Annotated in this window: 38 protein-coding genes; 20 read left to right on the top strand and 18 right to left on the bottom strand. The window is 53.0% G+C overall.

Annotated elements, in window-relative coordinates; translation table 11 throughout:
- Both JTI85_RS21280 and JTI85_RS05850 read left to right on the top strand, forming a co-directional pair.
- Positions 1-477, top strand: a 477-nt coding sequence (locus JTI85_RS21280) for an MBL fold metallo-hydrolase (RefSeq protein WP_370629252.1), incomplete at its 5' end; no start/stop codon positions are given.
- Positions 478-495: 18 nt separating this feature from the next.
- Complete coding sequence (locus JTI85_RS05850) at positions 496-1,446, top strand: GlxA family transcriptional regulator (RefSeq protein ID WP_048212498.1); 951 nt, start codon at positions 496-498, stop codon at positions 1,444-1,446.
- Here the strand turns inward: JTI85_RS05850 and JTI85_RS05845 are convergent.
- On the bottom strand, positions 1,443-2,051 hold the full coding sequence (locus tag JTI85_RS05845; RefSeq protein WP_219352252.1) for a class I SAM-dependent methyltransferase: 609 nt from the start codon (positions 2,049-2,051) through the stop codon (positions 1,443-1,445). The genes JTI85_RS05850 and JTI85_RS05845 overlap by 4 nt on opposite strands.
- 154 nt (positions 2,052-2,205) lie before the next feature.
- On the opposite strand from JTI85_RS05845, the gene JTI85_RS05840 reads away from it, so the two are divergent.
- Together JTI85_RS05840 and JTI85_RS05835 are read left to right on the top strand one after the other, a co-directional pair.
- Positions 2,206-3,300: a LacI family DNA-binding transcriptional regulator gene (locus tag JTI85_RS05840; protein ID WP_199982319.1), complete on the top strand. Its 1,095-nt coding sequence runs from the start codon at positions 2,206-2,208 to the stop codon at positions 3,298-3,300.
- A gap of 106 nt (positions 3,301-3,406) precedes the next feature.
- Positions 3,407-6,484: a beta-galactosidase gene (locus JTI85_RS05835; RefSeq protein WP_219352251.1), complete on the top strand. Its 3,078-nt coding sequence runs from the start codon at positions 3,407-3,409 to the stop codon at positions 6,482-6,484.
- 100 nt (positions 6,485-6,584) lie between these two features.
- Here JTI85_RS05835 and prpE read toward each other — a convergent pair whose 3' ends face one another.
- The 4 genes from prpE to prpB form a co-directional block, all read right to left on the bottom strand.
- Positions 6,585-8,471 carry a propionate--CoA ligase gene (prpE, locus tag JTI85_RS05830; protein ID WP_137345439.1) on the bottom strand — a complete coding sequence of 629 codons (1,887 nt, stop codon included), beginning with the start codon at positions 8,469-8,471 and terminating at the stop codon, positions 6,585-6,587.
- A gap of 40 nt (positions 8,472-8,511) precedes the next feature.
- On the bottom strand, positions 8,512-9,963 hold the full coding sequence (locus JTI85_RS05825) for a bifunctional 2-methylcitrate dehydratase/aconitate hydratase (RefSeq protein ID WP_115600888.1): 1,452 nt from the start codon (positions 9,961-9,963) through the stop codon (positions 8,512-8,514).
- 40 nt (positions 9,964-10,003) lie between these two features.
- A complete protein-coding gene (gene prpC, locus JTI85_RS05820; protein ID WP_016149667.1) occupies positions 10,004-11,173 on the bottom strand; it encodes a 2-methylcitrate synthase in 1,170 nt (389 codons plus the stop codon).
- Positions 11,174-11,253: 80 nt separating this feature from the next.
- Positions 11,254-12,135, bottom strand: coding sequence for a methylisocitrate lyase (prpB, locus tag JTI85_RS05815; protein WP_219352249.1), 882 nt, complete (start codon positions 12,133-12,135; stop codon positions 11,254-11,256).
- Between the two features lie 252 nt (positions 12,136-12,387).
- Between prpB and prpR the strand changes: the two genes are divergently transcribed.
- On the top strand, positions 12,388-13,983 hold the full coding sequence (gene prpR / locus JTI85_RS05810; protein ID WP_219352248.1) for a propionate catabolism operon regulatory protein PrpR: 1,596 nt from the start codon (positions 12,388-12,390) through the stop codon (positions 13,981-13,983).
- Positions 13,984-14,031: 48 nt separating this feature from the next.
- On the opposite strand, the gene yahO is transcribed toward prpR, so the two are convergent.
- Positions 14,032-14,307, bottom strand: a complete 276-nt coding sequence (gene yahO / locus JTI85_RS05805) for a DUF1471 family periplasmic protein YahO (RefSeq protein ID WP_003021310.1) — start codon at positions 14,305-14,307, stop codon at positions 14,032-14,034.
- A gap of 273 nt (positions 14,308-14,580) precedes the next feature.
- On the opposite strand from yahO, the gene JTI85_RS05800 reads away from it, so the two are divergent.
- From JTI85_RS05800 to JTI85_RS05790, 3 genes are all read left to right on the top strand, one after another.
- Complete coding sequence (locus tag JTI85_RS05800) at positions 14,581-15,213, top strand: LysE family transporter (RefSeq protein WP_048212506.1); 633 nt, start codon at positions 14,581-14,583, stop codon at positions 15,211-15,213.
- An 88-nt stretch (positions 15,214-15,301) separates the two neighbouring features.
- Complete coding sequence (locus JTI85_RS05795; protein ID WP_199962621.1) at positions 15,302-16,690, top strand: diguanylate cyclase; 1,389 nt, start codon at positions 15,302-15,304, stop codon at positions 16,688-16,690.
- A gap of 219 nt (positions 16,691-16,909) precedes the next feature.
- The gene (locus JTI85_RS05790) at positions 16,910-18,016 is read left to right on the top strand and encodes a 4Fe-4S binding protein (RefSeq protein WP_061067373.1); all 1,107 of its coding nucleotides are present in this window, start codon (positions 16,910-16,912) and stop codon (positions 18,014-18,016) included.
- A gap of 73 nt (positions 18,017-18,089) precedes the next feature.
- On the opposite strand, the gene JTI85_RS05785 is transcribed toward JTI85_RS05790, so the two are convergent.
- From JTI85_RS05785 to JTI85_RS05765, 5 genes are read right to left on the bottom strand one after another with little or no spacing between them, the layout of a single operon-like run.
- Positions 18,090-18,983 (bottom strand): MurR/RpiR family transcriptional regulator, encoded by an 894-nt coding sequence (locus tag JTI85_RS05785; protein ID WP_005127925.1) that lies wholly within the window; start codon positions 18,981-18,983, stop codon positions 18,090-18,092.
- Between the two features lie 2 nt (positions 18,984-18,985).
- Positions 18,986-19,933, bottom strand: coding sequence for an ABC transporter substrate-binding protein (locus JTI85_RS05780; RefSeq protein ID WP_086523596.1), 948 nt, complete (start codon positions 19,931-19,933; stop codon positions 18,986-18,988).
- 15 nt (positions 19,934-19,948) lie between these two features.
- Positions 19,949-21,001 carry an iron ABC transporter permease gene (locus JTI85_RS05775; RefSeq protein WP_101742728.1) on the bottom strand — a complete coding sequence of 351 codons (1,053 nt, stop codon included), beginning with the start codon at positions 20,999-21,001 and terminating at the stop codon, positions 19,949-19,951.
- Positions 20,998-22,011, bottom strand: a complete 1,014-nt coding sequence (locus tag JTI85_RS05770; RefSeq protein WP_219352247.1) for an iron ABC transporter permease — start codon at positions 22,009-22,011, stop codon at positions 20,998-21,000. The genes JTI85_RS05775 and JTI85_RS05770 overlap by 4 nt, the downstream gene beginning before the upstream one ends.
- Complete coding sequence (locus JTI85_RS05765; protein ID WP_115643819.1) at positions 22,008-22,835, bottom strand: ABC transporter ATP-binding protein; 828 nt, start codon at positions 22,833-22,835, stop codon at positions 22,008-22,010. Before JTI85_RS05765 ends, JTI85_RS05770 begins: the two co-directional genes overlap by 4 nt.
- A 446-nt stretch (positions 22,836-23,281) precedes the next feature.
- Here JTI85_RS05765 and JTI85_RS05760 point away from each other — a divergent pair, with 446 nt between their 5' ends.
- Together JTI85_RS05760 and JTI85_RS05755 are read left to right on the top strand one after the other, a co-directional pair.
- Complete coding sequence (locus tag JTI85_RS05760; protein ID WP_115643820.1) at positions 23,282-25,444, top strand: TonB-dependent siderophore receptor; 2,163 nt, start codon at positions 23,282-23,284, stop codon at positions 25,442-25,444.
- A 181-nt stretch (positions 25,445-25,625) separates the two neighbouring features.
- Positions 25,626-26,135, top strand: a complete 510-nt coding sequence (locus JTI85_RS05755) for a hypothetical protein (protein WP_048212514.1) — start codon at positions 25,626-25,628, stop codon at positions 26,133-26,135.
- A gap of 99 nt (positions 26,136-26,234) precedes the next feature.
- On the opposite strand, the gene foxA is transcribed toward JTI85_RS05755, so the two are convergent.
- From foxA to JTI85_RS05740, 3 genes are all read right to left on the bottom strand, one after another.
- Positions 26,235-28,343, bottom strand: coding sequence for a ferrioxamine B receptor FoxA (gene foxA / locus JTI85_RS05750; RefSeq protein WP_121584253.1), 2,109 nt, complete (start codon positions 28,341-28,343; stop codon positions 26,235-26,237).
- 121 nt (positions 28,344-28,464) lie between these two features.
- A complete protein-coding gene (locus JTI85_RS05745) occupies positions 28,465-29,448 on the bottom strand; it encodes an AraC family transcriptional regulator (RefSeq protein WP_219352246.1) in 984 nt (327 codons plus the stop codon).
- 115 nt (positions 29,449-29,563) lie between these two features.
- Positions 29,564-30,469 (bottom strand): LysR substrate-binding domain-containing protein, encoded by a 906-nt coding sequence (locus tag JTI85_RS05740; RefSeq protein WP_219352569.1) that lies wholly within the window; start codon positions 30,467-30,469, stop codon positions 29,564-29,566.
- A 109-nt stretch (positions 30,470-30,578) separates the two neighbouring features.
- Here JTI85_RS05740 and JTI85_RS05735 point away from each other — a divergent pair, with 109 nt between their 5' ends.
- On the top strand, positions 30,579-31,196 hold the full coding sequence (locus JTI85_RS05735; protein ID WP_101742733.1) for a LysE family translocator: 618 nt from the start codon (positions 30,579-30,581) through the stop codon (positions 31,194-31,196).
- 405 nt (positions 31,197-31,601) lie between these two features.
- Here the strand turns inward: JTI85_RS05735 and JTI85_RS05730 are convergent, their stop codons facing one another.
- From JTI85_RS05730 to pepT, 3 genes are all read right to left on the bottom strand, one after another.
- Positions 31,602-32,231, bottom strand: coding sequence for a DUF2913 family protein (locus tag JTI85_RS05730; protein ID WP_101742734.1), 630 nt, complete (start codon positions 32,229-32,231; stop codon positions 31,602-31,604).
- A 306-nt stretch (positions 32,232-32,537) separates the two neighbouring features.
- Positions 32,538-33,899 carry a C4-dicarboxylate transporter DcuC gene (gene dcuC, locus JTI85_RS05725; RefSeq protein ID WP_061067362.1) on the bottom strand — a complete coding sequence of 454 codons (1,362 nt, stop codon included), beginning with the start codon at positions 33,897-33,899 and terminating at the stop codon, positions 32,538-32,540.
- Positions 33,896-35,152, bottom strand: a complete 1,257-nt coding sequence (pepT, locus tag JTI85_RS05720) for a peptidase T (protein WP_115643823.1) — start codon at positions 35,150-35,152, stop codon at positions 33,896-33,898. Before pepT ends, dcuC begins: the two co-directional genes overlap by 4 nt.
- A gap of 1,314 nt (positions 35,153-36,466) precedes the next feature.
- On the opposite strand from pepT, the gene JTI85_RS05715 reads away from it, so the two are divergent.
- Both JTI85_RS05715 and JTI85_RS05710 read left to right on the top strand, forming a co-directional pair.
- The gene (locus tag JTI85_RS05715) at positions 36,467-36,724 is read left to right on the top strand and encodes a YjhX family toxin (RefSeq protein WP_048212521.1); all 258 of its coding nucleotides are present in this window, start codon (positions 36,467-36,469) and stop codon (positions 36,722-36,724) included.
- A gap of 10 nt (positions 36,725-36,734) precedes the next feature.
- Positions 36,735-37,481, top strand: coding sequence for a cyclopropane-fatty-acyl-phospholipid synthase family protein (locus JTI85_RS05710; RefSeq protein WP_061067359.1), 747 nt, complete (start codon positions 36,735-36,737; stop codon positions 37,479-37,481).
- A 56-nt stretch (positions 37,482-37,537) separates the two neighbouring features.
- On the opposite strand, the gene JTI85_RS05705 is transcribed toward JTI85_RS05710, so the two are convergent.
- On the bottom strand, positions 37,538-38,107 hold the full coding sequence (locus JTI85_RS05705; RefSeq protein WP_048212523.1) for a DJ-1/PfpI family protein: 570 nt from the start codon (positions 38,105-38,107) through the stop codon (positions 37,538-37,540).
- A 397-nt stretch (positions 38,108-38,504) separates the two neighbouring features.
- Between JTI85_RS05705 and JTI85_RS05700 the strand changes: the two genes are divergently transcribed.
- The 7 genes from JTI85_RS05700 (at position 38,505) to JTI85_RS05670 (ending at position 47,101) form a co-directional block, all read left to right on the top strand.
- Positions 38,505-39,617 carry an agmatine/peptidylarginine deiminase gene (locus JTI85_RS05700; protein ID WP_219352244.1) on the top strand — a complete coding sequence of 371 codons (1,113 nt, stop codon included), beginning with the start codon at positions 38,505-38,507 and terminating at the stop codon, positions 39,615-39,617.
- Between the two features lie 146 nt (positions 39,618-39,763).
- The gene (locus JTI85_RS05695; protein ID WP_370528846.1) at positions 39,764-40,294 is read left to right on the top strand and encodes a tetratricopeptide repeat protein; all 531 of its coding nucleotides are present in this window, start codon (positions 39,764-39,766) and stop codon (positions 40,292-40,294) included.
- A gap of 208 nt (positions 40,295-40,502) precedes the next feature.
- Complete coding sequence (locus JTI85_RS05690) at positions 40,503-42,155, top strand: sensor histidine kinase (protein WP_219352568.1); 1,653 nt, start codon at positions 40,503-40,505, stop codon at positions 42,153-42,155.
- On the top strand, positions 42,148-42,843 hold the full coding sequence (locus JTI85_RS05685) for a response regulator (RefSeq protein ID WP_115600901.1): 696 nt from the start codon (positions 42,148-42,150) through the stop codon (positions 42,841-42,843). The genes JTI85_RS05690 and JTI85_RS05685 overlap by 8 nt, the downstream gene beginning before the upstream one ends.
- Positions 42,844-43,103: 260 nt before the next feature.
- A complete protein-coding gene (locus tag JTI85_RS05680) occupies positions 43,104-44,192 on the top strand; it encodes an ABC transporter substrate-binding protein (RefSeq protein WP_061067354.1) in 1,089 nt (362 codons plus the stop codon).
- A 76-nt stretch (positions 44,193-44,268) separates the two neighbouring features.
- Positions 44,269-46,038 carry an iron ABC transporter permease gene (locus JTI85_RS05675; protein ID WP_219352243.1) on the top strand — a complete coding sequence of 590 codons (1,770 nt, stop codon included), beginning with the start codon at positions 44,269-44,271 and terminating at the stop codon, positions 46,036-46,038.
- Complete coding sequence (locus JTI85_RS05670; protein ID WP_101742737.1) at positions 46,031-47,101, top strand: ABC transporter ATP-binding protein; 1,071 nt, start codon at positions 46,031-46,033, stop codon at positions 47,099-47,101. The genes JTI85_RS05675 and JTI85_RS05670 overlap by 8 nt, the downstream gene beginning before the upstream one ends.
- Positions 47,102-47,273: the final 172 nt, after the last annotated feature.

Genomic DNA, 47,273 nt, shown 5'->3' with positions numbered 1-47,273 from the left:
CAGGGTTTCACGCAACTGACCGTCCTGACGCACAACACCGTGCTGGGCGACATCACTCTGCGTAAAACCGGTGGCCAGCACGGCTCAGATCGCGCCTATGCCATTCCACAAATGGCAGAACGCCTGGGTGATGCCTGTGGCGTTATCTTTATGCATCCGGCGGAAAAAACGCTGTATCTGGTCGGGGACACCCTCTGGCGCGACGAGGTAGAAGCCAACATGCATACCTTCCAGCCAGGCGTGGTGGTTCTGAATGCGGGTTTTGCCCACGTCATCGGTTTTGGCCCAATTATCATGGGTGCGGAAGATGTGCTGAAAACCCACTTCACCTTACCCGAAGCACACATTGTGGCGACCCATATGGAGGCGATTAACCATTGTCTGTTGACCCGCGCGGCCCTGAAAGAGTACGCCCGCGACAACCAGATTGCGCAATATGTCAACGTGCCGGAAGATGGTGAAACCCTGGCATTTTAATCTCTACAAAGGAATCGTATGCAGCCGCTTAACGTCGCCATTGTTGCCGTGGAAGATTTCAGCCCATTTCACTTCTCGGTGCCGTGTATCATTTTCAGTGACAAAATGGCGGTGAAAAAGCGCTTTGAGGTACAGATGTGCGGCGAAAAACCGGGCATCATCTCCTCGCAGGATGGTTTCTCCATTACCGCAACCCACGGCTATGAAGCGGTGGAGGCTGCCGACATCGTGGTGATCCCCTGGTGGGGCACCACCGCGCATCGTCCACCACAAAGCCTGCTTGGTGCGCTCAACCGCGCGCGACAAAACGGCGCGCAGATTGTCGGGCTGTGTCTGGGCGCGTTTGTCCTCGGCTATGCGGGGTTACTGGACGGTAAACGAGCGGCTACGCACTGGGAGTTCGAGCAGGATTTTCAGGCGCGCTTCCCGGCGGCCCAGTTGGATATCAACGCACTGTACGTGGATGACGACGGTATTATTACCTCAGCAGGTACCGCCGCCGCGCTGGATTGCTGTTTGTACGTAATTCGCCAGCGTTTTGGCAGCACGGTGGCGAATCAGATTGCCCGACGGATGATTGTGCCACCGCATCGTGAGGGCGGTCAGGCGCAGTTTATCGAACAACCGGTAGCGAAAAATACCCAGGATCAGCGCATTAACGCCCTGCTCGACTATTTGCGCCAGCATCTCCACGAACCGCATAATCTCGACGAGCTGGCACAGCGGGTGATGATGAGTCGTCGCACTCTAACCCGTCATTTTATGAAGGCCACCGGGTCAAGCGTGGCTGAATGGCTGATTACCGAGCGCCTACACCGCAGCCAGATCCTGCTGGAGTCCAGTCAGTTACCCGTTGAACGCATCGCCGAACAGGTAGGTTTTCTCTCCCCCGTCACCTGGCGGCAGCATTTTAAATCCCGCTTCGGCGTCAGCCCGGCTGAATGGCGTAAAACCTTTCGCGGCGATTAACCTCTTTTTTGCGCCAGCCAGATGGTGTGCCCGGTACAGTGCGGATCTTCCATCACCCTCTCAATCACCGTAAAACCGTGCATCGACAGCAATGCGTGATACTCATCAGGCGCGAGGCTGGCGTGAAACAGCGGCTCACCCTCAAATTCCCCCATCGCAATGCCGTTGTCCGTACCGCTGGTAAACATCAGCGCACTGCCGGGATGACTGAGCCGGTCAAAAATGGGGAACATCTTTTGCTGGTCCAACTGGGTTAAATGGAAAAAGCTGTCCCAGGCGATCAGACCGTCGAATGTCTCGTTAAGCGCCAGCTCACGCATATCCTGCTCCAGCCAGCGCTGTGCGGGAAAAGAGTGCCGCGCCCGCGCCAGCATTTCCGGGGAACCATCAACCCCCGTCAACTGAAAACCTTGCTGGATAAAATAACCCGCAATCGGCTGACCGTTTCCGCAGCCAATATCCACAATATAGCCCTGCCCGCCCATCACGTTGATGAACTTATCCAGCCAGTTTTTTTCAAACAGCGCGCGCGAACGCTGGCGGGCAAAAGCCTCAGCATGGCGTCGGTAGATGGACAGAATATTATTTGCCGCAGAGTCGCTCACGATGTCCTCACTTTTTAATCTGATAAGTTTAACGACGATAAATCCTCCCGCACACGATCCGCAACCCTGGAATGCGCCTCGCAGAACCTATGCGTAAATCCCCCAAAATCGTCCCGCTGTGGCATCATAGCGCGCAGATAACATCATGACAGGGGTGATAAACGTGAAACCGGTAACGCTATACGATGTCGCAGACCATGCAGGCGTCTCTTACCAGACCGTCTCGCGCGTTGTGAATCAGGCCAGCCACGTTTCCGCAAAAACCCGACAGAAAGTTGAGGCCGCGATGGCGGAACTCAATTACATCCCCAACCGCGTCGCACAGCAACTGGCAGGCAAACAGACGCCGCTGATTGGCGTCGTGACGGCGAACCTTGCCCTGCATGCCCCCTCACAAATCGTTGCCGCCATAAAATCCCGCGCCGACCAGTCCGGCGCCAGCGTGGTGATCGCCATGGTCGAGCGCAGCGGCGTTGAGGCGTGTAAAACCGCGGTCCACAACCTGCTTTCTCAGCGCGTAACCGGGCTTATCATCAACTATCCGCTGGATGAAGAAGACTCCATTGCCATGGCCGCCGCCTGCGGTACAGTGCCGGTACTGTTTCTCGATGTCTCTGACCAGACGCCGATTAACAGCGTGATTTTCTCCCATGATGACGGTGCGCGACTCGGCGTTGAACATCTTGTACAGCATGGTCATCAGCGAATCGCCCTGCTGAGCGGGCCGCACACTTCAGTTTCGGCAAGGCTTCGCCGTGCGGGCTGGCATAAATATCTGGCGCACTACCAACTACGTCCCATTGTAGAACGTGAAGGTGACTGGAGCGCCATGTCCGGCTTTCATCAAACCATGCACATGCTTAACGACGGTATCATTCCAACCGCTATGCTGGTCGCTAACGATCAAATGGCGCTGGGCGCAATGCGGGCAATCAGCGAGTCTGGGCTGCGAGTTGCAGCGGACATCTCCGTGATCGGCTACGACGACACCGAAGACAGCGCCTGCTACATCCCGCCGCTGACCACCATCAGGCAGGATTTCCCCACTCTCGGACAGACCAGCGTTGACAGGCTGTTGCAGCTTACGCAGGGTATGTCCGCCCCCGGCAATCTGCTGCTGCCGGTCACGCTGGTCGAACGGAAAACCGTACTGCCGCCTGACGCACAAACCGCCACGCCTCAGGTGCTGGCGGAGTCGTTGATGCAACTGGCGCGTCAGGTCTCTCTGCTACCATCCGGCGAGCGCTAATTACTGTGAGTCAGTTCACCCATTAAACCCGCCCGGCTTTACAGCGTCTCACCGCAGGCCTTATGTTTATTAAATTGTGAGCGAATAACAAACATGAGATACCGCTATGACTCTGAGCTCGGACTCACTCGCCGCCGTACTGGCGCGCCGTGACTGGGAAAACCCCGGCGTCACACAGATAAACCGTCTGGAGGCACATCCGCCGTTTTGTAGCTGGCGCTGCGTGGATGATGCCCGTAACCACCGGCCTTCATCCCAACGAATTTCGTTAAACGGCGAGTGGCAGTTCGCCTGGTTTGCCACACCAGAGGCAGTGCCAGAAAGTTGGCTTGAGCATGATTTACCGCAGGCCGTTGCCCTCTGCGTGCCGTCTAACTGGCAGATGAGCGGTTATGATGCGCCAATCTACTCCAATATCACCTATCCATTCCCGGTCAATCCGCCTTCTGTTCCGACGCAGAACCCTACCGGATGTTACTCGCTCACATTTAGTGTTGAAGATGCATGGTTAGATGAGGGTCAGACGCGGATTATTTTTGACGGCGTGAACTCCGCGTTTCATCTGTGGTGCAACGGTCGTTGGGTCGGCTACGGTCAGGATAGCCGCCTGCCGTCTGAATTTGATCTTCGCGATTATCTGCTGCGCGGCGCAAACCGCCTGGCCGTCATGGTGCTGCGCTGGAGCGATGGCAGCTATCTGGAAGATCAGGATATGTGGCGCATGAGCGGCATCTTTCGCGATGTTTCTTTACTGCATAAACCCACAACACAGATCCGTGACCTACGCATCAACACGCGCTTTAATGATGATTTCAGCCGCGCGGTGCTGGAAGCGGAAGTCCGGATAGCAGGCGACGAGCGTGAAGATGTACGTGTGACCCTGCAATTGTGGAACGGCGAAACGTTGGTTGGCGAGCTCACCTCACCGCCCGGCAGCGAGATTGTTGATGAACGCGGCGCTTATCACGACCGTACTACGCTGCGCCTCAACGTTGAACACCCGGCGTTGTGGAGTGCCGAAACGCCTAATCTGTACCGCGCCGTTGTGCAGCTACATACCGCTGACGGTACGCTGATTGAAGCCGAGGCCTGTGACGTCGGCTTTCGTCAGGTTTGCATTGAAAACGGACTGCTGTTACTCAATGGTAAGCCGCTGTTGATTCGCGGTACCAACCGTCATGAGCACCATCCGGTCAACGGTCAGGTGATGGACGAGGCAACGATGGTGCAGGATATTCTGCTGATGAAGCAGAACAACTTTAACGCCGTGCGTTGTTCGCATTACCCAAATCACCCGCTATGGTACACCCTGTGCGACCGCTACGGCCTGTATGTGGTGGATGAGGCCAATATCGAAACCCACGGTATGGTGCCCATGAATCGCCTGAGCGATGACCCAACATGGCTTCCCGCCATGAGCCAGCGCGTCACGCGCATGGTACAGCGTGACCGCAATCACCCAAGTATCATCATCTGGTCGTTGGGCAATGAATCTGGTCACGGCGCGAACCACGACGCGCTGTATCGTTGGCTGAAATCGGAAGATCCCTCTCGCCCGGTGCAGTACGAAGGTGGCGGCGCGGATACCGTAGCCACCGATATTATTTGCCCGATGTACGCCCGCGTCGATCAGGATCAGCCCTTCCCCGCCGTACCCAAATGGTCGATTAAAAAGTGGCTGTCGATGCCCGGCGAGCAGCGCCCGTTGATCCTCTGCGAATATGCTCACGCGATGGGTAACAGCCTCGGCGGCTATGCCAAATATTGGCAGGCATTCCGCCAGTATCCGCGTCTGCAGGGCGGATTTGTCTGGGACTGGGTGGATCAGTCGCTGACCAAATATGATGAGAACGGCAAAGCATGGTCAGCCTATGGTGGCGATTTTGGCGACACGCCTAACGATCGCCAGTTTTGCATGAACGGGCTGGTGTTCGCCGATCGCACCCCACACCCGGCGTTATATGAGGCCAAACATGAACAGCAGTTTTTCCAGTTCACGTTACTGCCGGGCGCTGAACGCCAGATTGAAGTGACCAGTGAATATCTGTTCCGCCGCAGCGATAACGAAGTTCTGCACTGGTCTATTGCCCAGGACGGCAACCCGCTGGCCGCCGGAGAGGTCGTTCTGGATATCGCCCCACAAGGCCGCCAGGTGATTACCCTGCCAGATGTCCCGATGCCGGAAACCGCAGGTCAGCTGTGGCTGACGGTGCGCGTCGAACAACCTCAGGCAACCGCGTGGTCAGACGCCGGGCACATCAGCGCCTGGCAGCAATGGAAGCTGGAAGATAAACTCAGTCTGGCGCTTAAACCTCGCGCCAGCACAGCGCCACAGCTGACGATCTGCGATGACACGTTTACGGTAATCGTCAGTGATAAACGCTGGGAATTCTGCCGCCGTACAGGCTTACTGACGCAATACTGGCTGGTCGAAAAAGCACAGCTGTTAGCACCGTTAATCGATCAGTTTACCCGTGCGCCGCTGGATAACGACATCGGCATCAGCGAAGTAACGCGCATCGATCCTAATGCCTGGGTCGAACGCTGGAAGGCTGCGGGCCATTACCATGCTGAGCCATGGCTATTGCAATGCGAGGCCGAAGCGCTGTCGAACAGCATCCTTATCACCACCGCGCATGCCTGGCAGTATCGGGGCGAAACGCTGTTCATCAGCCGAAAAAGCTACCGTATTGACGGCAAGGGTGAAATGCAGATAGCGGTGGATGTCGACATCGCCAGCGGTACGCCGCATCCGGCCCGCATCGGCCTGAGCTGCCAGCTGGCGCAGGTGGCTGAACGGGTAAACTGGTTAGGCCTTGGGCCGCATGAGAACTACCCGGACAGGCTGAACGCCGCTTGTTTCGACCGTTGGGATTTATCGCTCGATGAAATGTACACCCCGTATGTTTTCCCAAGTGAAAATGGCCTGCGCTGCGGGACACGCGAATTACGCTACGGGGATCATCTGTGGCGTGGTGACTTCCAGTTCAACATCAGCCGTTACAGCCAGAAGCAACTGATGGCAACCAGCCATCGCCATCTGCTGCAGCCTGAAGCCGGAACATGGCTCAACATTGACGGTTTCCATATGGGCGTCGGCGGGGATGATTCGTGGAGCCCTTCAGTGTCACCAGAATTTCAGTTGAGTGCAGGGCGTTATCATTATCAGCTGAGCTGGCGCTAATCACGTTGCTTTTGCCGGATGGCGCCGCTTCGCGGCTTATCTGGCCTACGGTGCGCGGTTTCGTAGGCCGGATAAGGCGAAGCCGCCCCCCGGCAACGCCCTACTCCTCGATCGCCTGGCGGATTTGCTGTAACGATGTTGGATCGTCAATGGTGGTCAGATCGCCAGGATCGCGGCCTTCGCAGATCGCCTGGATCGTCCGTCTGAGCATTTTACCGGAACGTGTTTTCGGCAACTGCGACACGAACCAGACATGTGCCGGACGGCCAAAGTTGCCAATCTGGCTGTCCACCAGCGCCATAATCGCCTTTTCTTCCGAATGGGCGATGTCGCGGTCTTCCAGACTGTCGCTCTGCTTTGGAATGACAAACGCGACGGCCACCTGCCCTTTCAGCGCATCCTTCACGCCGACCACCGCCACTTCCGCAACGTTCGGATAGCTGGAAATACTCTCCTCGATCTCTCGCGTACCGAGTCGGTGTCCGGCGACGTTGATCACGTCATCCGTACGCCCCAGGATGAAGTAATAGCCATCGGCGTCGCGAATGCCCCAGTCAAAGGTGGCGTACACCTGGCGGGAGAACAGCGACCAGTAGGTATTCACAAAGCGTTCGTCATCGCCCCAGATGGTCTGAATACAGCCCGGCGGCAGCGGCCCTTCAATCACCAGCATGCCCTTCTCGTTTGCCGCACAAGGTTCACCGGTCACCTCATTGAGCAGTTGTACGTTGTAGCCGTACATCGGCACGCCGGGACTGCCCAGACGCGACGGCCTGTCGTCCAGCCCGCGGGCAATTGCCATAATCGGCCAGCCGGATTCGGTCTGCCAGTAGTTATCGATAACCGGGACGCCCAGCGTTTGGGTTACCCAACTGGCGGTTGGTTCGTCCAGCGGTTCCCCCGCCAGATACAGCACCTCCAGCGAGGAGAGATCGTGATTACGGATTTGCGCGGTCGGGAATTTCTTCAGCACACGGATAGCTGTCGGGGCCGAGAACATCCGGCTGACCTGATACTTCTCAACAATTTTCCACCACACGCCACAGTCCGGATACGTTGGCAGACCTTCGTAAACCACCGTCGCCATCCCCGCCAGCAGCGGGGCATACACGATATACGAATGCCCAACTACCCAACCGATATCCGACGCGCAGAAGAACACGCCGCCCGCTTTACCGCCGAAAATGGTGTCCATCGAGGTCGCCAGCGCGACCGCATAGCCGCCAACGTCGCGCTGGACGCCTTTCGGTTTCCCGGTTGTCCCGGAGGTGTAGAGAATGCAGGACGTTTCGTTTGATTCCAGCCAGACAACTGGCACCCGCGCGCCGAGATGCTGTTGGCGCAGCGCGGCAAAGTCGAGGTCACGTCCCTCGACCCGCGCCATTTTCGCCAGACCGCGATCCACCAGCACCACATGACGCGGTCGGTGCTGCGCCTGGTCGATCGCATCATCGAGCAGCTTTTTATACGGCAGGATCTTGCCCCCGCGCGCCCCGGCATCCGCCGAAACGATAACCACCGGTCGGGCGTCGTCGATACGCGCCGCCACGCTGTGCGAGGCGAAACCACCGAACACCACCGAATGAATTGCTCCAATGCGTGCGCAGGCCAGTAGCGTAATGTGCGCCTCGGCGATCATCGGCATATACACCAGCACCCGATCGCCACGCTGTACGCCCAGCGACAATAGCATCGCCGCCACGACGTTCACTTCGTCATACAGCTGACGAAAGGTAAACGTGCGTTCTTCTTCGGTTTCGGATGACACAGCAATCAGCGCCAGCGCGTCAGGCTGTTTCTCCAGCCAGCGGTCGATGGCGTTATGGCACAGATTGGTCGTGCCGCCGCAAAACCAGCGGGCAAACGGCGGGTTGCTGTGGTCCAGGACCTGCGTATACGGCTGCTGCCAGTCAATACGCTGGGCCTGCTCGGCCCAGAACGACTCCGGTTGCGTTATAGAACATTGATAAAACTCGCTATAAGACATAATGCTCTCCTGTTGAACTTACGCCTTGCTGCACGCTGGTTTAAATAATGAAGAGATCCATATACTCATTGACCGGCATCTGCTCCAGGCGAGTTCTGTCCAGGGAGACATCCAGGATGCGCTGCTGCTGGCGGGTCGGGAACTGACGCGCCAGGTTGATTTTGAACTTCTCGACCAGCTTCGGCATGCCGTCAGTACGACGACGCGCGTGGCCGATTGGGTATTCCACTACCACTTCTTCAAAGCGTGAGCCGTCGGTGAATTCCAGAGTGATGGCGTTGGCGATGGCGCGTTTTTCAGGGTCGTGGTAATCGGCGGTAAAGGCCGGATCTTCGAAGCAGTTGATCTTCTCGCGCAGGGCATCGATGCGCTTGTCCTGCGCCACGCCGTCTTCGTAATCTGCCGCCGTTAAGCGCCCGAACAGCAGCGGAATGGCCACCATATACTGGATACAGTGATCCCTGTCCGCCGGGTTATTCAGCGGGCCTTTTTTATCGATGATGCGGATACAGGCTTCGTGCGTGCGAATGGTGACTTTTTCGATATCGGCAGCGGTCTTACCTGCGGCCTGTAACTGCTCGTACAACGTCATTGCTGCTTCTACCGCGGTCTGCGAGTGGAACTCGGCCGGGAAGGAGATTTTAAACAGCACGTTTTCCATCACGTATGAGCCGTACGGGCGCTGGAAGCGGAACGATTCGCCTTTGAAAGAGACGTCATAGAAGCCCCAGGTTTTCGCCGTCAGCGCAGACGGATACCCCATCTCACCGGTTTTCGCCATCAATGCCAGGCGTACCGCGCGCGAGGTCGCATCGCCTGCGGCCCAGGATTTACGCGTGCCGGTATTCGGCGCATGGCGATAAGTACGCAGCGACTGGCCGTCGACCCACGCCAGCGACACGGCGTTGAGAATTTCATCCCGGTTCAGGCCAAGCATCTCAGCGACCACCGCCGTGGAGGCCACTTTTACCAGCAGGACGTGATCGAGACCAACACGGTTAAAGGAGTTTTCCAGCGCGATACAGCCCTGAATCTCATGAGCTTTAATCATACCGGTCAGCACTTTTTTCATGGTCAACGGTGCTTTTCCCGCCGCTACCGCATTGCGTGACAGCCAGTCAGCCGTGGCCAGAATACCGCCGAGGTTATCAGAAGGATGACCCCACTCAGCGGCAAGCCAGGTATCGTTGAAGTCCAGCCAGCGGATCATCGCACCGATGTTAAACGCCGCCTGCACCGGGTCGAGCTGGAACTGGGTGCCAGGTACGCGCACGCCGTTCGGTACCACTGTACCTGGGACGACCGGCCCCAGCAGTTTTTTACAGGCCGGATATTCCAGCGCTTCCAGGCCGCAGCCTAAGGTATCAAGCAGGCAATAATGCGCGGTGTCATACGCCACCTTCGAGGTGACCTCGTAGTTCATGACGTAATCAACGATATCAACGATTTCACGGTCAAATTCCGGGCGGACGTTCGAAATATGTGCGGACATAGGGTACATTTCCTGTTTTTTATCTTTAGAGGTTTTTGAATTAGCAACGTTTTTCAATCGGGACAAATTCGCGATCTTCCGGGCCGGTGTAATTGGCGGAAGGACGGATAATTTTATTGTCCTGGCGCTGTTCGATGATGTGCGCCGCCCAGCCAGTGACGCGGGCGATGACAAACAGCGGGGTGAACATTTCGGTGGGGACGCCCATCATGTTGTAGGAGACCGCCGAGAACCAGTCGAGGTTGGGGAACATCTTTTTCGTTTCCCACATTACGTCTTCCAGACGGTCGGCAATGTTGTACATTTTCAGCGAACCGCCTTCCTGAGAAAGCTGTTTCGCCACGCGCTTGATCACCTGATGGCGCGGGTCGGCGATGGTGTAAACCGGATGACCAAAACCAATCACCACTTCTTTGTTTTCCACGCGTTTACGGATATCCGCTTCAGCTTCGTCCGGCGTTTCGTAGCGCTGTTGGATCTCCAGCGACACTTCATTCGCCCCGCCGTGTTTCGGTCCACGCAGTGCGCCAATCGCGCCGATAATCGCGGAATACATATCGGAGCCGGTCCCGGCAATCACGCGGCCGGTAAAGGTGGAGGCGTTAAATTCGTGCTCGGCGTACAGCACCAGCGAAATATGCATCGCTTTTTCCCAGCTTCGCGACGGCTTTTCACCATGCAGCAAATGCAGGAAGTGACCGCCAATAGAATCATCGTCGGTCTCCGGCTGAATACGCTCGCCGTTATGGCTGTAGTGATACCAGTACAGGAGGATAGAACTGAGCGATGCCAGCAACTTGTCGGCAATATCGCGCGCGCCGGAGACGGTATGTCCTTCTTTTTCCGGCAGCGTACAACCCAGCGCGGAGACGCCGGTGCGCATCACGTCCATCGGATGCGAGGCGGCGGGCAGCGCTTCCAGCACGGTACGCACGTTAGCGGGCAGTCCGCGCAGCGCTTTGAGTTTGCTTTTATAGGCGGTGAGTTCATCGCGAGTGGGTAATTTCCCGTGGATCAGCAGATGCGCGACTTCTTCAAATTCGCACTGCTGCGCCAGGTCGAGAATATCGTAGCCACGATAGTGCAGGTCGTTACCGCTTTTGCCTACGGTACACAGCGCGGTATTTCCGGCGGCAACGCCTGACAGCGCAACCGATTTTTTAGGTTTAATGACATGGGTACTATTTTGCAGGATCGTTGTGTCGCTCATGTTGTCCTCGTCATTTTTATAATATGTAGGGTACAAATTTATTGCCGGATGGCGGCTGTGCCTTATCCGGCCTACGACGGTTACTTTTTGCTATACAGCGCGTCGAGTTTCTCTTCGAACTGGTAATAATTGATGCTTTCGTACAGCTCGTTACGCGTCTGCATAATGTCGATCACGCTCTTTTGCGTTCCTTCCTGACGCAGCACGTTGTAAACCTTTTCCGCAGCACGGTTCATAGCGCGGAAAGCCGACAGCGGATACAGCGCCATCGCGACGTTTGCGCTGCGCAGTTCATCGGTGGTGAACAGCGGCGTAGCGCCAAATTCGGTAATGTTGGCAAGGATCGGCACCTGCACCGCGTCGGCAAACTGGCGGTACATCGCAAGCTCGGTGATGGCTTCCGGAAACAGCGTGTCCGCGCCCGCTTCGACGTACGCCTGGGCACGATCGATGGCTGCCTCTAACCCTTCCACCGCCAGCGCATCGGTCCGCGCCATGATGACAAAGTTGGGATCGGTACGTGCATCCACCGCGGCGCGGATCCTGTCGACCATCTCTTCTTTAGAGACGATCGCTTTGTTCGGGCGATGGCCGCAGCGCTTAGCGCCGATCTGATCTTCAATATGCAGCGCTGCAGCACCCGCTTTGGAAATCGACTTCACGGTACGCGCCACGTTGAAGGCTGACGATCCAAACCCGATATCCGCATCCACCAGCAAGGGCAGCGGGCAAACATCCGTAATGCGACGAATATCAGTCAGCACATCATCAAGGGTTGAAATACCAAGATCCGGCAGCCCCAGTGACCCCGCAGCGACGCCGCCGCCGGAGAGATAAATCGCCTGATACCCGGCACGTTGGGCCAGCAGAGCGTGATTGGCGTTGATGGTGCCCACGATTTGTAATGGATTTTCTTTGCTGAGCGCGGCGCGAAACGCCAGCCCTGGGGAGTGTAGAGACATATCCCGTCCTCTTGTTATCAACTTGTTAGCATTCGTTGATTTACTTAAAGCAAGGGGTATGCCAAAGACCTTAATTTTTAATTAATTTATACATCCCCCTTAAAAAACAATATGTTAACATAAATTACTGTATCTTTGATGCACAAAAGCGTGTCAGCTATCGTTTCATGAAACGTTCCTTCACGTTTCATTGCAACATTTATGAAACACAACTAAACCCTAATACTCAGTTCCTTACTTTTTGGGTTGGTTATGGCTGATACGCATCTTCCACCGCGGGTGAACGACGACAAACCGGTTATCTGGACGGTTTCGGTCACGCGTCTGTTCGAACTGTTTCGCGACATCAGCCTGGAGTTCGACCACCTGGCGACCATCACCCCCATTCAGCTTGGTTTCGAAAAAGCGGTCGCGTATATCCGCAAGAAGCTGGCCACCGAGCGTTGTGATGCCATAATTGCGGCTGGCTCCAACGGGGCGTATCTGAAAAGCCGTTTATCGATCCCGGTGATCCTGATTAAACCCAGCGGATTTGACGTGCTACAGGCATTGGCGAAAGCGGGAAAACTCACATCATCGATTGGCGTCATTACCTATCAGGAAACCATTCCTGCGCTTCTCGCCTTTCAAAAGACCTTCAATTTGCAGCTTGAACAGCGCAGCTATATCACTGAAGAAGATGCTCGTGGGCAAATCAACGAACTGAAGGCCAGCGGTACACAAGCGGTAGTCGGCGCGGGGCTGATTACCGATCTGGCAGAAGAAGCAGGTATGACCGGCATCTTTATCTATTCAGCGGCTACCGTGCGCCAGGCCTTTGTCGATGCGCTGGATATGACGCGCCTGACGCTACGGCGAAACGGTCAATACGCTTCTGGCGATACGATGCGCACCCGCTACGCGCTCGGTGATATGCGCGGTCACTCTGCGCAGATGGAACAGGTACGGCACACCATAATGCTCTACGCCCGTTCTCGCGCACCGGTGTTGATTCAGGGCGAAACGGGCACGGGTAAAGAGCTGGCGGCGCAGGCCATTCATCGTGAATATTTCACCCGTCAGGAGAATCGACGCGGTAAACCCTCACCACCGTTTGTCGCCGTCAACTGCGGGGCAATCACCGAATCCTTACTGGAAGCGGAGTTGTTCGGCTATGAAGATGGCGCTTTTACCGGCTCACGGCGGGGCGGACGCGCGGGTCTGTTTGAAATCGCCCACGGCGGAACACTGTTTCTTGATGAGATAGGCGAAATGCCGCTGCCGTTACAAACCCGACTGCTACGCGTGCTGGAGGAAAAAGAGGTTACCCGGGTCGGTGGGCACCAGCCGATTCCGGTCGATGTGCGGGTGATTAGCGCCACCCACTGCAATCTGGAGCAGGAGATGAAACAAGGCGAGTTTCGTACCGATTTGTTTTATCGCCTGAGCATTCTGCGCCTCAAGCTGCCGCCGCTACGCGAGCGGTTGCCCGATATCCTGCCGCTGGCGGAAGGCTTTTTAAAACAGTCACTGGCGGAATTAGATGTACCGTTTTCTGAGCCTGTGCGCAAAGGACTAGGGCTCAGCCAACATATGCTGCTGAATTACGGCTGGCCGGGGAATATTCGTGAGCTGCGCAATATGATGGAGCGTCTGGCATTATTTTTAAGCGTCGAGCCACAACCAGAACTTAACGTCCATTTCTTGCAGCAATTATTGCCAGAACTGGCGATTGTCGCCGAAATACCCCAGATATCATCATCACTGACGCCACAGCAGGTGCTGGCACAATTCAATGGTGATAAAACAGCGGCAGCACGATATCTCGGTATCAGCCGAACCACGTTTTGGCGCAGGTTAAAAGAATAACCCGCCAGTACAGAGGCTGGCGGGTATTTTATCTTTCAATGCAGCGTATTATTTTTTCTTGTAGATATTGGCTGTGCCATGGATTTTATTATCCGTTTGACCGGAAGTTAATACCACAACATCGGCGCCTTTCTCTTCGGCTTTCTTCAGCAGCTCTTCTTTAGCATCTGCGACAGAAACTTCATTACTCGTTGAGATATCACCGATTTTTGTGTACTGCGACTCAACCTTTTCAAACTCAAGTTTTGTCATAAATTCCGCAGCATATGCGTTGGTCACGACAAAAGCTAATGCACCAATAAGTACTTTAATTCCAGTTTTCATAGACCAGCTCCAGGTTTTGTTATGACGCCATCATCGATCCCTGAACATGAGATAACGCGATTCAAGGATGATTAATAACTAGTCCAGCCTGGATAAAAAATCCACACTCAGCAGAAATATATAGAAATTTTGCGGCACAGAAAAAACCAGCCATCGCGTATCCGCATTTCAACCGGTTCAAAGTTTCAATAGCCAGTGTGAGTTAATCCTCAGAACAGCCAGCTCGTTGAAATTATAGTGTTAACTTTATGAATATTTGAGGAATGGTTGTCTATGGAACCGCTACACGCCGTCGTACTCACCGTCAGCCTGTTTGTTTTAACCTTTTTCAACCCCGGGGCGAACCTGTTTGTGGTGGTGCAAACCAGCCTGGCATCAGGACGGCGCGCGGGGGTGATGACCGGTCTGGGCGTGGCCCTGGGCGACGCGTTTTACTCCGGCCTTGGCCTGTTTGGTATGGCAACGCTTATTACCCAGTGTGAAGAGATATTTTCGTTGATTAAGATTGTTGGCGGAACCTATCTGCTGTGGTTTGCCTGGAACAGCATTCGCCATCAGGCGACACCGCAAATGCCCACGTTACAGCAGCCGATATCCGCCCCTTGGTACGTATTCTTTCGTCGCGGGCTGTTAACGGATTTATCGAATCCGCAAACCGTACTGTTTTTTATTAGTATTTTCTCGGTCACCTTAAGCGCAGAAACCCCGACCTGGGCCAGGCTGATGGCATGGGCAGGCATTGTGCTTTCTTCTGTTATCTGGCGTATTTTTCTCAGCCAGGCGTTTTCTCTTCCTGCAGTACGCCGTGCATATGGTCGCATTCAGCGCGTTGCCAGCCGGGTAATTGGCGCCATTATCGGCGTCTTCGCCTTAAGGCTGATTTATGAAGGTATTCGCCATCGTTAATGCGTAAAGAGAGTTTCACTTGACCATCGTGACGTAATTGTCCGTAATACCGCCTGAATTTTTCAATCACATTTTGAGTGGCTGTGAGATGGAACAGGTTGATCCCGTAAACGACACATTACTCCTTACAGAATGGCGGGCGCTAATACGCCAGACATCCCCTGACGTTCATACGATCCTCACAGGGTTAAGCGACGATGAGATCCGCCATTTAGTGACCGTTTTTTATGACTACATGCTCTCTCATGCGGAGAGCGCGTTGTTTCTGAATACGGAGCAGGTCAGTACGCGACTGAGCGGCAGTATGTTTGACTGGTTGCGCAGCGTGCTCGGCAGCGCATATGAAGACCTCCCGCTCTTGCTGGCAAAACAGCGTGAAATTGGTGTGGTACACGCCCGTATCGGCCTGCCTATCGATCTGGTTAACCGCGGTGCACGTAAGCTAAAAGAAGAGCTGTATCAGTTGCTGAAAAGTAAGGCCGACTACTCTGTCAGCCTGTTGAGCGATGCTATCTGTTTCAGCAGTCTGGCGATGGACACCGCGCTGGAGGCCATGACCGTTTCCTACTCTCCAAGCTATCAAAACTCGCTGCACACGCAGGAGCAGTATCGGCTGCAGACCATTTACGACGACGTCAACGTCGAGCGCGAACGGCAAATCCGTTCGTTTACCGATTGGGAAAATCAGTTTATCTACAACATTGCGACCGGCTTACCGTCCGGTGATCTGGTGTTCCTGGCGGACTCAGATTTTGGTATGTGGTTCTCCCATAAAGGAAAACACATTCTTGGCAGCGGTAATCTGCTGGCAGAAATGGAATCCGTGATCGCTGAAATCGATAACCGTCTGGCACAGGCACTCTCGAATCAGCAACAACCTGGCGAAACCGAGCGGATGAGCTTATTGCAGGATATCCGACAGCTCTCGGCCAAAATCCATTTTCTCCTCGCCTCAATGTTTGAAGCGCTGGTCAAACAGGAAAATGGCAAAGACTCGCTGACCCAGCTGCTTAATCGCCGCTTTATTCCGACGATTATGCGCCGTGAAATCTCGCTGGCGTTACATTCACGAAGACCCTTTACCCTGGCAATGCTGGACATTGATTATTTTAAGCAGATCAACGACAGCTACGGACATAACACTGGCGATATGACGCTGAAAAACGTCGCGGCCGTTATTTATGAGCACATCCGCAGTAGCGATTACGTATTCCGTTATGGTGGTGAAGAGTTTATGATCCTGCTCGTCGAATCAGACGAATCGCAGGCCTCGATTATTCTGGAAACACTGCGCAAGAAAATTGCCGAGCTGCGTATCGCCGCTTCCATGACTGAATCCTTCTCTATTACCGTCAGTATCGGCGTTGCCGAATATGACTATCACCCCGACTACAAACAACTGGTTGATAAAGCCGATCGCGCGCTCTATCTGGCGAAAAGCCATGGCCGTAACCGCGTAGAAACGTACCGGGAATGACTGTCGTCCCCCACAGATAAATAAATACCCCGTTCAGGGTATTTATCTGACCTGTGATAAATATCGTGCTGTTATTTTTATACATGCCCATTAGCGTGATAAAAATGGCAGCCGATTAATAAGATGCAAATCAAATACACCATATCTTTATAGCGGTAGCATATCCCGGTGATGAGTCTTCCTGAATGCAGGGGGAAATATGAGGGATAATAAAAGATCATGAACGGGAAGAAGAAAACGCGCTGGCAGCGCCGCCCTGGTACCGTCGGAGGAAAACTGCCGTGGAATGACTGGCGCAATGCCAGTAGCTGGAGAAAAGCCACCCAGTTTCTCCTGTTGGCTATCAATATCTATATTGGCGTGACGTTCTGGTATTGGGTTCGCTATTTCGAAACAGCCGGTGCCAGCGTTTATATATCAAGACCCGGCGGTATTGAGGGATGGCTACCGATCGCGGGCTTGATGAATATCCGCTACACACTGGAAACCGGCTTTCTTCCCCCTATTCACGCCGCTTCCATGCTGCTGCTTGTTGCCTTTATCCTGATGAGTCTGCTGTTAAAAAAAGCGTTCTGCTCGTGGTTGTGCCCGGTGGGTACGCTGTCTGAGCTGATAGGGAATCTGGGCAAAAAAATAACGGGTCGCAACTTCACCCTGCCGCGCTGGCTGGACCTCCCTTTGCTGAGCCTGAAATATCTGCTGCTGAGTTTCTTTCTGTATATCGCCCTGTCGATGCCAGCACAGGGGATTCAGTATTTTCTGATGTCAGCCTACGGCATGATTATCGACGTTAAGATGCTCGATTTCTTTCGTAATATCGGCTCGACGACGCTCATCGTAGTGGCGGTTATCAGCATCATGAGCCTGTTTATTCGCAATGCGTGGTGCCGTTATCTGTGCCCTTATGGCGCACTGCTTGGCCTGTTCTCTTTGCTGTCGCCGTTTAAGATCCGCCGTAATGCCGACAGTTGCATCGATTGCGGCAAATGCACAAAGAACTGCCCGTCGAATATTCCGGTCGATCGCTTAATTCAGGTACGCACCGTTGAGTGCACAGGATGTATGACCTGTGTGGAATCCTGTCCGGTAGCCTCGACGCTGACTATGTCACTGAAGACACCGCCTGGCGCACAATCAGGGCATAGCGCAGCGCCGACACCATGGTGGCGACAAGGTAGGTTATCAGGGTGGACAATGACGCTACTGCTGCTCGGTATTCTGTTTGCCGCCGTAGGTTATGCGGTGTACGCCAACGTCTGGCAGACGCCGGTGCCGGATCATATGTATTTCCAGTTGATCCCGAAGGCCAGAATGATCGGCCATTAATGGTTTGATCTGTCTGCCTTTATGCCGGGTGGCGACGTCCCACTACCCGGCCTACACATCGGGTATAACCGGTTTATTTCTTCGCCCCGGATTTACCAATGCCCCGATACAGTTCGTTAATCCGTTTCACGGACTTAATTGAACGTTGCGGCGCAGTCGAAGCAACGGACAGGACGATCATTTCCAGACACACCAGCACCGTACCGTGAAGCGGCATTTTCCCATTCTCGCCGCCGCGTGGCACGTTAATCACCACATCCGCTTCTTTACTAAAACGGGAATCCAGCGCGTTCGTCAGTAAAATAACCGGGACACCCAACCGCCTGGCCTCGCGAATGGTCGTCAGCCCTTCCCGATGCGGTGATTTCTGCGCCATCATGATCAGCACATCTCCCCGCTGCAATGCGATCAGTTGCTCTGCGAGGTTAATCCCGGTGCGATTAAATGCTACCGCAGGCAGGCCAATACGGCTGAGCAGACGAGCGGTATAATCCGCCAATACGCCGGATGCGCCAATACCAAAAATCCCCACCTGACGGGCTTCTACCAATAACGCCACCGCCTGGGCAATCGCATAGCGGTTTTGCGGTGTAGAAAGAGCTTCACAGGTACGCTGATGCCCCTGCAGGACGAAATCAATGCTTGAGTTAACATCGCAAGAGAGCGTATTCACCGTGGTGGTCATCTTCTCTTCTGAGGTCACGCCAGGGCCAAACCAGTGTTCAATGGTCTGCTTTAAATCGCGCAACCCGGCAAACCCCAGCGCCTGAATTGCCCTGACCACCGTCGCGTCAGAGGTTTGCGTGGCGGCAGCGATTTCTATCGCTGTAAACTCCAGCACCACTTCGCGGTTTTCGTTGATATAACGCGCCACGGCCTGCATACGTGGCGAGAGTAAATGCGCCCGGGCGCGAAAACGATCACCATAGACATCAATACGGTTTTTGGCTTTTTTCGCCGTCAGCATGGTTATTTAGCCTCCGGTAGCCATCGTCCGGCGATATGCGTTTGCACCTGCGCCACCATCAGACTGAGCGAGGCATAGGAATTGGATATCGCCTCTTCACGGGAGAGTAAAACGTAATGTCCGCGCTGGCAGGCGGTCAGGAACTCACACCAGCCAGGCATCACCGCATCCATCGCCGCGATTTCATCCTGCGGTTTACCGCCGGTATCGCCACGCCAGGTCGCGAAGACAAAATCGGCATCCAGTTCAGGCAGACGTTCCGCACTGACATCAATGCGCCCACCCGGCGGAATACTGTCGATAAGCTTCGGGAAAGTGAAACCAGCATCGCGTAAAACTCGCCCCAGGGAATGATAGGTGTGCAACGCATTGATTTTGCCCTGATTGGCCTGTATTACCGCCACAGAGATGTGCTGCGTATCGACCGTCCGCTTGAGCTGGGCTATTTCTTCACGGTAGCGCCGTTCCAGCAATGCCAGTCGGTTCTGCGTACCGGTAAGCTGCGCCAGCTTGCGGTAGATTTCCGGCGCACCGCCATCAAGATGATCGATGCTGACCGTCGGCGCTATTTTTTCCAGTTGCTCAATCGGCGTGTTACGGCTGGGTTCGGTGATAATTAAATCCGGTTTTGCCGCCACAATGGCTTCAATATCAATGTCTGCCGTACCGATATACGTCATGTTCGAATTATCAAAATCCACGCCGGTCAGCAGCACGCCGGAGCGTAAAAAATGGCTGCCATCCGGGCGCGTTCGGCCATGACTGGCTACCGGAGGCACGCCCAGTTCGATCAGCGGAATAGTGATGTCGAGATCGTGCAATGACACAATACGCTGCGGATGCAGCGGCACGTTCACCACTCGCCCGAGATCGTCAGTAAATGACTGAACAGGCACCGCCGCCTGGACGGTGCAGCCGACCAGCAGCAGCAATGAAAAGATTAAACGCATATACCCTCTTAACAATTACAAACGATCCCGGCGACGCCAGAGCAACAGCAAAAAGAACGGTCCACCGACCAGAGCAATGACGATCCCGGCGGGGATTTGCAGTGGTGCAAACGCCAGACGACCCACGGTATCGGTGACCAGCACCAGCAACGCACCGATCAACGCACTTCCCCACAGCAGCGCTGTTTGTCCGCCACGCAGCCAGAATCGTGCCATGTGTGGCGCCATTAACCCGACAAAACCGAGGCTGCCCACGCAGGCAACACTGGCGGCGGTGAGTACAACCGGCGCGAGAAAACGCAACAACGCCAGTCGGGGTAAACGTACACCCAGCCCCGTTGCCGTCGCATTGCCAAGTAGCGCCACATCTGAAGCTCTCGCCGTGGCAAATAAGATGATGGCCGCAGGCAACGTCCAGGCCAGTGCCACCAGCAGTAGCGGCCAGGTGGCGGCATGAAGGCTGCCCGCCAGCCAGACCAGTGCAGTCTGAACGTCACGGACATCCGCGGTGGTCATAAATACGCCCATTCCCGCGGCAAAGAACCACGACACGCCAATGCCTATCAACACGAAGCGAGGCCGGGAGAAATCACGGGCCAGCAGCATCACCAGTGCCGCGACCAGTGCGCCACCGGCCATTCCCGCCAGGGGCCGCCAGACCAGACTTGCGGACGGGAAAAATAGCACCAGGGCCAGCACCACCACGCAACTCCCTTCTTTGACACCGATAAGCCCGGGATCGGCCAACCCGTTGCGGGTGATAGATTGCATCGCCGCCCCAGCCAATCCGAGCATCGCCCCGCACAGAAGCGCCATCAGCAGTCGCGGCAGTCGTACATCCCAAACGACATACTGTTGCTGAGCCGTCAACGCCTGAGGGTCAAACACCGCCCGTCCGATAGCGGAAGCCGGAACCGGGAGCGAACCCTGCATCACGCCGAACAGCAGTAATGCGATTGCCAGCACCGTCAGGCTGAGGCTGTACAGCACGGTTTTGGGACGAATGACACGAGAAAATCCCCCCACCCGCCATGCACGAAGCCCTGCACGCTGCAGCATATCGTTCATTTCAAAAACCTCGACGCAATGAAAATAAACGCCGGTGCGCCCACCAGGGCGGTCATGATCCCTGTAGCCAGCTCCTGCGGAGCCAGCACCGTGCGGGCGGCAATATCCGCCAGCAGCAGCAGCGCCGCGCCCAGCAATGCCGACGTCGGTAGCATCTGACGAATATCTTTTGTTACCAGACGGCGGGTAACGTTAGGCACTAACAGGCCGATAAATCCCAGCGGCCCCACGACAGAAACTGCCGCACCGCACAACAGCGCAATGGCGATCATCGCCAGCAAGCGTATGCGCAAAATGTTCACCCCTAACCCACAGGCCATACGGTCGCCGAGAGCCAGAATATTCAGGCCCGGCGCGATAGCGATCGCCAGCACCATACCGGCAAGCGACGGGGGAACGGCACTTTTGACACTTTCCCAACGCAGACCCGCGAGATCACCCACCAGCCAGGTGCGCATTGCCAACAGGGTTTGTTCATCCAGAATCAGGATGGCCGCAGTAAGCGATGACACCATGGCCGACAGCGCCACGCCGCACAGCGTGACCTTCAGCGGCGTTAAGCCACCGCGCCCGGCAGATGCAAGCGCCATCACCAACGAAAAGAGTGCCGCAGCACCGCCTGCCGCCAGCAATGGCTGGCTTACCCCCGTCACGCCAAGCGCGGTGCACAACACAACGACAAACGCCGCACCGGCATTCAGCCCCAGAATATGCGGTTCTCCCAGCGGATTACGAATCAACGCCTGCAGCAGAACCCCCGCAACACCTAACGCCGCGCCGACCAGCATCGCCGCCGTCATGCGCAGCAGACGTAAGGAGACAATAATCCGGTGGTCGAAATTTTTCGCGTCAAAGTGGAACAGCGCCTGCACGACGGTCTGCGGGCTGATAGTGCGTGCGCCCACACCCAGATGCACCACTGCCAGAACACACAACAGCAGCGTTAACACGGGGAACGCCAGCATAATCTGGCCACGGCGACGAGCCAGTGTGCTTGCCATGACCGTCATTGCTCTTGCCCGCCCGGCGCGCGGAACGGCATAAAGAACGGTTTTCCGGTGAGAGGATTCACCGACATCTGCACGTCGACGTCAAACACGTGCTTAATCAACTCGGGCGTGCAGTTTTCGCCATCATGCACGACGCCCTGCAACGTCCCCTGTTTGAGGAACACCAGCATGTCCCCGTAATTCACGGCAAAATTCAGGTCATGCAGGACCACGACCACTGTACGGCCATGATGGCGAGTCAGTGAATGCAACAGTTCAAGGATCTCCACCTGATAGCGCAGATCGAGAAACGTAGTCGGCTCATCCAACAAGATGACCGGCGTTTGCTGTGCCAGCGCCATCGCAATCCAGCAGCGCTGACGTTGCCCACCGGAAAGGCTCTCCACCGGCAAATGCGCAAAATCAGCAGTTCCGGTTAACCGGAGCGCCTGCTCCACGGCGCGTTCGTCATCGTCCGTCCATTGCGAAAGCATGTTCTGCCAGGGAAAACGCCCACGCGATACCAGTTCGAAAACGGTAAGTCCTTCTGGCACCAATGGGGATTGCGGCAGGATGCCGAGCTGGCGTGAAACCGCTTTGGTGGGCTGTTGATGAATGGCTTTGCCATCCAGCAATACGCTGCCGCCGTGCGGTTTCAACATCCGAGCCATGGTGCTTAACAACGTTGATTTACCCGAGCCGTTCGCCCCCACCAGCACCGTCATTTTGCCTTGCGGAATAGTGAGACAGATATCGTGGACAATGGTGTTATGGCGATAACCCGCAGAAAGCTGTTGTAGTTCAATGCCCGTTCTGTGGGCGGTATTTTCCACATGCTGTGGCATGTTCACTCCTGCGCCGCCGCATGGCAAAGCCTGCATGCGTAATTCTCTAAATAAAAATAAAACTCATTCTCTTTGTGATCTTGCTGGCTTGCGCTGTAGTAGTCAAGCAATTACACCCTGTAGTTACATCACCTGTTGCCAACAACCAAAGCACAAATAAAAAATGCCGAAAAATCAATAAAAACCATTCTTTTTCAATGTATTGTAAATTAAATACCCTTAAAAAAACGACGGTTAAGTTGTGTCGAATCGCCTGTAGTTTCTTTTTCATTTTTACGTTTACTACTACAAACGCCCATGATTGAATGATTCTCAATTACACATCTGATGCCAGTAACGCCGGCTTACAGATGGATAAATGCAGGGCTGGCAAGCCGGGCAATGAATTGAATCAACCTGTTTCCCTGCCCATTTTTGGCAGGGTCTTTTGCGGAATAAATAAAATAATGGCTGAGTTAACGACTTACTTTTCGGGGATGAAAGGGCGGGCATTGTGCTCTGCTCTCTTTCTGGGCATAACAACAACACCTACGGTATTTGCAGCGGAGAAAGAGACGACTCCGCCTAAAGGGGAAGATACCATCACCGTTCGGGCAGATGCGTCGTCTGCCGATCAGGCCGTAACATCGGGTTATCAACCGCTGAGCTCGTCCACCGCGACGCTGACATCCATGCCATTGTTGGATATCCCACAAGTGGTGAACACTGTCAGCGATAAAGTTCTGGAAGATCAGCATGTCACGACGCTGGACGAAGCGCTGTATAACGTCAGTAACGTTGTGCAAACCAACACATTAGGTGGCACACAGGATGCGTTTGTCCGCCGTGGCTTCGGCGCAAACCGTGACGGCTCGGTGATGACCAACGGTCTGAAAACCGTGTTGCCGCGCAGCTTTAACGCCGCAACCTCACGCGTGGAAGTGCTGAAAGGCCCGGCCTCAACCCTGTACGGGATTCTCGATCCCGGCGGCCTGATTAATGTCGTCACCAAACGTCCGGAAACGCAGTTTGGCGGGTCGATTTCAGCAACCTCCAGCAGTTTTGGCGGCGGTACGGGGCAGTTTGACGTGACAGGGCCGATTGAAGGTACGCCGTTGGCGTATCGTCTGATTGGCGAGTACCAACACGAGGACTACTGGCGCAACTTTGGCACCAATCAGAGCAGCTTTATCTCCCCTTCTCTGACCTGGTTTGGCGACAACGCCACCGTCAGCGTGCTCTATTCACACCGCGACTACAAAGCGCCATTCGATCGCGGCACCATTTTCGATCTCAACACCAAACACGCGGTGAATGTGGATCGCAAAACCCGCTTTGATGAGCCGTTTAATATCACCGACGGCAAATCGGATCTGGCACAGTTGAATGCCGAATACCGCTTCAACAGCGAATGGACAGCGAAATTCGACTACAGCTTTAGCCAGGATAAATACAGCGATAATCAGGCTCGCGTAATGGCGTATGATTCTGCAACCGGAAATCTGACCCGCCGTGTCGATGCCACTCAAGGCTCCACCCAGCGCATGCACGCCACACGTGCCGATTTACAGGGCAACGTCGATATCGCTGGCTTTTATAACGAGATCCTCACCGGTGTCTCTTATGAGAACTACGATCTGCTACGCACCGACATGATCCGCTGCAAGAACGTAAAAGGGTTCAATATTTATAATCCTGTCTACGGTACGTTGGATAAATGTACTAACGTTTCTGCCGCTGATAGCGATCAGACTATTCAACAAGAGAGCTATTCTGCGTATGTGCAGGACGCGCTGTACCTGACCGATAAATGGATCGCCGTCGCCGGGATGCGTTATCAGTACTACACCGAATACGCTGGCAAAGGGCGTCCGTTCAACGTCAACACCGACAGTACCGACCAACAGTGGGTGCCCAAATTCGGTATGGTTTACAAACTGACGCCGTCGGTATCGCTGTTCGGTAACGTGTCGCGATCCTTCATGCCGCAATATTCTATCGCCAGTTATATTGGCGAACTGCCACCTGAAACCTCAACGGCTTATGAAGTGGGGGCAAAATTCGATATCTTTGACGGTATCACCGCCAATATTGCCCTGTTTGATATTGATAAACGCAATGTGCTGTACAACGAAATGATCAATGGCGAAACCGTGGCGAAAACGGCGGGTCGCGTGCGTTCACAAGGCGTGGAAGTGGATGTCGCCGGTTCGTTGACCACCAACACCAATATTATCGCCAGCTACGGTTATACCGCCGCGAAAGTGACGGAAGATCCTGATTACAAAGGTAAGCCGCTGCCTAATGTACCGAAGCATACCGGCTCATTATTCCTCACCTACGATATTCAGAATGCTTTTATGGGCAATACCCTGACGATTGGCGGTGGGGGTCATGGGGTGAGTCGCCGTTCCGCAACCAATGGTGCAGACTATTATCTGCCAGGCTATTTTGTCGCCGATGCCTTTGCCGCTTATAAGATGAAGCTGCAATATCCGGTCACATTGCAGCTCAATGTGAAAAACCTGTTTGATAAGACCTATTACACCTCATCCATTGCTACCAATAATCTGGGTAATCAGATCGGCGACCCACGAGAAGTGCAGTTCACGGTGAAAATGGAATTCTGATCCTCTTCATCCATTAACCCTGCCAATTCTGGCAGGGTTTCCCGCTTATTCCGCCATTTTAAGATAATTGCACTTGTGCTGTCGTCGCCCCGTTTATACAACCCTAAAGATCACCTGTAATTTGATGACTTTTATTTTGTTATGGGCGACTGGGGACCACAATAATGAATGGGATAACATCATGACTAAAACAAAACTGACGCTGCTATTACCTTTATTTTTAGCTGGCTGTTCAATGAGTGACGGAGAATTAAGAAATGCTTATGCTCAGCATTATCAGCAACCCGCCGCCTATGTCGATATCTATAAGCAGAAAATAGCCGGGATGGATATTAATGCACTGGCACAATATGCCGCCGCAGAAGATAAGAAAAAAATGCGTGGTCAGCCAAGACTGAAGATCGACGAATTCATTACCATTGAGAACGTGCAGGCGAAAGGGAATCGGGTGGTCTACGATTATACGCTGTCCGAGAGCTGGCTGGCGCTGTCCGCAGATAAACAGCGCGAGAAGCAGAGCAATATGAATAAAGATTTGATCTACCGAACCTGTTCGCTGGAAACGGTACGTCTGGCGCAGGCAAAAGGGCTGGAAGAAGAACATAACTATTACCGCCAGTATCCTGACAAGTTAGCCTTCACCCTGAGAACCAGCGCACAGATTTGTATGCAGAACGGTTTTACCAAATAGCCGCAATCCACTATGCCTGATGCGCTGCGCTTATCAGGCCTACAATTTGCACGCTGCCGTATGCCGGATAAGGCGCCAGCGCCGCATCCGGCTTAAGCATCAGAACTTCCACGAAACGCTGCCAACAATGCTGCGCTCGGCACCGAAATAACAGTATGAGAGCGAATTACAGGCTGCAACGTAACGCTTGTCGGTCAGATTGTTGACGTTCAACTGCGTGCTCAAACCTTTAATACCAATATTCGTTAAGTCGTAGCCAATCGCCAGATCCACCAGCGTATACGATGGCAGGGTGTGAGTATTCTGGCGATCGCTGGTAATACCGTTGACGTAACGCACGCCTGAGCCCAACGTTAGCCCCGCCAGTGGGCCATTTTTCACATCGTAGCTTAACCAGGTGCTGGCCTGATTGCGCGGCGCATAAACGGCACGCTTGCCCTGCTCTTCCGGGCTGCTTTTCTTATAGCGAATGTCGGTATAGGTATACGCCGCCTGCAAACGGAAACTGTCCGTCAGTTGGCTAATAGCTTCCAGCTCTACCCCTTCAGATTCAATTTCGCCAATCGAACGGTACGGATCGGTCGGCTCTTCTTTGGTGGCAATATTGGTCTGATTAATGCGGAACACCGACGCGCTAAACTGGCTATTCAACCCTTCCGGTTCATATTTCAGCCCGGCTTCCCACTGCTTGCCTTTCATCGGTTCCAACAGGTTACCGTTCTCATCAGCAAAACTGGTTGGCGTAAAGGCGGTGGAATAGCTGATGTACGGCGCAACGCCGTTATCGAACAAATAAAGCAGAGCAGCGCGACTGCTGAAGTTATTTTTGTCCAGATCGCTGCGAGTGCCGTTTTGCTTATCAATATTAGATATGCTCACCTGATCGTAGCGGCCACCGAGCGTTATACGGAAGCGATCCCATGACATCTGATCCTGCAAATAGTAGCCCGTCTGGCGCAACTTGTGTTTCTCGCGCGCATACATATTGATGTAATCCGGCTTCGCGCCGTACACCGGGTTAAAGGCGTCAATCGGCGGGAACGCCCCGTAGTAGCCGGTGGTATTGTTGCTGCGATCCTGATAATCGATGCCCACCAGCAGACGGTGGTTAACCTGCCAGGTATCAAAGCTACCATCCAGTTGATTATCCAGCGTTATCGCCGACATGTTTTCGTCTGAGCCGGAGTAACCGCGATTAAGCTCGGTTTCATTCAACCAGCCTGCCGCATACACCTGGTTCAGCTCAACGTCGGTATGCAAATAGCGTAACTTTTGCCGCACCGACCAGCCGTTATCAAACAGGTGCTCAATGTTGTAGCCCACCATGTTTTCACGACGATCGTATTTATCGTAATCATCCTCGCCTTCGTAAAAGGTGTTGGAGATCTTTTGCCCGTAATGGGGAACCACAGTGCCGTCATACGGCAGACCGGAGTGGCTACCGCCTTCAGGATCACGGTGCAGATAGGCCATCAGGTCAAGACGCGTTTGATCGGTGATGCGCCAGGTGAGGCTCGGCATCAGCGCGTAACGTTCTTCCTTCAAGGGACCAAACTGCGAGTCCGCATAACGCGTCATTCCACTCAGTCGTGCGGCGACGCGATCGTTATCATCCAGCGCCCCGGTGACGTCAAACGCCGCGCCGCGCTGATTATTGTTGCCAGCAAACAGCTTCACTTCTCCGCCCGCATCAAACGACGGTTTACGCGATGTCAGCGCCACGATCCCGCCCGGAGAGGAACGGCCGTACAGCACGGAAGCCGGGCCGCGCACCACTTCAATATTGTCGAGAAACCACGGATCGACCACCAGCGAACTGTGCGAGTTAGTGTCGCCCATCATTTTCAGGCCGTCGAGATAGACGTTGTCCAGACTACCATCGGAGAAACCGCGCAGCACAATGTAGTCAAAGCGGTTGGAGGCACCAATCTGATTGCTGTACACCCCAGGTGTGTAGCTAACAGCCTGCCGCACGCTGGTTGCGCCCTGCTCTTCAAACTGTTCACGGGTAACGATCGATACCGACTGCGGTGTTTCGATATCCGGTGTGGCAAGCTTGGTCGCCCCACTCTGCATTTGCGAAGTGACAACCACCGTATCATTTTTTGTTGTTTCCTGCGCCAGCAGAGGAAAAGCCACACTGCCGGTCACCCATCCTATCAGCAGCGCCAACCGAGTCTTCGCGAACATGAACATCTCCCAAGGCATACCTATCTGTAAATGAGAATTATTGCCATTTTTGTATCAGGAGTCGCTATGCCGAATGCCAGGTTGCATATGCGCAGCGCCAAATTATGAATCAGCTTCGCGCATAAAACGGGAAAATGGATTAGCAAAGTTTGAGAACATCACCGGGCGGGAAGCCATAGCGACGACGAAAAGCGGTAGAGAAGTTAGTTGCGTGCTGATAACCCGACATCCAGGCCGCCTGCTGTACGCTGTATCCTTCCAGTAAATAGCCGCGCGCACGTTCCAGACGGCAGTCGCGCAGGTAGTCAAAAACGGAGCAGCCATATGCCGCACGGAACTTGCTGCGCAAACTGCTGGGGCTCATCGCTGCGCGCTGCGCCAGCTCGTTAAGCGTGTAGTCATTTTCAGGGGATTGCTCCAACAGACGGCGCACCCTTTCCAGCCGCTGCTGTTCGCCACTGGCGGCGAGGCATTTTCCGCTTTCCACCTGACAAACGCTGAGACCGTGACCAAATAATTGTAAAATCAGTCCTTCCAGCATCAACTGGCGGGAAACATGGCTAAGTGAGCCCTGCTGCGCATACTGTAATCCGCTGAGTAAAAACCCCGGCACCTGCCAAATAAGCGTTGGCGTCTGACAGTTTTCCCACTCACGCATGAGGGATTCAAGTAATCCTTTGCGCCATGCTCCGTCAGGATACAACCCGAGTGATAGCGTCCGTAGCTTGCAGTCGGCAGGGTGACGGGCGCTCATTGCCTGGCGTTCACTCAGACGCGAACTAAACGCCATGCCGGAACGTACCACATGTTCCTGCCCGTTGAGCGTCAGTATCACGCAACCTTCCAACACCACCAGCATATACAAGGGGCTACTGTGCCGGGAGGTAGTTTCATACGGTTGCAGCACCTGTACATCAGAGTGTGTGACGCACATCCCGCAAGGGAGCATCATCTCCTCTACTTCCCCTTGCAATACAACACTGGAACACGGAAGACCCGTTTTTTGCGCCAGCAACGGAAAACGGTAATCGATCCCGTAACGCTCACCAAAGTCCCTAAACTCACTGACGGAGAAGGTGCGGGTAAAACGTCCGGATGTATTCTGGATGGTGGTGTTGTTCATGCTGTCTTCTGCACAAGAAATGGAATTTGCAACGTACGATGGGTGGCAACATTACCATTACCCGTACAACACAACAATAATAATGAGAATTGTTATCAATATGGTGTTCTGCGGGTTACTCCAGCCTGAGCAGTTCTGCTATGTCAGCCTCAGGCGCAGCTTCTTTTAACCAGCGATACAGCAACTCAATATTTCGAAGCCGGGTTGACGCTTTTGGCCAGACGAGATAATAGCCGTCCCCTGTCGCGACCACCTGTTTAAACGGTAACGCCAGCATCCCACTCTCAATAGCCGTCAGGCTTAATAGCAGATCGGCGACCGCTACCCCATGCCCGCTCATTGCCGCAAGACTCCCCTGCTCCAGGGTGTCGAACACGTTGCCACGTGCCAGGTTCAACGCAGGAAACGCCCCGGTACGCTGCAGCCAGCGACGCCAGTCGCGGCGATCGGCGGAAGGATGAATCAATTCACAGGCGGCAATATCACTTTGCGCCTGAGCCTGCAACGCAGGCGCACAGACCGGGATTAGCCACTCCTGAAACAGCAACCGGCTGTCGGTATCGTCACCAAAATGGCCATTCCCTAACAGGATCGCACAGTCATACGGTTCACGACTGAATGCGACGGAATCGGTGTCCATCCAGACGCTGGAAATTTCGATCACCGGGGTCGGATGCGCTTCACGGAAAAGACGCAGCACATCCAGCAGCCAGCGCATGGTCAACGTAGACGGCGCTTTCAGCCGTAGCTCATGGCTGCTGCTGCGAAAGGCATGACACGCGTGTTCCAGACTCTGAAACCCAGCCGTCAACTGCTGTGCTAACCCTTGGCCAGAAGGTGTTATCTCGATACGCGGGCCGCTGCGGATAAATAGCTCACAGCCAAACCAGGCTTCCAGCGTGCGAATATGACGGCTTACCGCGCCCGGAGTCACGTTCAGTTGAATAGCTGCTTTGCTGAACGATCCCAGACGAGCTGCGGCTTCAAAAGCCCTCAGGGCATACAACGGAGGTAGCGTCATCATCGGCTTCCATGTTGACTTTTACTCACAGTAGAGCGCAGTTTTATTCGTTTTTCAATGTGACACGCAAGCGGAATACTGATGAAAAATAACGTCAGGATCATCAGATATGAATCTCGCTTTACTGGCTGTATACAGCCTCTCGGTGCTAACACTGTTGCTAACGCCTGGTCCTGTTGTGGCACTGATTACCGCGACGGCGGCACAGTACGGCTATCGCCAGGCCTTTATGACGCTATGCGGAACTAACGGTGCTTCATTGCTCTTGCTTGCGCTCGCTGCGCTGATGCTGGCGGGGGTGGTATCACTCTCTCCTCTGCTGCTGTGTGTGTTGGGTCTCGCCGGATCGCTGTATATCGGCTATAGCGCGTTTTGCAGTCTGTGGGCAAGAAATCAAGCCGCCAGCGAAGACTCTCGCCAGCCGTCTCATGGGGGATTTATCAACGGTTTTCTGATTGGCGTATCAAACCCGAAAGATATTCTGTTTTTCGTTTCATTCTTTCCACAGTTCATCACCATTACACATAATTTCGCCACCAGCATGCTGATACTCACGCTGGTATGGATCATTTTTGACGTTGCCGTTCTGTCATTTTATATCGTGATTTTCAAACGCTGGATGCCCACGCGGTTTGTCAGATACAGCGTTTTTATCTCATCCCTGTTCCTGCTGGCGGTAGCGGTGTTTGGCATTATCTATAACACCAATGCAATACGAATGTTGTAGCCCGCATAATCAGGTCATGATGATTTTACCGATGTCTGATGTAATTTATCGGTGTTAATATTCAGCACATCAGAGAATATATACCGTAATATTTCCCCGACTTTCTGCCGGAACTCTGACCCAGGATAATGCGTCAACCGTGATAATCGCCATTTCATTTTCCAACCTTAGCAGGGGAGTCTTGTCGTCAGGAACAGATGAACTTTCGCATATTTCGATTACCCCTCGAAAAGCGATGAACACACGGTCAGGAACATCAGATAACTTTATCCATTCAGTCGTGATCGTTAACTTTCGCGTAAACATCCCCGATCCCTCTATCGCGATTTATATCTCAGAATGTAAAATCTGGCTACAACAACGTATTATGACTGGCAAATTTTATTTATGTATCGCCAGTGTTCATCACCCATCCAGATTAAAATAAAAGTAGTAAAACTCATTTGAAGTATGCTTTACAAACTCAACCGGAAGATTATTTTTGATGAACAGCGACTTTGCAAATTCGACATCACCATAAACCCGAAGACAGAAAGGTTTTAATATCTCGCCCTGAGTACCAAAGCACTCCTGAAGTCGGGTGTCATCCATAAAAATAAAATTGCCTTTGCGAACCTTAACATCTTCACTCAAATCACGCCATTTCCCGGGTGTGAGAAGAAAACTCTCCCAGCCATTATTCCTTAGATTTTCAATAACATGAGTAAATTTAAAATAGTAACTCTGCATTGTGACATCACCACTTGATGTAGCATATAAATACTCTATCTTAAATTTAAGTTGGGCATTAATGCTTTTCCTTTTCCCCTCTTCTATTAACCACTGAAGTTCGTTGGCGATAGTTTTTGAAAATATCTTCCTTTTTTTCGCAATCGCCAGCCAGTTCATAATGAAGAGATGTTCTGATATTTTAGAGTAAACCTTCTGGTCCTGTATTGCGATACCCACGGCAACTAACGCACTCCAGGTAAACGTTTCAAGTTCATCCTGGTAATTGTGCCTCGATGCGCTGATCTTTCCTAAATCACTGACCACTTAAAACCCACCCAGATAAATCGTTATCACATTTGGACTTGGCATCACTTCATTTAAAAAACTACTACAATTAAAACCAGCATAATATGATCCAGATTAATTAATTCTCACGTATAAAAAACGCCAGATTAACATATTACCTTCCTTAATCATTCATCTATATACGACACCGTGGTAAAACAATAAGAATAATGCGATAAAGATGAAAACAAATAATAACTCATGACAACCAGTTTTATTTGAGATTATAAATAACATTATCAAGCAAACCTCCGCGCCCCGGAGGTTTGCTTGCAGCAGTTACGACTAATAGAAAATACCGATAATCAAAGTATGGGTGACAAAGCCCACAATAAGCGGCACAGCAGTACGTTTAACTACATCGAAAGGTGTAATTTTTGCCCCACTTGAAACCGCAATAACAACACCGGATACCGGCGAAATAGCCCGCCCCATATGTGATGCCTGCTGCATAGGTAGGATCATAGCAACCGCGTTAGCGCCCATGCTCGCGGCAATTTGTGGGATTAACTCAACAAATGCCAGGAATGGCGCATTCCCCGAGCCCATAATAATTGCTGCCGCAAGCGTCACCAGCGCAAAGACGACGGCCATCGCAAAGGGTGGTAATCCGACATGTTCTGCCATCAAAATTAACTGATCAATGGCACCAATGACTTTGATGCCATGCGCGAAAACTCCGGCTGCGACCAGCAGGCCCACAACACCGGTAAACGCCGCGCCCATTCCTTTCAGAAAATGGCTGAACCCTTCACACACCGACTTTAAATCACGCGCTCGTATCCATTCAATCAGCATACAAATAGCCATTGCGATAAGCACGATGGTGATTATGTTTAGATTAATTCCACTGACAAACATCGCGGATGATCCTACCGCCATCAGTATAGGCAGCATGGGAAGCACAGCATAAAAAGCCGGCGCCTTTCCTGAATCGACAATCTCAGCGCTCCCGATTTCCCGAGGTAACGTCCCCGCGTTGCGATCGCAATGACGTTGCCAGAAAAAATGGCAAACGCCGACAACCAGTACGGTTGCAAGCGCTGCTGGCCCCTGGTGGTAAACAACGTATTCCACCACATCCATATTGACTGCTTTCGCTCCCCTGATGGCATCAATCGCTGTTGGGGTGTATGCCACCCCCAGCGAGGTGGCGATGACCCCGGCGGCCGAAGCCGCAGAGAGCCCCAGGCCCAGCATAATCGGGAACATTGTCCCCATCAGTAACACGGCAAGCCCGGTCGCTGAAGGGATGGCCAGTTGCAGGAGACTGGCAAGCAGGTAGGAAAAAAACAGCAGAATATAAGGAGATCGCAGTGCCCGTAACGGTTTCGTCACCACGCGCACCACCGCTTCATTTGCCCCGATATGATCCATGTAGTGAGCAAATCCCATCAACGCCATGATCATCAGACCGAGATCGGCTGCACGTGTGCTGAACAGATCGCGCATAACTTCAAATGGATCGAGAAAAGCAATCCCGGTACTGGCAACCCCCTTCGGCAATACGGAGCCCCATCCGGTTAATCCGGTACAAATCATTAGCACCAGACCCGCGATAAATAACACGGGTTCGGCCCGGTACCCCTTCAGGATCAGACGAGCGACCACAACGATAACCAGAAGGGCAATTATTACCTGAATCATGACTGAGTTCTCCCTTCGGCGAACTCAGCGTAGGTTTCTTCAATAACTGCGACTACAACATCACTGGCTGCCCGTAGCGATCGCACCGGCAAGTATTCATAAATTGAATGGAAATTATGCGCACCGGTAAAAATATTCGGACACGGTAACCCTTTCTGCGACAGAACCGCGCCATCATACCCGCCACGCATGGCGACAGGTTGCGGAGTGATTCCGCATTTCTGATAAGCACGTATAGCAATATCAATAGGATAATGCGAATCGCCCTGCAGGCTATTAAACACATTCGCATAGCGGTCGGTTAAATGGCAGACCACACTATTTTCGCCCCATAGTGCACAGGCACTTACTGCAAGCTGGCGAATAAATGCCATACGGGACTTATAACCTTCTTCACTAAAGTCGCGAATATCCAGTTTCAGTACGGTACGGGCACTGTTACCCTGCAGCTGTTTTACCCAGTAATATCCTTCACGACCTTCCGTATATTCAGGTGCTTCTCCGCCCGGCAGCATCGCAATAAACTTATGCGCCATCAGCAGAGAATTCTTCAGTTTACCTTTAGCTGACATTGGGTGCGCAGATTGACCGGTGAAGATAATTTCCGCATCGCCTGCATTCCAGTTTTCATAGACAAACTCACCTATGCCGCAGCAATCCAGGGTATAGCCAAAATTTGCGCCAAACGCGGCAACATCAAAAGCTTTGGCACCCCGTAGCCCCTGCTCTTCATCAGGAACAAAACCGACCTTCACCGGTCCATGTTTAATCTCCGGATGTGCAACCAGATACTGTATGGCATTCATGATGGCAGCGATGGCAGCTTTATCATCAGCACCTAACAGGCTGGTTCCATCCGTCACGAGCAGGTCATCACCGATATAGTTTTTCAGTTCTGGAAATTCACTTTCGCGCAGATAGATATTATGTTCTTTGTTCAGGCATAAATCGCCACCGCTATAGTGAAGGCGTTGCGCATGCGTGTCTGCAGTCTGTTCGGCACTGGTATCCAGATGACCAAAAAAGGAAACGACAGGAATATTATCGTCAGTATTTCCAGGTAATGTTGCCGTTACAATCGCCGTATCCCTGACTTCAATGTTTTGCATCCCTAATACTTCAAGCTCTGCTGCGAGCAGTTTTGCCAGCACCATTTGGCCTGGGGAAGACGGCATGATGCCATTTGCGCCATTTTCCCGTGAGGTTGTGGTATTGATTTTGGTGTAGTTAATAAAGCGTTCAACAATATCCATTGTGGGACATCCTTTAATGTTTCATTCATGGGGTACTGCGAGGAGATACCTGCATGCAGCGAGAGAGGGATACATCTGAAGTGTCAAATAAAATCAGCGCTCATCCCAGACCACTGATCTCATGAGTGTTCTGACAACGATTTATATTAAGGAAGATAAAAAACCGATCGTTATGTTTGTAATAAAAATCGCCTTTTTGATGATCACATCATATTCCCTGCTTGTTTTTACGACTATTTTACATGGTGTTAAGCTAACAGAAGCCATAACAGTTTCCGTCTACCCAAGAGATAATGGAAATCATTTAAGTCTCCATATCCTATAAAGACACAAGGCAAACCATCGCTATATTTTTTTAATGAACGAATACCATTACAGCTACGTGCAACCGTTTGCACTTCTCTAGAAATAGCCATTTAGTGCATTAAAATCCATGAGCAAGGTCACATTTATCCCAACGACAAGAAAAACATATCACGCTGAAAAACAGACAATTATAAGCGCCACTATACTATACCCTGGTAAACAGAGGGATAGCTGAACAATTCATTACGGAATAGAAACGCCGCGGTACTATTATAAAACCATGATATCCGGCATCATTAGTCATAGTAGCCATAATAACACCTGGCACGGTGTTAAATTATTATTAATAGGTGCTACCCGATGAATTACAGGTAAAAAAACCTCTACCCTGAGAAGAGATACAGAGTAGAGGAAATACGGGTGTAAAGGACATATTTATAATTTTAATGATAACAGAAGAGTCTCTTGCAGAAACAAGTATACACATTTCTCACCATAGAGAGAATTCTTAAACAGAAATAATTTACAGAACATCATCCTGCGATAGCTATAATAAATACTGCTTATCATAAATAAGACAATCAATCCCGACACGCTTAAATCAGGCTAATATATTAGCGTGAAACATAAGAACGAAGAGTGCAGAATAACTCAAATTCATATTTTTAAAGCCATTTAACTATAAAATATTTTAATGATTTAATGTGTTAATAACATTACAACAATTTAAAGCTATTCGATGCGACGAGATGTCCTTCCAGGCCATTTTTCCGTTGCGGGTCACACTTTTACTGGCGCAAGATTCCCATCCAACATTCCACTGCTATCATACACCGTGTAAATACCTTTCAACTCAACCCGAGGCTTTGATGCTGGAGAATGTCATCATCAGATAATCAGTTTGCCGACCTTATCAGGCCGGACTGGTTATCAATGCGCTGAAATCGAATGCGGACACCGCTGTGTGTTTGCACGTTTTGCACATGATGATTAAACAGGTTTCCCAGTATGAATTTATCCCGTCAGGAACAACGTACCTTACACGTTCTCGCCAAAGGAGGCCGCATTGCGCACGTCCGCGACAGCGCTGGCCGCGTCACATCCGTTGAATGTTATAGCCGTGAAGGATTGCTGCTCTGCGACTGCACGCTTGAGGTGTTTAAAAAGCTCAGAACCAAAAAGTTGATCAAATCTGTCAATGGTCAGCCCTACCGCATCAACACCACCGGATTAAACAATGTTCGAGCCCAGTTAGATAATCGCTAAGGAGAGAGTGATGGATATTCCCAAGATTTTTACGATCAGCGAAAGCGCTCATCGCATTCATAATCCGTTCACCGCGCAAAAATATGCCACATTAGGTCAGGCGCTACGTATGACGCCAGGAACCCGTGTTCTGGATCTGGGCAGTGGTTCCGGTGAGATGCTCTGCACCTGGGCACGCGACCATGGCATTACGGGGATCGGTATTGATATGAGCCAACTGTTTAGCGCACAAGCCAGACAACGCGCGGAACAGTTGGGCGTCACCGATCGCGTGAGCTTTATCCATAACGATGCGGCAGGTTATGTCGCGGATGAAAAATGCGATATCGCTGCCTGCGTCGGCGCAACGTGGATTGCAGGCGGTGTCGCCGGGACAATCACGCTGCTGGCAAAGAGCCTCAAACCTGGCGGAATCATCGTGATCGGTGAACCGTACTGGCGTCAAATGCCCGCCGCAGAAGATATTGCCCAGGCATGCGGAGCCGGCTCGGTGGCCGATTTTCTTTCCCTTGCCGACCTCGTTTCGTTTTTCGACAAACTGGGCTACGACCTGGTTGAAATGGTGCTGGCAGACCAGGAAGGCTGGGATCGATACGAAGCCGCTAAGTGGTTGACGATGCGTCGATGGCTGGAGGCGAACCCAAATGATGACTTTGCGCAGGAAGTCAGAGAGCAACTGAGGACGTCACCGGGACGCCATGTCACCTTCACCCGGGAATATCTCGGCTGGGGGGTATTCGCACTCATGCAACGGTAATTTTTTGCAGTCGGTATAGCCGGATGGGTTATACCGACCTGCAAAGCCGGTACCCGTTACTTCATTAATACTTCAACAAATTTAGCCAACCAGGCAGGATGAGCAGGCCATGCCGGCGCGGTAATCAGATTGCCGTCGACGTGCGCCTGGTCAATCCCGATATCGGCATAATGCCCACCGCTCAACCGAACTTCTGGCGCACACGCTGGATACGCGCTGCAGGTCCGGTTTTCTAACACTCCGGCTGCCGCCAGCAGTTGCGGGCCATGACACACCGCGGCGATAGGTTTACCCGCAGAGTTAAAGTCTTGTACCAGTTGAATGACATCCGGATTCAGACGTAAATACTCCGGCGCCCGCCCGCCAGGGATCAACAAGGCATCATAATCCGCCTCGCGCGCATCAGAGAAATTCGCATTCAAGGTGAAGCGATGCCCGGGTTTCTCACTGTAGGTCTGCGCCCCATCAAAATCGTGAATGGCGGTCTGAACGTAGTCACCCTGACTTTTATCCGGACAGACGGCATCCACACGATGCCCAAGCATTTGCAAAGCCTGAAAAGGCACCATCGTTTCATAATCTTCGACATAATCTCCGACCAGCATCAGTATCTTCTTCATGCACATCCCCCACTCACGGTTATTAATGATGAGAAATAACGGCCATCTTTACTATAGTCCACACGGTTCATGGCATTAATAAATACAACAGAACAACCGGCCAGATCACAATCCGCGACAAGGCCCGTCAGACGAGGCTTCAGAGCCAACGGCGTGACACATGTTCATGCTGATAAATATAAATTATATATAAATATATAGTTGAGAAATTTTAATAGTAGTCAATTTCACTCATAATATAAAACTAAGAGATTGCAACGAATATCTCCTGTGCTATATTCCGCATGAAACTTACCCGCAATCAATTTATTTATTATTCAATATTTAAAATACGCAGAACATTAATTATCTATTATTATTTTATTCATCCAATATCAGATAAATATACGCAAAGGTTAATCCCATGATAACAAGACGTTCATTTGTCAGGCAGAGCCTGGTGACGTCAACGAGTATGCTACTCGCCAGCATGACGGGTATCAGTTTAAGCCAGGTTGCCCGCGCAGCAGAGAGCCGCCGCTGGCAGATGCCGGATGAAGGAGCACCTCATGCTGCCACCTGGATGGCGTTTGGTGCCAGTGTGGCTATCTGGGAACCTCACCTGCTTCCCGTGGTACGGAAAAATCTGGCGCTGGTCGCGAACACCATTGCCGCCTTTGAACCCGTGAATATGCTGGTGCGCGAAGAAGACCACGCGCTCGCGGCAAAACTATGTGGGCCATCAGTTAACCTGCTGGTTCATCCAATTGACGATCTGTGGATCCGCGATACCGGACCAGTATTTGTGAAAAGCCCCCACGGCATGCCCGGTGGCGTTGGATTTAACTTCAACGGCTGGGGCGAGAAGCAGGAACACGATCGCGATGCCGAAGTGGCTGAATTTGTCACAGATTATGCTAAAGCTGAATTTATCCGCTCAACCTTGATCCTTGAAGGTGGCGGGATAGAGGTAGACGGCGAAGGGACAGCCATTATTACCGAAAGTTGTGTTCTCAATCCCAACCGCAACCCGGGCGTCAGTAAAGTTGAATGTGAAGCCGAATTAAAGCGCCTGCTGGGACTGGATAAGATCATCTGGCTACCAGGTATTGCCGGAAAGGATATTACCGACGGCCATACGGACTTTTACGCCAGATTAACACATCCGGGTACGGTGGTAGCGGGTCTTGAGCAGGACCCTACATCGTTTGACTACGCTGTAACCCGGCGACATCTGGAAATCTTACGCACAGCCACAGATGCAAAAGGACGGCACCTGAACGTGATCACGCTGGAAGGACCATCAACTATTCGCCAGAGCTATGCGAACAGTGATTTTGCCGCCGGTTATATCAATTTCTATCTGTGTAATGATGCGGTCATTGCGCCGGAGTTTGGCGATAAACGCACGGACCGTAACACGCGCGATATTTTGCAGGAGCAATTTACCGGGCGTGAGATTATTCAATTGAATATCGACGGTATCGCGGCCGGTGGCGGCGGTATTCACTGTGCGACCCAGCAACAGCCGCGTTAGCGGCTACTCCTTCTTTGCTAATAAAGCGGTGTATTAAAAATAAACGGCAGGTCAATTTATAGGCATCGATAATGAATAAAGCATGGGCTGCGCGGTTTACAGCATGCAAGAACCTTCACTCATACCGAGAGGACAGGACCATGAAGATGCACGCCATGACGAAAATACTGCCGTTGATTTGCCTGATCTCAGGCGGGTTGCTCTACTCCGCTGCAGCCAGCGCCATGGGAAATGACGATACCACCACCCCAACATGCCCGAAGGGTCAGGTTTACGACAACAAAACCCAAAAATGTTTGCCCGAAAAAAGCAGCATGATCGACGATCAGGATAAAACGCAGTATGCGTATCACCTGGCGAAAACCGGCCATTATCAGGATGCCATCAATTTACTCGATACCTTACAGCAGCCCAATACGCGTGAAGCCTGGAACTATCGAGGCTACGCGACACGCAAGCTAGGGCGTACGGATGAAGGGATAAGTTACTACCAACGATCGATTGCCCTTGATCCGCACTATGCGAAAGTGCGCGAATATCTTGGGGAAGCATGGATGGTTAAAGGCCGCCCCGACCTGGCGAAAGCGGAGCTGGCAACCATTAAGAATATCTGCGGCACCCAATGCGAAGAGTATCGCGATCTGAAAGCCGCGATCGACGGACACCCAGAGTCATAGACCGGAAGATCCAAAAAAATCACCGTCAACGATGCGCATTTTCAATGGATACAGCCGTTGGATCGCATCGTCGACATACCGTTTATTGCCTCAGAAATTCGCGGAGAATGTAGGCAGTTCACAACTCTGTCGTCCCTCGATTACGGTTCGTATTTTCGCATGATAGGCTTTTCAGATGACCCTTTCTGCTCTGGCCGCTGCGGACTACATGAAACTCAGATTGTCCTTTCAGGTAAAGCTGTTCCTCTCGCTGGTGGCTTTTTCCTGCCTTCTGCTGGCGCTGCTTGGCGTATTGCTGTTTCACTTTATCGACCGTCAGTTGCACCACGATTTGGGCCAACGCGCGCGAGTACAGGCCAGCGAAATTGCCCTGATTCCCGGTCTGGCAGAAAAAGTACAGCAGCGGGATATTCCTGGTATCGCACAACTGATTCAGCCGCTGCGCGCCGAAAGCGACGCCAGCTATATTGTGATTGGTGATGCGCGTGAACAGCATCTTTACCACTCAGAATCCCCGGAGCGCCTTAACCTGCCGATGATCGGCGGCGACAATGCTGATGTACTGAAGGGCAAAACCATTATCACTGTGCGTAAAGGTGGGATCGGTGTCTCGTTACGCAGTAAAGCACCTATTTTCGATAGCCATCATCAGGTAATCGGCATTGTCTCCGTCGGTTACCTCACCTCCTACATCGCCAATATCAACGCCCGCCTGCTGTGGCGCACCGGAATGTACGGCCTTGCCCTGCTGCTGCTGCTGTTTATTTTTTCCTGGTTACTGACCCGCACGCTGAAAAAACAGATGTTCGGCCTGGAACCCAAAGATATCGCCCAGTTGGTGCTGCAGCAAAAAGCGCTGCTGGAGGCGATGTACGAAGGAGTCTTTGCGGTCAATGCCGATAAACAGCTCATCCTCATCAATCGTGCCGCCCGGGAGATGCTCAATATTCGCCAGAGTGAACAAGCGCTGCTCGGCAAGCCATTGGATGAGGTGATTCAACTGCCGCCGTCATTTTTCGCGCCTGGCAATACCGCTTATGACAGCCGCCATCACGATCATATTACCGTCCTGAATCAACGGGAAACCATCGTCAACCGCGTGGCTATTGAAGTCGAGCCGGGCACCCAAAGCGGTTGGGTATTCAGCTTCCGCGATAAGAACGATATCAATACGCTCAGCAGTCAACTCAGCCAGGTGACCCGCTATGCCGATAACCTGCGCATCATGCGCCACGAGCAGCTCAACTGGACGGCGACGCTCGTCGGTCTGCTGCAGATGCAGCGCTATGACGATGCGCTGCGTTATATTCAGGTACAGTCAGAGGGGGCCCAGCAGGTGCTGGATTTCCTCTCCAGGCAGTTTGTCTCTCCGGCGCTGTGCGGCCTGCTGCTGGGGAAATATGTCGGTGCCCGCGAGAAAGATGTTGAGCTGGTTTTCGACCCCGCCTGTCAGCTCTCGCGCCTACCGGAAGGGCTGAGCGAAACGGAGCTGATGTCAGTAATAGGTAATCTGGTGGACAACGCTGTCGATGCCACGCTGAAAACGCCAGCACGTACCGCGCCGGTGGAAGTGTATATATCGGATCGCAACCACGAACTGGTGATTGAAGTGGCTGACCGGGGCTGTGGCGTTGATGAGGCCATGAAGCCGCATATTTTTGAGCAAGGCTTTACCAGTAAACCCACTGACAGCAGTGAACTCACCGGTTCAGAACATGGTATTGGCCTGTACCTGGTCGCGGGCTACGTTCGTCGGGCTGGTGGCAGCATCGAAATAAGCGATAACATCCCGCAGGGTACCGTATTTTCGGTTTTCATCCCGTTCCAGATTTCTCTTTCGACAGGACCTTCCCATGACTGATATCCGCCCTCTTGAGGTTGTTATTGTTGAGGATGAGCCACATCTCGCACAGTTGCATCGGGAGTTTATTGAGCAAAACTTCCATCTGCGCATCGTGGGAATCGCGGGATCGCTGGAACAGGCCCGCGAACTGATCCTCCGTCATCAGCCACGTCTGCTGCTGCTGGACAACTATTTGCCGGACGGTCAGGGCGTTGAGCTTATTGATAGCCCGCTGCTCAAACAGTTTGAGTGCTCGGTGATATTCATCACCGCCGCCAGCGATATGCAAACCTGCAGCCATGCTATGCGCAGCGGCGCGTTTGACTACCTGCTAAAACCCGTATTTTCCCACCGTCTGCGGGCCTCGCTGGAGCGCTTTATGCTGCTGGAGCACACGCTGCGGCAGGTGAAAGTGGTGGATCAGCACGCGCTGGATAAGCTGTTCAATTTGCCTGCCGGGGAGGCTGCGGGGCAGCCGTCGACCAAGGGGATTGAGCCTGCGACGCTGGCGCGGGTGCAGCGGATTTTTAGCGATCATCCGGCGGTGAGTTGGTCGGTTGAGCAGGTGGTCGAGGAGGCGGGGATCAGTAAAACGACGGGGCGTCGGTATCTGGAGTACTGCGTGGAGATTGGGTTTGTTGTGATTGAGATTCAGTATGGGAGTATTGGGCATCCGCGGCGGTTGTATCGGAAGGGGGCTGACTGACAACTCCGTAGGCCGGATAAGCGAAGCGCCATCCGGCAGTGTTCCGTATAGTGCCGGATGGCGCTTCGCTTATCCGGCCTACAACGGTGAGCATTCCATTCTCTCAAATCCCCGCGCTCACGGTTTCTATGGTGTTAATTACCGAAACAACGCCAACAATCACATTTCCACCAGCCGGCTCTCTCTCCCCTCTTGTCTCTCCTCTCCCATCCGCTATGTTGACTTTTAGTTCCCAAAGTGTAACTAGAAGGTTAATAATAATGACAAACACATTCCGCATCTCTCTGATCTCTGCTGCTGTTTTCATGTCGTTTTCTGCCCTGTCCGCGCTACCGCAGGGGTATCCGGCTGACTACCAAAAGGTGGTTGATGCCGCCACCAAAGAAGGCAAAGTCGTGGTTTACTCCACAACGGATACCAAAGCGGCGGGGCCGCTGATTCAGGGCTTTGAAGCCACCTATCCGGGCATCAAAGTTGAATATAACGATATGAACAGTACCGAGCTGTATAACCGTTATATCAGCGAACAGGCTGCTGGCGGCGGCAGCGGTGACGTCATCTGGAGCTCCTCCATGGATACCGCGATGAAGCTCGCGACCGATTATGCGATGGAGTATGTTTCAGCAGAGCAGAACCAACTGCCGAAATGGGCTGTCTGGCACAACAAAGCGTACGGCACCACCTACGAGCCAGTGGTGTTTATTTACAACAAGCGCCTCATCCCGGCGAACGAGGTTCCGGATTCTCACGCCGCGCTGGCAAAGCTGATTGCAGGCCAGGTGGATAAATTCAAAAGCAAAGTCACCACCTACGATATCGAAAAATCCGGGGTTGGCTTCATGCTATCGGTGCTGGATTACAAGGCCGATCCGAACTACTTCAAAACATTGGCCGACGTGGCGAAAGGCGGGTTAGCCGTGCAATCGTCCACTGGTACGATGATGGAGAGGGTTTCATCGGGTGAAAACCTGATTGGTTATAATATCCTCGGCTCTTACGCCGAAGCGCGTGCCAAAAACGACCCGTCACTGGGCATCTCCTATCCGAAGGACTACACCCTGGTGCTGTCACGAGTTTCTTTCATCAGCCAGCAGGCTGAACATAGCAATGCCGCCAAACTGTGGCTGGACTATGTGCTGTCTGAAAAAGGGCAAAACATCCTCGCCAACCAGGCTGATATTCCCTCTATCCGTAACGACATCGAAGGTAAAAATGACATCGACGGAATGACCCAAATGCTGGGTAGCGCGCTGAAGCCGATCCCGGTTGATGAGTCATTACTTGAATACCTGCAACCGAAAAAACGTCTGGACTACATCAAACAGTGGCGTGAAGCCGCGGCCAAATAAGAGCCAGAACCAGGCGTACGGTTCACTGGTGCGCCTGGTACTCGCTTCCTGAATTCGTGTTACCGGATCTCCGCTTATGAATGCATTACGCAGAAAGTGGCAAAGCTTGCCGCGCGGCATCGTCGTGCTGTTAACCGCGCTGGTTATCTACACGCCATTGTCGTTCATCGTGATACAAAGCTTTTTGTCCGCGCCGTTTTTCTCGCCGGCAAAGGACTGGAGCCTTGAATCCTTTGGCTTTATTTTTACCGACCCTGACTTCTATAAGGCGCTGAAAAGCGGCTTTATTCTCGCATTCGGTCTGGTCATTATCGCCATTCCTCTGGGCGGCATACTGGCCTTCCTGATGGTACGTACCGACTTACCGGGTAGACGTCTGATTGAGCCGCTGATCCTTGTGCCTATTTTTGTTTCACCGATGGTGCTGGGTTTTGGCTATGTGGTGGCCGCAGGCCCGGTAGGCTTCCTGTCACTGTGGGTACAATCGCTGATTGGCTTCGTGCCGTGGAATATCTACGACATGTCGAGCATCGTGGTGATTGCGGGTCTGACGCACGTGCCGCACGCCTACCTCTATATCTCGTCGGCGCTGCGCAGTGTGAGCTCAGACGTGGAGGAAGCCGCGCGTATCTCCGGCGCTTCCCCGCTACAGGTGATGACCTCGGTCAGCCTGCCGATGGTTCGCCCCTCGATTCTGTACGCCGTTGTGCTGCTGTTTTTCCTCGGTCTGGAAGTCTTTGGTCTGATGCTGGTGCTGGGCGATCCGGAAGGCAACATGGTGCTGGCGACCTACCTGTACCAACTGACCAATAAACTGGGTACGCCGTCGTATCACCTGATGGCGGCGGTCGCGGTGGTGCTGATTTGTCTGACCATCCCACTGGTCATGCTACAACGTCGCCTGATGCGTACCGCTAACCGCTTCGTCACCATGAAGGGTAAAGCCTCGCAGGCCCGCGCGCTGCCGCTGGGTAAATGGCGCTGGATAGCGGGGGCTGTGGTGGCGTTCTGGCTAACCATCACCATTGGCGTGCCACTAATGGGCGTGGTGCTGCGTGCGTTTATCTCCAACTGGGGCGTAGGCGTTTCGCTGTGGGATGAGCTGTCGCTTAGCACCTTTCGCACCATCTGGGAACAGCCGAACCTGTTGCGGGCCATCGTCAACTCCATGGCGATTGGCGTAATAGGCGGCGCACTGGCGGTAGGTTGCTATCTGTTTATTGGTATCGCGATGCACCGCAAGCCGGATAACACCACGCGTTTTCTAGACTACAGCGTGCTGGTGCCCCGTGCTGTGCCGGGCCTGCTCGCGGGTCTGGCGTTTTTGTGGGTGTTTCTGTTCTTACCGATGTGGCTCGATAGCGCGCTGAAATCCGGCTGGTTATCCGGCATGCCGTGGTCGCAGTGGTTGCGAGACACGCTGATTGTCTGGCTGCGCTCGCTGCGTAGCACCATTTTCAGCGTCTGGCTGGCGTATACGGTGGTGTGGATGGCCTACGGCCTGCGCCTCATCTCCTCAACGTTGCTACAAGTGGGGCCAGAGCTGGAGGAAGCGGCACGCAGCACCGGTGCGACGCGTGGCCAGATTACCCGCCACGTTACCATTCCGCTTTCGCGTTATGGGCTGATTGGCTCATGGCTGCTGATGTTCCTGATCTTTGAGCGTGAGTATTCCACGGGCGTCTATCTGCTGTCGCCGGGTACGGAAACCATCGGCTCGATGCTGGTATCTCTGTGGGCGGCAGGTGCTATCGACATCGTCGCCGCACTCTCGTTTATCAATATTCTGTTGGTGGTGGTGGGCCTGGGTATTGCCCTACGTTTTGGAGTGAAATTACATGATTGAATTATCGGTCGAGAACCTGCACTTAACCTACGGTGATAATCCGGTGCTAAAGGGCGTGACCATGGACCTCAAACGGGGCGAAGTGGTTTCGTTACTCGGGCCGTCCGGGAGCGGTAAAACCACCCTTCTGCGCGCGGTGGCCGGGCTGGAAAAACCGACACAAGGGTCAATTACCATCGGCAACAACAAGGTCTACGACGGCACCCCGCGCAGCGAAATCCCCGCCGAAGAGCGTAATCTGGGGCTGGTATTCCAATCCTATGCCTTGTGGCCGCATAAAACCGTATTTGAGAATGTGGCCTACCCGCTGAAGTTGCGCAAAGTCTCCACCGCAGAGATCAACCAGCGGGTACAGGGTGTGTTGGATCAACTGGGCCTGGGACATCTGGGTAAGCGCCATCCGCATCAACTTTCTGGCGGCCAGCAACAGCGCGTAGCGATTGGCCGGGCGCTGGTTTATAACCCACCCGTGATCCTGCTCGATGAGCCATTATCCAACCTTGATGCAAAACTGCGGGAAGAAGCGCGCGTATTCCTGCGTGAGCTGATTATTAATCTCGGGTTGTCCGCGCTAATGGTGACGCATGACCAGGGAGAAGCGATGTCGATTTCTGACCGCATTTTGTTGCTCAACAACGGCAAAATTGAACAGCAGGGTACGCCGCAAGAGATGTATGGTTCCCCAAAAACGCTGTTCACCGCTGAGTTTATGGGCAGCAACAACCGTCTGCATGGCAAAGTCACTGACGTGCGTGACGGCAAAGCACGTATTGAAGGACGCGACTGGGTCCTGTGGGGTCAGGCGGGCGACGGCGTTCAGGTTGGCCATGAGGGCACCGCGGTGATCCGCGTTGAACGTGTGGCGCTGGCCGACGGGCCAGGCGAAAACCAGTTGGCTCTCCCGTTGCTCACCAGCATGTATCTCGGTGACCGCTGGGAGTACCTGTTCCGCACCGTAGCTGATGATTTTGTCATCCGCGCCTACGGCAACGAAGTACGCGATCCTCAGCATTGCCACCTGGCGTTACCCGAAAAACATGTTTGGGTGTTCCCAAAATCCTGATGCCAGAAGGGAGCGGCTGTCGCTGCTCCCTTTTCTGGAGGAAGGATAGCGGTAATACAGAAGATATATTTGAGTACAATGAGATGATGATGACATCAAACGGCCTGGGCCTGGTACAGGAAATGGGAAAAATCAGTCCGAGGAAATAGAGAAATGGTGCGATAATAGGAGC

This window comes from Citrobacter sp. Colony219 (assembly GCF_019382635.1).
GTDB classification, from domain to species: domain Bacteria; phylum Pseudomonadota; class Gammaproteobacteria; order Enterobacterales; family Enterobacteriaceae; genus Citrobacter; species Citrobacter youngae.
This window is presented reverse-complemented; position numbering and strand designations above follow the sequence as displayed.

Coding starts and splice junctions, on each gene's coding strand:
- JTI85_RS05850 (WP_048212498.1), top strand. CDS start 496: ATGCAGCCGCTTAACGTCGCCATTGTTGCCGTGGAAGATTTCAGCCCA.
- JTI85_RS05835 (WP_219352251.1), top strand. CDS start 3,407: ATGACTCTGAGCTCGGACTCACTCGCCGCCGTACTGGCGCGCCGTGAC.
- prpE (WP_137345439.1), bottom strand. CDS start 8,471: ATGTCTTATAGCGAGTTTTATCAATGTTCTATAACGCAACCGGAGTCG.
- JTI85_RS05825 (WP_115600888.1), bottom strand. CDS start 9,963: ATGTCCGCACATATTTCGAACGTCCGCCCGGAATTTGACCGTGAAATC.
- prpC (WP_016149667.1), bottom strand. CDS start 11,173: ATGAGCGACACAACGATCCTGCAAAATAGTACCCATGTCATTAAACCT.
- prpB (WP_219352249.1), bottom strand. CDS start 12,135: ATGTCTCTACACTCCCCAGGGCTGGCGTTTCGCGCCGCGCTCAGCAAA.
- prpR (WP_219352248.1), top strand. CDS start 12,388: ATGGCTGATACGCATCTTCCACCGCGGGTGAACGACGACAAACCGGTT.
- yahO (WP_003021310.1), bottom strand. CDS start 14,307: ATGAAAACTGGAATTAAAGTACTTATTGGTGCATTAGCTTTTGTCGTG.
- JTI85_RS05800 (WP_048212506.1), top strand. CDS start 14,581: ATGGAACCGCTACACGCCGTCGTACTCACCGTCAGCCTGTTTGTTTTA.
- JTI85_RS05795 (WP_199962621.1), top strand. CDS start 15,302: ATGGAACAGGTTGATCCCGTAAACGACACATTACTCCTTACAGAATGG.
- JTI85_RS05790 (WP_061067373.1), top strand. CDS start 16,910: ATGAACGGGAAGAAGAAAACGCGCTGGCAGCGCCGCCCTGGTACCGTC.
- JTI85_RS05785 (WP_005127925.1), bottom strand. CDS start 18,983: ATGCTGACGGCGAAAAAAGCCAAAAACCGTATTGATGTCTATGGTGAT.
- JTI85_RS05780 (WP_086523596.1), bottom strand. CDS start 19,933: ATGCGTTTAATCTTTTCATTGCTGCTGCTGGTCGGCTGCACCGTCCAG.
- JTI85_RS05775 (WP_101742728.1), bottom strand. CDS start 21,001: ATGAACGATATGCTGCAGCGTGCAGGGCTTCGTGCATGGCGGGTGGGG.
- JTI85_RS05770 (WP_219352247.1), bottom strand. CDS start 22,011: ATGACGGTCATGGCAAGCACACTGGCTCGTCGCCGTGGCCAGATTATG.
- JTI85_RS05765 (WP_115643819.1), bottom strand. CDS start 22,835: ATGCCACAGCATGTGGAAAATACCGCCCACAGAACGGGCATTGAACTA.
- JTI85_RS05760 (WP_115643820.1), top strand. CDS start 23,282: ATGGCTGAGTTAACGACTTACTTTTCGGGGATGAAAGGGCGGGCATTG.
- JTI85_RS05755 (WP_048212514.1), top strand. CDS start 25,626: ATGACTAAAACAAAACTGACGCTGCTATTACCTTTATTTTTAGCTGGC.
- foxA (WP_121584253.1), bottom strand. CDS start 28,343: ATGCCTTGGGAGATGTTCATGTTCGCGAAGACTCGGTTGGCGCTGCTG.
- JTI85_RS05745 (WP_219352246.1), bottom strand. CDS start 29,448: ATGAACAACACCACCATCCAGAATACATCCGGACGTTTTACCCGCACC.
- JTI85_RS05740 (WP_219352569.1), bottom strand. CDS start 30,469: ATGACGCTACCTCCGTTGTATGCCCTGAGGGCTTTTGAAGCCGCAGCT.
- JTI85_RS05735 (WP_101742733.1), top strand. CDS start 30,579: ATGAATCTCGCTTTACTGGCTGTATACAGCCTCTCGGTGCTAACACTG.
- dcuC (WP_061067362.1), bottom strand. CDS start 33,899: ATGATTCAGGTAATAATTGCCCTTCTGGTTATCGTTGTGGTCGCTCGT.
- pepT (WP_115643823.1), bottom strand. CDS start 35,152: ATGGATATTGTTGAACGCTTTATTAACTACACCAAAATCAATACCACA.
- JTI85_RS05715 (WP_048212521.1), top strand. CDS start 36,467: ATGAATTTATCCCGTCAGGAACAACGTACCTTACACGTTCTCGCCAAA.
- JTI85_RS05710 (WP_061067359.1), top strand. CDS start 36,735: ATGGATATTCCCAAGATTTTTACGATCAGCGAAAGCGCTCATCGCATT.
- JTI85_RS05705 (WP_048212523.1), bottom strand. CDS start 38,107: ATGTGCATGAAGAAGATACTGATGCTGGTCGGAGATTATGTCGAAGAT.
- JTI85_RS05700 (WP_219352244.1), top strand. CDS start 38,505: ATGATAACAAGACGTTCATTTGTCAGGCAGAGCCTGGTGACGTCAACG.
- JTI85_RS05695 (WP_370528846.1), top strand. CDS start 39,764: ATGCACGCCATGACGAAAATACTGCCGTTGATTTGCCTGATCTCAGGC.
- JTI85_RS05690 (WP_219352568.1), top strand. CDS start 40,503: ATGAAACTCAGATTGTCCTTTCAGGTAAAGCTGTTCCTCTCGCTGGTG.
- JTI85_RS05685 (WP_115600901.1), top strand. CDS start 42,148: ATGACTGATATCCGCCCTCTTGAGGTTGTTATTGTTGAGGATGAGCCA.
- JTI85_RS05680 (WP_061067354.1), top strand. CDS start 43,104: ATGACAAACACATTCCGCATCTCTCTGATCTCTGCTGCTGTTTTCATG.
- JTI85_RS05675 (WP_219352243.1), top strand. CDS start 44,269: ATGAATGCATTACGCAGAAAGTGGCAAAGCTTGCCGCGCGGCATCGTC.
- JTI85_RS05670 (WP_101742737.1), top strand. CDS start 46,031: ATGATTGAATTATCGGTCGAGAACCTGCACTTAACCTACGGTGATAAT.